66 protein-coding genes and 1 tRNA gene (2 of these 67 running past the window's edge) are annotated in these 56068 nt (G+C 43.5%); 61 read left to right on the top strand and 6 right to left on the bottom strand.

Features of this window, described 5'->3' with window-relative positions; translation table 11 throughout:
• The 20 genes from RTR76_RS02820 to rnfB all read left to right on the top strand — a co-directional run.
• Positions 1–768: the 3' portion of an acetyl-CoA hydrolase/transferase family protein gene (locus tag RTR76_RS02820; protein ID WP_312516483.1), read on the top strand. It extends 738 nt beyond the left edge of the window; the window shows 768 of its 1506 coding nt (coding positions 739–1506); the start codon falls outside the window, past its left edge; it ends in the stop codon at positions 766–768.
• Between the two features lie 22 nt (positions 769–790).
• Positions 791–2437, top strand: coding sequence for a methylmalonyl-CoA mutase family protein (locus RTR76_RS02825; protein ID WP_312516485.1), 1647 nt, complete (start codon positions 791–793; stop codon positions 2435–2437).
• A 21-nt stretch (positions 2438–2458) separates the two neighbouring features.
• The gene (locus tag RTR76_RS02830; protein ID WP_312516487.1) at positions 2459–2851 is read left to right on the top strand and encodes a cobalamin B12-binding domain-containing protein; all 393 of its coding nucleotides are present in this window, start codon (positions 2459–2461) and stop codon (positions 2849–2851) included.
• A 76-nt stretch (positions 2852–2927) separates the two neighbouring features.
• Positions 2928–3866 (top strand): methylmalonyl Co-A mutase-associated GTPase MeaB, encoded by a 939-nt coding sequence (gene meaB, locus RTR76_RS02835; protein ID WP_312516489.1) that lies wholly within the window; start codon positions 2928–2930, stop codon positions 3864–3866.
• 27 nt (positions 3867–3893) lie between these two features.
• Complete coding sequence (mce, locus tag RTR76_RS02840) at positions 3894–4307, top strand: methylmalonyl-CoA epimerase (protein WP_312516491.1); 414 nt, start codon at positions 3894–3896, stop codon at positions 4305–4307.
• Positions 4308–4397: 90 nt separating this feature from the next.
• Positions 4398–5927 (top strand): carboxyl transferase domain-containing protein, encoded by a 1530-nt coding sequence (locus RTR76_RS02845; RefSeq protein WP_312516493.1) that lies wholly within the window; start codon positions 4398–4400, stop codon positions 5925–5927.
• A 24-nt stretch (positions 5928–5951) separates the two neighbouring features.
• Positions 5952–6269, top strand: coding sequence for an OadG family protein (locus RTR76_RS02850; protein WP_312516495.1), 318 nt, complete (start codon positions 5952–5954; stop codon positions 6267–6269).
• A gap of 27 nt (positions 6270–6296) precedes the next feature.
• The gene (locus RTR76_RS02855; protein WP_312516497.1) at positions 6297–6716 is read left to right on the top strand and encodes a biotin/lipoyl-containing protein; all 420 of its coding nucleotides are present in this window, start codon (positions 6297–6299) and stop codon (positions 6714–6716) included.
• Positions 6717–6840: 124 nt separating this feature from the next.
• Positions 6841–7998, top strand: a complete 1158-nt coding sequence (locus tag RTR76_RS02860) for a sodium ion-translocating decarboxylase subunit beta (protein ID WP_312516499.1) — start codon at positions 6841–6843, stop codon at positions 7996–7998.
• Positions 7999–8013: 15 nt separating this feature from the next.
• Positions 8014–8160, top strand: coding sequence for a hypothetical protein (locus tag RTR76_RS02865; protein WP_312516501.1), 147 nt, complete (start codon positions 8014–8016; stop codon positions 8158–8160).
• Between the two features lie 163 nt (positions 8161–8323).
• On the top strand, positions 8324–9625 hold the full coding sequence (locus tag RTR76_RS02870; RefSeq protein WP_312516503.1) for an SLC13 family permease: 1302 nt from the start codon (positions 8324–8326) through the stop codon (positions 9623–9625).
• A gap of 355 nt (positions 9626–9980) precedes the next feature.
• Positions 9981–11324 carry an SLC13 family permease gene (locus RTR76_RS02875; protein ID WP_312516505.1) on the top strand — a complete coding sequence of 448 codons (1344 nt, stop codon included), beginning with the start codon at positions 9981–9983 and terminating at the stop codon, positions 11322–11324.
• A gap of 116 nt (positions 11325–11440) precedes the next feature.
• On the top strand, positions 11441–11983 hold the full coding sequence (locus RTR76_RS02880; RefSeq protein WP_312516507.1) for a hypothetical protein: 543 nt from the start codon (positions 11441–11443) through the stop codon (positions 11981–11983).
• 331 nt (positions 11984–12314) lie between these two features.
• Positions 12315–12731, top strand: coding sequence for a SoxR reducing system RseC family protein (locus tag RTR76_RS02885; RefSeq protein ID WP_312516509.1), 417 nt, complete (start codon positions 12315–12317; stop codon positions 12729–12731).
• Between the two features lie 22 nt (positions 12732–12753).
• Positions 12754–14073, top strand: a complete 1320-nt coding sequence (gene rsxC, locus RTR76_RS02890; protein ID WP_312516511.1) for an electron transport complex subunit RsxC — start codon at positions 12754–12756, stop codon at positions 14071–14073.
• Positions 14074–14085: 12 nt separating this feature from the next.
• Positions 14086–15081 carry an RnfABCDGE type electron transport complex subunit D gene (locus RTR76_RS02895; RefSeq protein ID WP_312516513.1) on the top strand — a complete coding sequence of 332 codons (996 nt, stop codon included), beginning with the start codon at positions 14086–14088 and terminating at the stop codon, positions 15079–15081.
• A 5-nt stretch (positions 15082–15086) separates the two neighbouring features.
• Positions 15087–15662: an RnfABCDGE type electron transport complex subunit G gene (locus RTR76_RS02900; RefSeq protein WP_312516515.1), complete on the top strand. Its 576-nt coding sequence runs from the start codon at positions 15087–15089 to the stop codon at positions 15660–15662.
• A 10-nt stretch (positions 15663–15672) separates the two neighbouring features.
• The gene (locus RTR76_RS02905; RefSeq protein WP_312516517.1) at positions 15673–16332 is read left to right on the top strand and encodes an electron transport complex subunit E; all 660 of its coding nucleotides are present in this window, start codon (positions 15673–15675) and stop codon (positions 16330–16332) included.
• The gene (locus RTR76_RS02910; RefSeq protein ID WP_312516519.1) at positions 16332–16913 is read left to right on the top strand and encodes an RnfABCDGE type electron transport complex subunit A; all 582 of its coding nucleotides are present in this window, start codon (positions 16332–16334) and stop codon (positions 16911–16913) included. The genes RTR76_RS02905 and RTR76_RS02910 overlap by 1 nt, the downstream gene beginning before the upstream one ends.
• 30 nt (positions 16914–16943) lie before the next feature.
• Positions 16944–17831: an RnfABCDGE type electron transport complex subunit B gene (rnfB, locus tag RTR76_RS02915; protein WP_312516521.1), complete on the top strand. Its 888-nt coding sequence runs from the start codon at positions 16944–16946 to the stop codon at positions 17829–17831.
• Between the two features lie 66 nt (positions 17832–17897).
• Here rnfB and RTR76_RS02920 read toward each other — a convergent pair whose 3' ends face one another.
• The gene (locus RTR76_RS02920) at positions 17898–19205 is read right to left on the bottom strand and encodes an amidohydrolase (protein ID WP_312516523.1); all 1308 of its coding nucleotides are present in this window, start codon (positions 19203–19205) and stop codon (positions 17898–17900) included.
• A 196-nt stretch (positions 19206–19401) separates the two neighbouring features.
• On the opposite strand from RTR76_RS02920, the gene RTR76_RS02925 reads away from it, so the two are divergent.
• The 38 genes from RTR76_RS02925 to RTR76_RS03110 all read left to right on the top strand — a co-directional run bounded on the left by RTR76_RS02925 (position 19402) and on the right by RTR76_RS03110 (position 49860).
• Positions 19402–20220 carry a DUF3100 domain-containing protein gene (locus tag RTR76_RS02925; protein WP_312516525.1) on the top strand — a complete coding sequence of 273 codons (819 nt, stop codon included), beginning with the start codon at positions 19402–19404 and terminating at the stop codon, positions 20218–20220.
• Complete coding sequence (locus RTR76_RS02930) at positions 20217–20663, top strand: hypothetical protein (RefSeq protein WP_312516527.1); 447 nt, start codon at positions 20217–20219, stop codon at positions 20661–20663. Before RTR76_RS02925 ends, RTR76_RS02930 begins: the two co-directional genes overlap by 4 nt.
• A 122-nt stretch (positions 20664–20785) precedes the next feature.
• Positions 20786–21304 carry a Gx transporter family protein gene (locus RTR76_RS02935; RefSeq protein WP_312516529.1) on the top strand — a complete coding sequence of 173 codons (519 nt, stop codon included), beginning with the start codon at positions 20786–20788 and terminating at the stop codon, positions 21302–21304.
• A 97-nt stretch (positions 21305–21401) separates the two neighbouring features.
• On the top strand, positions 21402–21674 hold the full coding sequence (locus RTR76_RS02940; RefSeq protein ID WP_312516531.1) for a DUF4321 domain-containing protein: 273 nt from the start codon (positions 21402–21404) through the stop codon (positions 21672–21674).
• A gap of 11 nt (positions 21675–21685) precedes the next feature.
• Complete coding sequence (locus RTR76_RS02945; RefSeq protein ID WP_312516533.1) at positions 21686–22255, top strand: Maf family protein; 570 nt, start codon at positions 21686–21688, stop codon at positions 22253–22255.
• Positions 22252–22950, top strand: coding sequence for a DNA repair protein RadC (radC, locus tag RTR76_RS02950; protein ID WP_312516535.1), 699 nt, complete (start codon positions 22252–22254; stop codon positions 22948–22950). Before RTR76_RS02945 ends, radC begins: the two co-directional genes overlap by 4 nt.
• Before the next feature lie 59 nt (positions 22951–23009).
• Entirely contained in the window at positions 23010–24056 is a 1047-nt protein-coding gene (locus RTR76_RS02955) for a rod shape-determining protein (RefSeq protein ID WP_312516537.1), read from the top strand.
• A gap of 1 nt (position 24057) precedes the next feature.
• Positions 24058–24969, top strand: coding sequence for a rod shape-determining protein MreC (gene mreC / locus RTR76_RS02960; protein ID WP_312516539.1), 912 nt, complete (start codon positions 24058–24060; stop codon positions 24967–24969).
• On the top strand, positions 24966–25460 hold the full coding sequence (gene mreD, locus RTR76_RS02965; protein WP_312516541.1) for a rod shape-determining protein MreD: 495 nt from the start codon (positions 24966–24968) through the stop codon (positions 25458–25460). The genes mreC and mreD overlap by 4 nt, the downstream gene beginning before the upstream one ends.
• Positions 25461–25536: 76 nt before the next feature.
• The gene (mrdA, locus tag RTR76_RS02970) at positions 25537–27369 is read left to right on the top strand and encodes a penicillin-binding protein 2 (RefSeq protein WP_312516542.1); all 1833 of its coding nucleotides are present in this window, start codon (positions 25537–25539) and stop codon (positions 27367–27369) included.
• A gap of 129 nt (positions 27370–27498) precedes the next feature.
• On the top strand, positions 27499–28143 hold the full coding sequence (gene minC, locus RTR76_RS02975; protein ID WP_312516544.1) for a septum site-determining protein MinC: 645 nt from the start codon (positions 27499–27501) through the stop codon (positions 28141–28143).
• Between the two features lie 5 nt (positions 28144–28148).
• Positions 28149–28940 (top strand): septum site-determining protein MinD, encoded by a 792-nt coding sequence (gene minD, locus RTR76_RS02980; RefSeq protein ID WP_312516546.1) that lies wholly within the window; start codon positions 28149–28151, stop codon positions 28938–28940.
• Positions 28941–28957: 17 nt separating this feature from the next.
• Complete coding sequence (gene minE, locus RTR76_RS02985) at positions 28958–29236, top strand: cell division topological specificity factor MinE (protein ID WP_312516548.1); 279 nt, start codon at positions 28958–28960, stop codon at positions 29234–29236.
• Between the two features lie 281 nt (positions 29237–29517).
• Positions 29518–30624 carry a rod shape-determining protein RodA gene (gene rodA / locus RTR76_RS02990; RefSeq protein ID WP_312516550.1) on the top strand — a complete coding sequence of 369 codons (1107 nt, stop codon included), beginning with the start codon at positions 29518–29520 and terminating at the stop codon, positions 30622–30624.
• Between the two features lie 113 nt (positions 30625–30737).
• Positions 30738–31487, top strand: a complete 750-nt coding sequence (locus tag RTR76_RS02995) for a M23 family metallopeptidase (protein ID WP_312516552.1) — start codon at positions 30738–30740, stop codon at positions 31485–31487.
• Between the two features lie 4 nt (positions 31488–31491).
• Positions 31492–32364 carry a site-2 protease family protein gene (locus RTR76_RS03000; protein ID WP_312516554.1) on the top strand — a complete coding sequence of 291 codons (873 nt, stop codon included), beginning with the start codon at positions 31492–31494 and terminating at the stop codon, positions 32362–32364.
• Positions 32365–32511: 147 nt separating this feature from the next.
• Positions 32512–34365, top strand: coding sequence for a TIGR03960 family B12-binding radical SAM protein (locus RTR76_RS03005; protein ID WP_312516556.1), 1854 nt, complete (start codon positions 32512–32514; stop codon positions 34363–34365).
• Positions 34365–35066, top strand: a complete 702-nt coding sequence (locus tag RTR76_RS03010; protein WP_312516558.1) for a TIGR03936 family radical SAM-associated protein — start codon at positions 34365–34367, stop codon at positions 35064–35066. The genes RTR76_RS03005 and RTR76_RS03010 overlap by 1 nt, the downstream gene beginning before the upstream one ends.
• A 22-nt stretch (positions 35067–35088) precedes the next feature.
• Positions 35089–36534, top strand: a complete 1446-nt coding sequence (locus RTR76_RS03015; RefSeq protein WP_312516560.1) for an Rne/Rng family ribonuclease — start codon at positions 35089–35091, stop codon at positions 36532–36534.
• Positions 36535–36679: 145 nt separating this feature from the next.
• Positions 36680–36991, top strand: coding sequence for a 50S ribosomal protein L21 (gene rplU / locus RTR76_RS03020; protein ID WP_312516562.1), 312 nt, complete (start codon positions 36680–36682; stop codon positions 36989–36991).
• Positions 36991–37311, top strand: coding sequence for a ribosomal-processing cysteine protease Prp (locus tag RTR76_RS03025; protein WP_312516564.1), 321 nt, complete (start codon positions 36991–36993; stop codon positions 37309–37311). The genes rplU and RTR76_RS03025 overlap by 1 nt, the downstream gene beginning before the upstream one ends.
• A 5-nt stretch (positions 37312–37316) precedes the next feature.
• Positions 37317–37610 (top strand): 50S ribosomal protein L27, encoded by a 294-nt coding sequence (rpmA, locus tag RTR76_RS03030; protein ID WP_312516566.1) that lies wholly within the window; start codon positions 37317–37319, stop codon positions 37608–37610.
• Between the two features lie 161 nt (positions 37611–37771).
• On the top strand, positions 37772–37996 hold the full coding sequence (locus tag RTR76_RS03035) for a Spo0B domain-containing protein (protein ID WP_312516568.1): 225 nt from the start codon (positions 37772–37774) through the stop codon (positions 37994–37996).
• A gap of 75 nt (positions 37997–38071) precedes the next feature.
• On the top strand, positions 38072–39343 hold the full coding sequence (obgE, locus tag RTR76_RS03040) for a GTPase ObgE (RefSeq protein WP_312516570.1): 1272 nt from the start codon (positions 38072–38074) through the stop codon (positions 39341–39343).
• A 20-nt stretch (positions 39344–39363) separates the two neighbouring features.
• Positions 39364–39657: a ribosome assembly RNA-binding protein YhbY gene (yhbY, locus tag RTR76_RS03045; RefSeq protein WP_312516572.1), complete on the top strand. Its 294-nt coding sequence runs from the start codon at positions 39364–39366 to the stop codon at positions 39655–39657.
• 12 nt (positions 39658–39669) lie between these two features.
• Positions 39670–40797 carry a glutamate 5-kinase gene (proB, locus tag RTR76_RS03050; RefSeq protein ID WP_312516574.1) on the top strand — a complete coding sequence of 376 codons (1128 nt, stop codon included), beginning with the start codon at positions 39670–39672 and terminating at the stop codon, positions 40795–40797.
• Between the two features lie 14 nt (positions 40798–40811).
• Complete coding sequence (locus tag RTR76_RS03055) at positions 40812–42065, top strand: glutamate-5-semialdehyde dehydrogenase (RefSeq protein WP_312516576.1); 1254 nt, start codon at positions 40812–40814, stop codon at positions 42063–42065.
• A 153-nt stretch (positions 42066–42218) separates the two neighbouring features.
• Positions 42219–43286 (top strand): efflux RND transporter periplasmic adaptor subunit, encoded by a 1068-nt coding sequence (locus tag RTR76_RS03060; protein WP_312516578.1) that lies wholly within the window; start codon positions 42219–42221, stop codon positions 43284–43286.
• Positions 43287–43465: 179 nt separating this feature from the next.
• The gene (locus tag RTR76_RS03065; RefSeq protein WP_312516580.1) at positions 43466–44149 is read left to right on the top strand and encodes an ABC transporter ATP-binding protein; all 684 of its coding nucleotides are present in this window, start codon (positions 43466–43468) and stop codon (positions 44147–44149) included.
• A 6-nt stretch (positions 44150–44155) separates the two neighbouring features.
• Entirely contained in the window at positions 44156–45370 is a 1215-nt protein-coding gene (locus RTR76_RS03070) for an ABC transporter permease (RefSeq protein WP_312516582.1), read from the top strand.
• Positions 45363–45554: a hypothetical protein gene (locus RTR76_RS03075; protein ID WP_312516584.1), complete on the top strand. Its 192-nt coding sequence runs from the start codon at positions 45363–45365 to the stop codon at positions 45552–45554. The genes RTR76_RS03070 and RTR76_RS03075 overlap by 8 nt, the downstream gene beginning before the upstream one ends.
• 132 nt (positions 45555–45686) lie before the next feature.
• Positions 45687–46283 (top strand): nicotinate-nucleotide adenylyltransferase, encoded by a 597-nt coding sequence (gene nadD, locus RTR76_RS03080; RefSeq protein WP_396144169.1) that lies wholly within the window; start codon positions 45687–45689, stop codon positions 46281–46283.
• 73 nt (positions 46284–46356) lie between these two features.
• Positions 46357–46608: an RNA-binding protein gene (locus RTR76_RS03085; RefSeq protein WP_312516588.1), complete on the top strand. Its 252-nt coding sequence runs from the start codon at positions 46357–46359 to the stop codon at positions 46606–46608.
• Between the two features lie 129 nt (positions 46609–46737).
• Positions 46738–47307 carry a bis(5'-nucleosyl)-tetraphosphatase (symmetrical) YqeK gene (yqeK, locus tag RTR76_RS03090; RefSeq protein ID WP_312516590.1) on the top strand — a complete coding sequence of 190 codons (570 nt, stop codon included), beginning with the start codon at positions 46738–46740 and terminating at the stop codon, positions 47305–47307.
• A 24-nt stretch (positions 47308–47331) separates the two neighbouring features.
• Positions 47332–48303: an LCP family protein gene (locus RTR76_RS03095; RefSeq protein WP_312516592.1), complete on the top strand. Its 972-nt coding sequence runs from the start codon at positions 47332–47334 to the stop codon at positions 48301–48303.
• A 152-nt stretch (positions 48304–48455) separates the two neighbouring features.
• Entirely contained in the window at positions 48456–48806 is a 351-nt protein-coding gene (rsfS, locus tag RTR76_RS03100; protein WP_312516594.1) for a ribosome silencing factor, read from the top strand.
• 9 nt (positions 48807–48815) lie between these two features.
• The gene (locus tag RTR76_RS03105; RefSeq protein WP_312516596.1) at positions 48816–49706 is read left to right on the top strand and encodes a S1-like domain-containing RNA-binding protein; all 891 of its coding nucleotides are present in this window, start codon (positions 48816–48818) and stop codon (positions 49704–49706) included.
• Between the two features lie 78 nt (positions 49707–49784).
• A tRNA-Ala gene (locus RTR76_RS03110) sits at positions 49785–49860 on the top strand.
• Positions 49861–49910: 50 nt separating this feature from the next.
• Here RTR76_RS03110 and RTR76_RS03115 read toward each other — a convergent pair.
• Positions 49911–50396, bottom strand: coding sequence for a DUF892 family protein (locus RTR76_RS03115; RefSeq protein WP_312516598.1), 486 nt, complete (start codon positions 50394–50396; stop codon positions 49911–49913).
• A gap of 195 nt (positions 50397–50591) precedes the next feature.
• A complete protein-coding gene (locus tag RTR76_RS03120) occupies positions 50592–51173 on the bottom strand; it encodes a cyclase family protein (protein WP_312516600.1) in 582 nt (193 codons plus the stop codon).
• 146 nt (positions 51174–51319) lie between these two features.
• On the opposite strand from RTR76_RS03120, the gene RTR76_RS03125 reads away from it, so the two are divergent.
• Together RTR76_RS03125 and RTR76_RS03130 are read left to right on the top strand one after the other, a co-directional pair.
• On the top strand, positions 51320–51835 hold the full coding sequence (locus RTR76_RS03125) for a MarR family transcriptional regulator (protein ID WP_312516602.1): 516 nt from the start codon (positions 51320–51322) through the stop codon (positions 51833–51835).
• Between the two features lie 95 nt (positions 51836–51930).
• Entirely contained in the window at positions 51931–52272 is a 342-nt protein-coding gene (locus tag RTR76_RS03130) for a FlxA-like family protein (RefSeq protein WP_312516604.1), read from the top strand.
• A 42-nt stretch (positions 52273–52314) separates the two neighbouring features.
• On the opposite strand, the gene RTR76_RS03135 is transcribed toward RTR76_RS03130, so the two are convergent.
• Positions 52315–53595 carry an ATP-binding protein gene (locus RTR76_RS03135; protein WP_312516606.1) on the bottom strand — a complete coding sequence of 427 codons (1281 nt, stop codon included), beginning with the start codon at positions 53593–53595 and terminating at the stop codon, positions 52315–52317.
• Complete coding sequence (locus RTR76_RS03140) at positions 53582–54256, bottom strand: response regulator transcription factor (RefSeq protein WP_312516608.1); 675 nt, start codon at positions 54254–54256, stop codon at positions 53582–53584. Before RTR76_RS03140 ends, RTR76_RS03135 begins: the two co-directional genes overlap by 14 nt.
• A 411-nt stretch (positions 54257–54667) precedes the next feature.
• Here RTR76_RS03140 and RTR76_RS03145 point away from each other — a divergent pair, with 411 nt between their 5' ends.
• Entirely contained in the window at positions 54668–55333 is a 666-nt protein-coding gene (locus RTR76_RS03145; protein ID WP_312516610.1) for a TerC family protein, read from the top strand.
• Between the two features lie 13 nt (positions 55334–55346).
• Here the strand turns inward: RTR76_RS03145 and RTR76_RS03150 are convergent, their stop codons facing one another.
• A protein-coding gene (locus RTR76_RS03150) for a hypothetical protein (RefSeq protein WP_312516612.1) crosses the window boundary here: on the bottom strand, positions 55347–56068 show its 3' portion. Its footprint extends 169 nt past the window's final position; the window shows 722 of its 891 coding nt (coding positions 170–891); its start codon lies beyond the right edge, outside the window; the stop codon is at positions 55347–55349.

Below are 56068 nucleotides of genomic sequence, written 5' to 3' on the forward strand. Positions count from 1 at the left end.
TTCCAACATGAGATCAAACAAGGTCGTTTGCCGCAAAACCTTCTGCCGCTTCAATCCGGTGTAGGTTCAGTAGCGAATGCAGTTGTATGCGGTCTGGTTGATTCTCCTTTTGAAAATCTCAGTGTATTTACTGAAGTTATTCAAGATGGTATGTTCGATCTGATTGATGCTGGCAAGCTTACGTTTGCATCAGGAACTTCAATTACTCCTTCACCGGATGGCTTGAAGCGCCTTTATGCCAACCTGGCAGAATACCGCAAAAAGATCATTCTTCGTCCGCAGGAAATCTCCAATAGTCCGGAACTTGCCCGCCGTTTAGGTGTTATTGCAATGAATACGGCTATTGAGCTTGATATCTATGGACATGTTAACTCCACTCACATCATGGGTACCAAAATGATGAACGGTATTGGCGGATCAGGCGATTATGCCCGTAATGCTTACTTAACCGTTTTCTGCACTAATTCGGTTGCTAAAGGCGGAGCTATTTCGTCCGTTGTACCGATGGTATCCCACTTTGATCATACAGAACATGACACCCATATTTTTGTTACCGAACGCGGCTTAGCTGACGTTCGCGGCTTAAGTCCAAAAGAACGCGCCCGTGTAATAATTGACAAATGTGCGCATCCGGACTATCAGCCTATGCTTCTTGATTACCTAGAAAGAGCTGAAAAAGCTACCAATTTTGCGCATACGCCGCATCTGTTGGAAGAAGCCCTTTCTTGGCATACCCGGTTTGTACAAACCGGAACAATGAAAAAGTAACGTAAAGGAGGACACTACAAACATGGCTAACGAATCCCTAAAAGCTAAAGTGGCAGCTTACACTGAAAAAGTGGAAAAATCGCTTGCCAAAAATCCTGAGCGCAAAAACCTCGCTCACAACAGATTGTACACCCCGCTTGACATTGAGGGTTTTGATTATGAAAGCGAGCTGGGCATACCCGGTGAATACCCGTTCACCCGTGGTGTACAGCCTACTATGTACCGTGGCCGTTTCTGGACCATGCGTATGTATGCTGGTTTCTCTACTGCAGAGGAGTCCAACAAACGTTATCGCTACCTGATTGAATCGGGTGCTACTGGTCTTTCCTGCGCATTTGACCTTCCTACCCAGATCGGTTATGACTCCGATCATGCAATGTCCGAAGGTGAAGTAGGTAAAGTTGGCGTTGCCATCGACTCATTGGCTGATATGGAAATCCTCTTTGATCAAATTGATCTTGGTAAAGTTTCCACTTCAATGACGATCAATGCTCCTGCATCTGTACTTTTAGCTATGTACATCGCAGTTGCTGAAAAGCAAGGCGTAACACCTGATAAATTGAATGGTACTATCCAAAATGACGTTTTGAAGGAATATGCTGCTCGCGGCACTTATATTTTCCCACCTAAGCCTTCCATGCGTCTTATCACTAACATTTTTGAATATTGTTCAAAAAATGTTGCCAACTGGAATACCATCTCCATTTCCGGTTACCACATTCGTGAAGCCGGTTCAACTGCTTCACAGGAAATCGCTTTCACCATCGCTGACGGCATTGCTTATGTTGAAGCTGCTATCAAAGCTGGCATGGACGTTGATGATTTCGCTGGTCGCCTTTCCTTCTTCTGGAACGCGCATAACAACGTGCTTGAAGAAGTTGCTAAATTCCGTGCATCCCGCCGCGTATGGGCTAAAGTTATGCGCGAGCGTTTCAATGCACAAAAACCAAAATCCTGGATGCTTCGCGTACATACCCAAACCGCTGGCTCCATGTTAACTGCTCAACAACCTGAAAACAACATTGTTCGTGTTGCTCTGCAGACAGCTGCTGCTGTACTCGGTGGTACTCAATCGCTTCACACTAACTCCAAAGACGAAGCATTGGCTCTGCCTACTGAAGATTCAGTACGTGTTGCTCTTAGAACACAACAAATCGTTGCTTATGAAAGCGGTTTAGCTGATGTTGTTGATCCACTAGGCGGATCTTACTACATTGAAGCTCTTACTGATAAAATTGAAGCAGAAGCCTGGGAATACATCAAGAAAATTGATGAAATCGGCGGCGCTGTTGTGGCCATTGAACAAGGCTACATTCAAAGAGAGATCCAAGAAAGTGCTTATAAATGGCAAATGGAAGTTGAAAGCAAACAACGGATTATCGTTGGTGTCAATCAGTTCCAAATCCAGGAAAAACCAGTTGAAGGCCTGCTCCGCGTAGATGCCTCTGTTGGCGAATTCCAACGGAAAAAACTAGTTGACCTCCGCGCTCGTCGCGACAATGCTGCTGTTGAAAAAGCCCTGGCTGCTCTGGAAGCTGCCTGCAAGGATGAGCATATTAACCTTATGCCTCTTATTCTTGAAGCGGTTAAAACCTATGCAACCCTTGGTGAAATTTGTGGCGTAATGCGTAAGGTGTTCGGTGAATACCAAGCGCCTGCGACGCTGTAAGCGAGAGAAGGAGGGACAACAATGGAAAAACGTATTAGAATACTTGTAGCAAAACCAGGTCTTGACGGACATGATCGCGGAGCTAAAGTTGTAGCCCGTGCCCTTCGTGATGCCGGATTTGAAGTAATTTACACCGGTCTTCGTCAAACCCCTGAACAAATTATCGAAGCGTCTCTTTCAGAAGACGTTAATGTAGTGGCACTGAGCCTTCTGTCCGGTGCACACAATACCCTGTTCCCGAAAATCGTTTCCATGCTGAAAGAAAAAGGCATGAACGACGTATTGGTAGTTGGCGGCGGAGTTATTCCTGATGCTGACATTCCTTTCCTGAAAGAAAATGGTGTTTCTGAAGTATTTACTCCTGGAACTCCTACCGCCAATATCATTGAGTTTATCAAAGCTAACGTAAAATAGGATACTATCCCAATCCGGCTATGGCGCTGCTCCTTGTTTGAGGAGCAGCGCAAAGCCATGAGGTGGTGAAAACCTAATGGATATAGCAAAAGAACTACTTGCCGGATCTCGTCTGGCTTTAGCCAGAGCAATAACGGCCGTAGAAAATGAATACGACAATGCTGTTGCTATTATGCAAGAGTTATACCCTCATACTGGGAGGGCTCATGTCATCGGAATTACCGGGCCGCCCGGTGCAGGGAAAAGTACTTTGACTGATAAGCTGGCGAAGGAATATCGCCGTCAAGGGAAGACAGTCGGAATTATCGCTGTTGATCCTACCAGTCCTTTTTCAGGTGGTGCGATACTGGGAGACCGGATTCGCATGAATGACCTTACTCTGGATGAAGGTGTTTTCATTCGCAGTATGGGCACACGAGGAAGTTTAGGTGGCTTGTCGCGCAAAACCGCAGAAGCCGTGAAAATAATGGATGCATCCGGTAAGGATATTATCTTTATCGAGACTGTAGGTGTAGGTCAGTCAGAAGTTGATATCATAAAAGCTGCAGATACTACAATTGTAGTGCTTGTACCTGGTTTAGGCGATGATATCCAGGCTATTAAAGCCGGTATACTGGAAATTGGTGACGTATTTGCTATCAATAAGGCAGATCGTGACGGTGCTGATAAACTTAATATTGAAATTTCAATGATGCTGGACTTGAATCCTATACAGGTAGCTTGGCGTCCGCCTATTAAGCGGACTGTTGCAAGTCAAAATGAAGGTGTCACTGAACTAACACAGACAATAGAAGACCATATCGCGTACCTTAAGGAGTCGGGAGAACTGACTAATCGTCGCACAAAACGCACTAAAAATGAACTTATTGCTATGGTTGATGAACAAATTGGTCGTTATGTCATGCAAAAAGTTACTACAACCGGTGAGTTTGACCGCCTTGTGGAAAGTGTACATAATCGCGATAAGGACCCTTATAGTGTTGTAAACAGTATTTTAGCTACTGTTTTACGATAAATAAGCAATTTTAAGGAGGTATTTTACATGTCATTTAAAGTATTAAAAGTCGACCACATTGGTATTGCAGTAAAAGATTTGGCTGCAGCTAAAAAGTTCTATGTAGAACAATTGGGACTTACTCACCTTCCTGAAGATGAAGAAGTAGATCAACAAAAAGTAAAAGTAAGCTTTTTCCCTTGCGGCGACAGCGAATTGGAACTTCTTGAATCAACTTCTCCTGACGGCCCTATTGCCAAATTCATTGAGAAGAATGGCGAAGGCATCCAGCATGTAGCTTTGCGCGTTGATAACATCGAAGCTGCTCTTGCTGATCTGAAAGAAAAAGGTGTTCGTTTAATTGATGAAAAACCCCGTTATGGTGCAGGCGGCGCCAGCATTGCTTTTGTTCATCCAAAAGCTACCGGCGGTATCTTACTCGAATTATCCGAACGCAAATAATTAAATTTATTATCAAAAACTACCAAAAAATGCGGTAATGTGATACCGTATAATTTGGACTCGCGTCCGAATTCTAAATGGAGGTGTAGAATGGCTACTGTTCAAGAAAAAATTGCTCTCTTAAAGAAGAAGCAAGAGAAAGTTAAGCTTGGCGGCGGCGTAAAGCGTATCGAGAAGCAACATGCTTCCGGTAAAATGACTGCTCGCGAGCGTATTGAAAAGCTGTTTGACGCAGGTACTTTTGTCGAATTAGACCAATTTGTGACTCATCGTTGTGTCAATTTCGGTATGAGTGAAAAAGAACTGCCAGGTGAAGGCGTTGTGACCGGTTATGGTACTATTGAAGGTCGCTTGGTCTACGCATTTGCGCAGGACTTTACTGTTGAAGGCGGATCGCTTGGCGAAATGCATGCAGCCAAAATTGTCAAGGTACAAAACCTGGCATTGAAAATGGGTGCTCCTATTGTTGGAATTAATGATTCCGGCGGTGCCCGTATTCAAGAAGCGGTTGATGCTTTGGCCGGTTACGGCAAAATCTTCCTTAACAATACCTTAGCTTCCGGTGTTATTCCTCAGATATCAGTAATCATGGGACCTTGCGCCGGCGGTGCAGTATATTCCCCTGCATTAACTGACTTTATCTACATGGTTAAAAACACCAGCCAAATGTTTATTACCGGACCTCAAGTTATTAAATCGGTTACTGCCGAAGAAGTAACTTCTGAAGCTCTCGGCGGTGCGATGACTCATAACAGCGTTTCTGGTGTAGCTCATTTCGCTACTGAGAACGAAGATGACTGCCTGCAGCAGATCCGTTATCTGTTGAGCTTCCTGCCTAGCAACAATCTAGAAGAGGCTCCTGTATATGAAACAGGTGATGATGCTAATCGTATGGACGACGGACTCAACAGCTTGCTGCCTGATAACTCCAACATGCCTTACGACATGAAAGATGTTATTAAAGCAATCGTTGACAACGGCGAATTCTATGAAGTGCAACCTCACTTTGCGCAAAATATCCTGACCTGCTATGCCCGTTTCGACGGACAAACAGTCGGTATCATTGCAAACCAACCGAAAGTCATGGCTGGCTGCTTGGACATTAACGCATCTGATAAATCAGCACGTTTTATCCGTTGCTGCGATGCGTTCAACATTCCTTTGGTTAACTTGGTTGACGTTCCTGGCTTCCTGCCTGGTACTGATCAAGAGTATGGCGGCATTATCCGTCATGGTGCCAAAATGTTGTATGCTTATTCGGAAGCAACTGTACCTAAAATTACTGTTATTACCCGTAAAGCATATGGCGGTTCCTACTTAGCAATGTGTTCACAAGACTTAGGTGCTGACCAGGTACTTGCATGGCCAACATCTGAAATTGCTGTAATGGGACCTGCTGGCGCAGCTAATATCATTTTCCGCGGAGCAGCTGATGCAGCTGAAAAAACAGCTCAATATGTTGAAGAGTTTGCAACTCCATACAAAGCAGCTGAACGTGGATTCGTTGATATTGTCATCGAGCCAAAAGAAACTAGACCTCGTATTATCACTGCATTGAATATGCTGGCTAGCAAGCGTGAAGCACGCCCTGCTAAGAAGCACGGCAATATTCCGCTATAACCCAAAAGAAAGGGGAATGGGATAATGGGTTTTTTTGATTCATTGTTCGGCGGCGGAAAACCGGCTCAACCAGTAAAGAAGAAGAAAGAAAAGGTTGCTCCTGCCGCTGATGAACAGCCGTCAAGTGTCACAGTTGACGGAGAAATCGATCCTAAAATTGTAGCTGCCATTACAGCCAGTGTAAATTCCATGATGGATGATGCTGAACTGATTGCAGCCATTGTAGCAGCCACTGTACATGCTCGTACAGCCGGTGCTCACGCTGTACGGATTAAACGTACAAGCAATTCTTGGGCAGCTAGCGGTCGCCAAAAAGTCATGGATGGCCGTCAATTTGCGTAATTAATATTTGAATGGAGGATGCTAAACATGAGAAAATTTAAAGTAAATGTTAATGGTGTAGCTTATAACGTTGAGGTGCAAGAAGAGGGTGTAGCTATTTCTGCAGCTCCTGCTGCTGTTGCAGCTGCTCCTGCTCCTGCCGCAGCTCCTGTTGCCGCAGCTCCTGTAGCTGCCGCTGCTCCTGCAGCCGCTCCTGCTCCTAAAGCAGCTCCTGCTGAAGTTGCTGCTGGCGACACTCCTATTGCTGCTCCTATGCCTGGCAAAGTAAGCAAAGTAGTTGTTAAAGAAGGCGCTACTGTTAAAAAAGGCGACGTTATCATGCTCTTAGAAGCTATGAAAATGCAAAACGAAATCGGCGCTCCTGCTGCCGGTGTTGTAAAATCCATCAACGTTGCTGCTGGTGAAAGCGTAAAACCTGGTCAGGTTTTAGCTGTAATCAAAGGTTAATTTTCCGGAGATACGGATTTCAAGTTAGCAAAGCACTTGAAATCCTAACTGTCTCCAACATGTACAAATATTATTAAAACAAATAACTATATCAATAGTTATTTAATGGGAGGGTAAACTACCAATGGAAGCATTGTTTCTGCAATATCCTTGGCTGGACGAACTGCTGCAGGGCTTTATCGGTCTGAAACTTACACACGTAGTCATGTGGGCTATCGGGTCAATCCTTATTTGGTTGGCAGTTGCTAAAGACTATGAGCCTGCATTATTGCTGCCTATGGGTTTTGGTGCTATTCTTGCAAATATTCCCTTTTCCTCAGCTGTTTCCCAGGTACCAGGCGAAGAAGGATTCCTCATCGTTCTTTATAAAGCTGGTATTGCCAATGAACTATTCCCTGTACTTATTTTTATCGCTATCGGTGCAATGTGTGATTTCGCTCCGCTTATTCGCCGCCCGTCGGTTATGCTGTTTGCAGCAGCCGCACAGTTCGGTATCTTTGCAACTGCTATTGGAGCAACCCTTGTAGGTTTCAGCTTCCCGCATGCCGCTTCAATCGGTATCATCGGTGCTGCTGACGGCCCGACTACCATTTATGTAGCTAGCCGTTATGCTGTTGAGCTGCTTGGACCTCTATCTGTTGCTGCTTATTCTTACATGTCTCTTGTTCCTGTTATTCAGCCTCCGGTTATCAAAGCAATTACAACTGAAGCTGAACGGAAAATCAAAATGGGCTTCCAAGGGGAAGAACCAGTTTCTCAAACCACTAAGTTCCTGTTCCCTCTGATGATCGTTATTATTGCCGGTATCGTAGCTCCTATTTCGGTTGCTTTGATTGGCGCACTTATGTTTGGCAACCTGTTGAAAGAATCCGGTGTTACTGAGAATCTTTCCAGCTGCGCTGAGAATGAACTTGCTAACTTGGTTACACTGCTGCTCGGTATCACTGTTGGTGGTACGATGAGCGCAGAGCGTTTCTTAACGTTTGATGTAGCTTTAATTATGGCTCTTGGAGCTGTAGCCTTCGTATTTGACACTGTTGGCGGCGTATTATTCGCCAAACTGCTCAATCTCTTCAGCCCAACTAAAATTAATCCGATGATCGGCGCTTGCGGTATCTCTGCATTCCCGATGTCGGGCCGTGTTATTGCGAAAATGGCTCTTAAAGAAGATCCTACAAACTTCATCATTCAGCACGCAATTGGCGTTAACGTTGCCGGTCAGGTTGCATCTGTTGTAGCCGGTGGTCTGGTTCTAGCGCTTATTCCGGCGCTGGCGAAGTAAAAGGAGGTAAATAAGATGAGTCACGCTACTAGCTCTGCAGTTACAATGCTGTTTGTCGCTCTGCCGACTATGTTTATTGTAATTGGTGTGTTTATTATGGCTACTAAAGCTCTTCATTCTGCTTTCCCTGCTCCAGTAGAAGAGGAAGAAGACGAAGACTAAATTGATGATTAATGCTTCGGCATTAACCATAAAACCTAGTTTCCAATATTAAGCCGTGTTTTTGCGATTCGCCCACTACGTGTTTTGTCACAAAGTAGAGTCCTCTTACTGGCTCAAGAATCGTAGCTTAGTTGGAACAAAATAAATACAAGGAGGAGACAACATGGATATCAGTACCCCTGCATTAGCGTCGATGATCGCGTTAGGCATCATTGTTATCATTTCTTGCTTCAAAGAAATGAACGTAGGTATTCTTGGGATCGCAGCCGGTTTGTTCGTTGGTATTGTGTTTTCTGGCTTAAAAGTAGCCGCAATTTTTAAAGGGTGGCCGGTTGGCTTATTTATGATCCTCGTTGGTGTTACTTTCATGTTTGCCTGCGCACAGGTAAACGGTACGATGGAAAAATTTAGTGCTTATTCTGTACGTCTTGCTAAAGGCAATACAGCATTAATCCCTATTATCTTCTTTTTCCTCGTTACTCTCGTAACAACAATTGGACCTGGTAATATTGCTTCGACTGCCTTATTGGCTCCTGTAGGTATGGCTATTGCTGGACGTATTGGCGTGCCGGCAATGGCTATGACAATGCTGATTGTTGGCGCTGCAAACGGCGCTGCGTTTTCGCCTTTTGCACCTACCGGTATCATTTCTAACGGTATTATTGCAAAAATGGCACCCCAATTAGGAATTCCTGCAGAATCATTATCGAGTCTTGCTTGGAAAGTGCATTTTAATTCTGAGATTGTGCAAGGTCTTGTTAACTTCGGTGGCTTCTTTATCTTCGGGGGTTTAGCCTGGATGAAGAAACAACGTGGCGGCAGTGCTTTAAACATTGATGAAATTGCTCCTAAACCGGAACCATTTACTGCAAAGCAAATGGCGACTTTGGCTGGTATCGTAGCTTTGGTTGTTTCCGTTATCTTCTTGAAATGGGACGTTGGTGCCGTTGCTTTCGGTATCGGTGCAATCTTCCTGTTGTTTGAAATTGCTGACGATGCGAAAGCGGTTAAAGCTATGCCTTGGGGCGTTATCCTCATGGTGTGCGGTATGTCTGTATTAATTGATATCATGGACCAAGCCGGTGGCTTGACTGCTATGGTTAAAATGATTGGCGTTATTTCCAATCCTGTTACCATCAATGGTGTTCTTGGTTTCATCACTGGTATCATTTCGGCTTACTCCAGCTCTTCAGGCGTTGTAATGCCAATGTTCCTGCCAATGGTTCCTGGTTTGATCAAAGAAGTAGGGGGCGGCAATCCTGTAGCCCTGATTTCTTCTATCAATATCGGTGCTCACTTGGTTGATACATCACCTTTGTCAACCTTAGGTGCTCTTTGTATCGCCAGTGCTGCTGAGCATGAAGACAAAGCAAAATTGTTCCGTAACTTAATGTTGTGGGGCTTGTCCATGTCAGTGGTTGGTGCGCTTGTTTGTTATGTAGCTTTTGGTCTGCTTGGACTATAAGCAATAAAAAAAAGAGAGGCTTAGGCCTCTCTTTTTTTTATGTCTTTTTTTAGCAAAAGAAGGATTTTTAAGTTCAGGATAGAATAACTTATATCTATAGAGACATAGAGAGAATGTATATATTAAACATAGTAAGATTACATATCCCTATAGTCCCTTTTTTTGGATTGAATTTTCCGATTATTTATTATTTACATAATAGTATGTTTAGTGATACTATTATGTTATTGAGAGGGGGGATGCTTTAAGGAGAGGAGTTATTGTACTGTTACCGTAACAGTCTCCTGAGAGAAAGTGTGAAGAACGTTGTACCGCATGGTAATTCAACGCAAATTACATTGGGGGGGAATTTTAAATGGAAATATCATTGGCTGCAATTATGTCAATTGTTGCCCTACTAATCGTGGTAATTATCAGTTGTGTAAATGAAGATCTAAATGTTGGCTTTCTTGGTATCGCCTTCGCAATCATTGTTGGTGGTATCTGGGGCGAAACAACAGCAGTTAAAGTAATGGGTTATTTCCCTACCGGTCTTTTTATGATTCTCGTAGGTGTTACATTCTTATTTGGTATGGCCCAAACAAATGGTACTATGGAAAAGCTGACAGCTTACTCCGTACGCCTTTGCAAAGGCAACACTGCATTTATGCCTTTAATTATATTTGTTCTTACAACGTTTGTGACAACTATCGGACCTGGTAACATTGCTGGAACAGCCTTGATGGCACCAGTTGCAATGGCTATTGCTACTCGGATCGGCATGCCGGCTTTTCTGATGACTCTCATCGTTGTCGGTGCTGCAAACGGCGCAGCCTTCTCACCTTTTGCTCCTACAGGTATTATATCTAATGGTATTATTGCTAAAATGGCAGGCGGACTGGGTATCCAGGATTTAAGCGGTTTGGCCTGGAAAATTCACTTTAACTCAGAAATTGCTCAAGGCCTGGTTAATATCGGTGGTTTCTTCGTACTTGGCGGTTGGGCCTGGATTAAGAAACAACGCGGCGAAACTCTCAATATTGATGAATTAGCTCCGAAACCAGAACCTTTCAACAAGCATCAAATTCTTACGCTCTCAATGGTAGGTATTTTGATTCTCTTGGTTGTTCTTCCTGGATTGCCTGCTACAAAAGCGTTATTCTCCAAAACAGTGCTTAACCTTTTGAGTAACGTTGGTTCAATTGCCTTTATATTAGCTGGTGTATTGATGCTGACTGGCTCGGGCGATAGCAAAGCCGCTATTAAAGTAATGCCTTGGGGCGTAATGCTCATGGTGTGCGGCGTAACCGTTCTCATCGAAGTTATGGATAAAGCGGGCGGACTCAATGCCTTGGTTAAAGTAATTGGCGCTATTTCCACTCCTACCACAGTTAATGCTTGGCTTGGTTTAATTACAGGTGCTATCTCGGCATACTCCAGCTCATCGGGCGTAGTAATGCCGATGTTCCTGCCAATGGTTCCTGGCTTGATTAAAGAAGTTGGTGGCGGTAACCCAATTGCTATGATTTCTTCTATCAATATCGGTGCTCATTTGGTTGATACTTCTCCTCTTTCCACGCTGGGCGCTCTTTGTATTGCCTGCGCAGGTGAGCATGAAGATAAAGCTAAATTGTTCCGCAACCTGTTGATTTGGGGTCTGTCCATGTCAGTGGTTGGCGCAATCGTCTGCTATATCTTCTTTGGATTACTCAACTTATAATAGCAACTATGAAGACCGGGAATAAATTCCCGGTCTTTTTATTTTTATACATCTTGTACGCATTATGCTGAATGCTGTATACTATAACGGTAAGTTTTAGTTATACAGGAGGAAATATGGAGAAAATTGTAGATCAGTCTATTGTCACCCCAAAAAATACCTATGCTATTTCTTTTAGTGTGATCATGCTTGTTTCCATGATTGGTTTTAGTGTGTATCGGTATATTGATATTGGCTTTTTCTCGCCCTTAGAAGTTTTTGCTGAATTGATGATTATTTTTGTATTAGTTGACAGAGCACAATCAAAACTCACTTATGAACTTGATAAAAAAGTATTTCGAATCACGAAAAAAAGCTTATTTGGCACTCAGGTGCATGAGATACCATATAAAGATGTCTTCGGTATTTATGATTATGTTCCTAAGCTTGTGGGCGCCGTTAAATTTCGCCATACCTACCGTCTGCATTCAGCACTTGACGGGCGGAAAGTATGGACATTGGCATACCGGTTTATGAAGAAAGGTAAGACGGAAAATCGCAAAGTCTTTTTTAAGGCAAGTGAAGAGCTGCTTAATGGGTTAAATCAGCGCTTGCCGAATAAAGTACGTATTTCGGAAGAAGAAGCAGTGCGTAATATTATATTGAATGAAAAAGACTAGTAAGCTTAAACCCGGGTGCAGATATTTGTACTCGGGTTTAGCTGTTAGTATAGTACTTTCTATATTTATTTGAACTATTTTGTTTGCTAATAAAACAGTATAGAAATCATTTATATGTAGGGAAAGGGAGAGCGCTTAAAGCACTCTCCCTTTCTTTTATTTCTAACAAATCACATGATTACATAAAATAAATCAATATTGCCAAAGTTGTAAATTTACCGTAAATTAGCAGGAAATGACATGTGGAAGAAGAAAGGATAAAGAATGTTACTAAGGTGTGTAGTACAAGAATATGATATTAATAAAATATAAGACAAAGGGGGGGAGAACTATGGTTAAGCGCCAGGAGGGTGTCGTGCTGGAGGTTTCCGAAAAAATGGCAAAGGTAAAAACAAGCCGGCATAATAATTGTGAAAGCTGCGGCGCTTGCCCAGGGAATTCAGCACTTGTGCTGGATGCGAAAAACCCCTTAGGTGCGTTGCCTGGGCAGCGCGTGGAATTCGAAATCCGTGAAGCTGGTATGTTAAAAGCAGCATTTATCGTTTTTGTGTTGCCCTTACTTGCAGCTTTCATTGGTGGGACCAGCGGTGGATGGCTAGCAGCTCATGCCGGATATGATGCGCAATTGCCGGAGATAATTGGCGGTGTAATGTCGTTCGGACTGGCAGTCATGTATATCAAATATGTGGATGTCTCTATTCGATCCGATGCCAGGATGCAGCCAATTATAACCCGCATTTATAATTAACAGATGCAAACGAGGTGACAGTATGGCAAAAAGTTTTAGAGGCGGCGTTCATCCGAATGACCGCAAGGCTTACACTGCAAGCAGGTCCATTCAGGAAGTAGCTATTCCAGCACGTGTCATTATTCCCACACGCCAGCATATTGGTGCTCCCTGTACTCCTGTTGTCAAAGCAGGAGATTTGGTGAAAAAGGGTCAGATTATCGCAGATGCCCAGGCCTTTGTTTCAGCTCCGGTACATGCTTCAATCTCAGGAAAAGTTGTCGAGATCTCTGAATATCCTCATCCGGTTTTTGGTACATGTCCTGCTATTGTCATTGAAAACGATGGCAAAGATGAATGGCAGGAAGGATTGCCTCTTACCCGTAATTGGCAGGACTTTGATTGCTGCGAATTGAAGGAGTTTGTCCGTCAGGCAGGGATTGTCGGAATGGGAGGAGCTACATTCCCGACGCATGTCAAAATGGCTCCGCCAGCCGAGAAGTCAGTAGATATGCTTATTCTTAATGGCGCAGAATGTGAACCATTCTTGACAGCAGATCATCGTGTTATGCTGGAGCGGGCCGGACAGGTGCTTACCGGAACGCAAATAGCAATGAAAATTCTGGGGGTCACAAAGGGCGTTATTGGCATTGAAGAAAACAAACCTGATGCCATTGCGGCTATGCGTCAAGCTGCAGAGGGAACATCGATTCAGGTGGTTGCCCTTAAAACAAAATATCCCCAAGGTGCAGAAAAAACGCTGATTAAAGTAATTGCTGACCGCGAAGTTCCATCTGGCGGCTTACCGATGGATGTGGGAATTGTTGTCCAGAATGTCGGTACAGTAGTAGCTATTGCCGATGCAGTGCAGAATGGGGTTCCGCTAATCGAGAGAGTAACAACTGTAACGGGTGGTGCTGTTGCTGAGCCGCAAAATTTATTGCTGCGGGTAGGAACAACTTTTGCTCATGCCATTGAACTCTGCGGGGGCTTCAAAGAAACACCCGTTAAAATCATCATGGGTGGTCCTATGATGGGGTTAGCGCAGCGAACGCTGGATACTCCCATTATAAAAGGAACTTCTGGTATTTTGGCTCTGAGTGCAGCAGATGTCAATGTAGGGCCTGAGCGTCCCTGTATTCGTTGTGGGCGCTGTGTTGCTACCTGTCCTATGGGCTTAGTGCCGAGTATGCTTAGCTTACTGGGAGAACGCAGCCGTTTTCAGGAAGCGAAAGAGGAATTTAACTTGCTTGACTGCGTAGAATGCGGTTCGTGTGTATATGTTTGTCCTGCTAAACGAAATATTGTTCAGTATATTAAACTGTCCAAAGCCCAAAATGCCGCGCAAGCGGCAAAAAAATAGGAGGTGGGGCGAATGAGTACAGAAGGTAAAGTAGAGGCGGGTATCCTAGCCGTTTCAGCATCGCCTCATATTCGCTGTGACGAATCGATTGCCAAAATTATGTGGACAGTCAATGCGGTACTGGCACCGGCGGCGCTGTTTTCAGTGTGGCAGTTCGGTATGCCTGCATTGCTAACCATGATGATTTGTATTGTTGCATCTGTAGGTACCGAATATTTGATTCAAAAGTGGCAAAATAAGCCGGTAAGCATTACTGATGGCAGTGCTTTTTTAACTGGCTTGCTTTTGGCAATGAATATTCCTTCTACCGTTTCGTGGTATGTGCCCCTACTGGGTTCATTAGTTGCAATTGGTATCGCAAAACATACCATGGGCGGCTTAGGCTATAATATTTTTAACCCAGCCTTAATCGGGCGGGCTTTTCTGCTGGCATCGTGGCCAATTGCTATGACGACATGGCCTTCCATGCCAAGTCATATTGACGGGGTAACCTCAGCCACTCCCCTTGGCATATTAAAACTGCAGGGATATGAGAAATTAGTTCAGGTTTTTGGCGATCAGCCTTCTTTATACAAAGCACTTTTCTTTGGTACTCGCAGTGGCAGCGCAGGAGAAACTTCAGTCATTTTACTGCTTATTGGCGGGTTGTATCTCATTTACAGAGGCTATATCAATTGGCAGGTGCCTGTATGTATGATTGGAACAGTTGCGGGACTAACCTGGCTGTTTGGGGGTACTAGCGGTTTATTTACAGGAGATCCGCTGCTGGCAATGCTATCGGGCGGACTCGTTCTAGGTGCTTTTTATATGGCTACAGATATGGTGACAATTCCTATTACAATCAAAGGTCAAATTATTTTCGCTGTAGGTGCAGGTGCATTAACGGTACTTATCCGTCTATTGGGCGGTTATCCTGAAGGCGTCTGTTATGCCATATTGCTGATGAACTCAGTAACACCGCTGATCGATCGGCTGGTGCAGCCGGTTAAATTCGGTACTAGGAGGTAGAAAGGATGGCTGAAGCAGTACACGGACACGGACAAGATGAGCAAAACAGTATATTTAAAATCGGCATCAACCTGACAATTGCCTGTCTTTTATCTGGCGCTATTATTGCCGGTACCTATTCCATCACTGCTCCTATCGCTGCCCAGGAGAGAGTTAACCTGAAAAACCGGGCAATGAAGGAATTAGTAGCAGATGCTCAGACTTTCCAAGCAATCGAGGGTAAAATGGACTGGTATGCTGCACAAAAAGACGGTAAAACATTAGCATATGTAGTCCCTGCTGATAGCAAAGGCTATGGCGGAACGATTCGCATGCTGGCCGCAGTTACTCCTGAGGGGAAAATGCTTGATTATAAAATTTTGGCCCATAATGAAACTCCAGGACTTGGTGACAAAGCTGCTGATCCTAAATTTCGTCAGCGATTTGCGGGGAAGGCAGCACAGGAAATGGAAGTAGTGAAGGTGCCGTCCGATAAGAATATTCAAGCTCTGACAGGAGCGACAATCACATCACGTGCTGTCACTAAAGGAATCCGGGAAGCGGTTGAACAGGTAGCTGCATATGCCGCGCAAAAGAAGTGAGGTGGAAATAATGAAATTGTGGGATATTTTTTATAAAGGAATATTTGAACAAAACCCCATTTTCCGGCTTGCTCTTAGTCTTTGTCCGGCCCTTGCGGTTACATCGACTGTTATTAATGCGCTTGGTATGGGGTTGTCAGTTATGTTTGTTATCACTGCGAATAATGTAGTGGTTTCCACCTTCCGGCACTGGGTTAACCCTAAAGTCCGTGTACCGGTATATATCACTTCGATCGCCACTATTGTGACATTGGTGCAGCTTGTAATGGAAGCATATATGCCTATTCTGTACAGCGAATTGGGGATATACCTGGCATTAATCGTGGTATTCGCCGTTATTTTAGCCAGGGCAGAGGTTTTTGCAGCTAAAAATCCTGTTATTCCCTCTTTCTTTGATGGATTGGGTATGGGAGCGGGTTTTGCCGGTGCGATGCTGTTGATTGGCGTTATCCGTGAGCTTTTTGGATCAGGCAGTATAGGGGGAATACAAATCTTCGGGGCAGCTTATGATCCGCCATTGATCATGATTCTTGCTCCAGGAGGTTTTTTGCTTATGGGGCTGATGATAGGCGGATTTAATTTGCTCACAGAGTATCAAGATAAACAAAAAGCAGCTAAAAATAATGCTGTTATTATGCCGACAATAGGTGTACAAAGGAGTGAAGGATAATGGGTGAGTATTTTACACTCTTTATGGGCGCTGTTATTGTAAACAACTTTGTTTTGACCCGCTTTTTAGGACTATGTATTTTCTTTGGTGTATCAAAGAATTTGAATGCTTCCATTGGGATGGGAATGGCTGTTACGTCGATTATGACGCTAAGCTCAATTTTGGCCTGGGTAGTGTATACGTATGTTTTGCATCCATTTAAGCTGACGTTTCTGACAACAATTGTTTTTGTTGTATTAATTGCAAGCTTTGTACAGCTTACGGAAATGATTATTAAAAAGCATGCTCCTGCTTTATACAATATGTGGGGAATTTATTTGGTGCTGATTGCCACTAATTGTATCGTACTTGGCGTGCCGCTCTTAAATGCAGAATCCAATTTTACTTTTGCCAAAAGTGTGGTCCATGCGATTGGTTCGGGAGCAGGCTTTGCTCTGGCAATTGTTTTAATGGCCAGCCTGCGGGAAAAACTGCAATATGCCGATGTACCTAAATCGTTGAATGGTTTAGGGATTGCATTTATTTTGGCAGGAATGCTGGCATTGTCATTCTTCGGGTTTTCGGGGATGATTCCATTATAGCGCTCGTTGCAGTGTTGGAGGAGGAGAGAAATGGGTACTTCAGTGATGATTTTAGTAGTATTAACAACTTTGGGATTAGTTTTCGGCTTTATCTTAGCCTATGCAAACCGTAAGTTTGCTATTGAAATTAACCCATTGATTCATATTGTGGAAGATGTGCTTCCTAAAGGGCAGTGTGGAGCATGCGGATATGCTGGCTGTCAGGCATATGCAGAAGCGGTTGTATTGAATCCGGAGGTTTCTCCTAACTTATGCATACCTGGTAAAGAGCCAATTGCCAAAGCTGTGGCAGAGCTGACTGGTAAAGCAGCAGCGGAAATTGAACCTCGTATTGCACAGGTAAGATGTGCCGGCAGTGAAGGTAAAGCCGTGAAAGCCTACCACTATGAAGGAGTTCGTGATTGTGTTGCAGCAAATTTGATGTTTGGCGGACAAAAGGTTTGTAAGCATGGCTGCCTAGGGTTAGGCACTTGTGTTCAAAACTGTCCCTTTGATGCTATGACAATGAGTGCAGAAGGGTTGCCAATCATTGATCCGTCTAAATGTACTGGCTGCGGCAAATGCGAAACAGTTTGTCCGAAACATGTTATAGCTATGATGCCGCTTACAGCTAGTGTTCGTATTAACTGTAACTCCAAAGATAAGGGGGTAGTGGCTCGCAAAGCTTGTACGGTAGCCTGTATAGCCTGTTCTCTGTGCATGCGTGAATGTCCGCATGGTGCAATAAAAATGGAAAATAACCTGGCAGTTGTGAATCCGGATATTTGTCATACCCTATGCAGTGATGCCCGATGTTTGCTTAAATGTCCTACAAAAGCGATTAGGCCTGCAGTTTTAGGGCTTGTTCCGGGATCTGAGAATCAAGCTAGCGTGGAGGCTGTTTGTGTTTCTTGCCGGCAAACAGGAGTCGCCGGGTAAGAGTAGTGTGCGATAAAAAAGAAGGAAATCGGCTTGGCCGATTTCCTTCTTTTTTGTGTTATTGTGTTATATGGAATAACTGTCTAACAGGTTAATATATTCTTCTTTGGTCAATAAGGGCTTAAAGTTAGTGAGAATAGTTTGTGCCTGCTCTGCCTCAGCGGCAAGCAGATCAATGATAGTCATTGCCATAATTTTGGCAGGCAGAATGCAGGCTGCGTAATAGTCGACAACAGTAAAATCGCGCACATGGAGGGAACCCGTTGCACCCCCTACATATGGATGGATGGTTGGCATTAAATGGGAAACATCGCCCATGTCAGTTGATCCCCCAAAGTGCCCTACCTGAATAATATGATCTTCAGGTATAAAATGGCGGGCGTTAGCAGAAAAAAGATCATTCATTGCTTCCGGACAATGGAGCGGAAGATAACCGGGCAAGGTTTTGATTATTGTTTGAGCTCCGATTGCATCACCGCCCGCTTTTAAAGCCCGGTCTACCTTTTGATGAGTAGCATCAATGGCCGTCATGGTCTTTGCCCGTACATATGTTTCCAGTCTGACGTCAGCAGGCACACTGTTCACTAAGTCGCCGCCTTTCGTTATAATGGGGTGGACTCGAACGTTATCCTGATCCTGAAAAGTTTCCCGAAGGGCATGAATCCCCATTAAACCCATCATGGCCGCATTTAATGCATTGATGCCTTGTTCCGGAGCTTCGGCAGCATGCGCCTCTTTCCCCATATATTGAATAGTTTTGCCTATAAATCCATTACTTGATTGTCCAATAGAGATGGAGGCCTTTGGTGCGTTCTTAGCAGAGTGCACCATCATCGCCATGTCAATATCGTCAAACTCTCCCCGATAAATTAATTCTTGTTTTCCCCCAAGAAAGTGGATTTTGCCTTCGTCCCGCAATTTTTGCCGATAAGCAATCTCAATGTATTCTTCAGCCGGCACAGCCATGAAAGTTACATTGCCGTGCAAAGCATCGGCAATACCTGCTATCTTCAATCCCAGGGCCGTACCCACTAGTACACCGAGCTGCACATGATGTCCACAGGTATGAGCCGCTCCTGTATACGGATCGGCCTTAGCGCTGTCCGGGCAAATAACAGCATCCAGCTCTCCCAAAATTGCAATATTAGGTCCCTCCGTATCTGGTTTGAGTCTGGCTTTAATGCCGGTTAACGCCAAGCCCTCCTGGCAGGAGTAGCCCAGGTCGGCAAGGAAATCGGCCGTAAGCCGGGCTGTTTTCGTTTCTTTAAAACCTAATTCAGGATGTGCTTCTACCTGTTGAGCGTATGTAATAATTTTGTCAGCATGTTTATCAATTACTTGGCAAACAAGGTTTTTTAACTCTACTATGTTCATAACAGTCACCTCTAAAACAATAATGATAAAACTACTTCGCTATATATATAACGGGTTCCTTCGTTAGAAAAATCAGTAATTACTTTATTTATGAAAGTATTCTTTAATAATGTTGACACTTGTGTTTATGCATAGTACTATTGTCTTCATGGAAAGTAGATGTAATTGTAATAATAAGCCATTAAGGAGGAAGCGGATGAGTGTATTAAAAAATGGAAAAATTCATATTTGTGCGTTCCTGATTGTAGTTATTTGTGAACTTATCGGGACGAAAAAGGTGCCTTTGGGGCCTGGAGTGCTATTATTTTTACCGATGCTTTATGCCATGATTTTAGGCGGAATTGTTAGCTGGCCGCGATTAAAGATGGTCAAACTGGAGGAAATGAATAAAGCCTCAGCTGTGCTTAGTATGACTACATTAATATTAGTTGCCAAACTAGGAGTTATTATTGGTCCATCAATGGATAAACTGGTGAAATCAGGCTTAGCACTTTCTCTGCAGGAAGTTGGACATTTTTTTGGTACTGTTATTTTGGGGCTGCCAATTGCAATTTTATTAGGCTTAGGCAGAGAAGCTGTGGGAGCAACTTTTTCGATAGATCGGGAGCCTAATATTGCGATTATCGCAGAAAAATATGGCCTTGATTCACCTGAAGGCCGGGGCGTTATGTCGGTCTATATCTGCGGGACTTTATTTGGCGCCGTATGGCTGGGGCTGCTAGCCGGATATTTGGCAGCTTTGAAGATCTTCCATCCTTTTGCACTTGCAATGGGAGCAGGCGTTGGTTCAGGAAGTATGATGGCGGCTGCTTCGGGTGCTATCAAGGCCGTTTTTCCGGAATATGCCAATGAGATATTGCTTTATGCTGGAGCAAGCAATTTATTGACTACTATTGTTGGTATTTATTTTAGTCTCTTTGTGTCGCTGCCTATTACTAATTACTTATACAAAGTTCTTACTCCTATATTAGGCAGGCAGAATACAGCCTCAGATAAGGAGGAAGTTGCAAAATGAAGTGGACTGAAATAATAAAGATTTTTACTCTAATGGGAATTATGACGGTAGCAGGCAATACCATTGGTTATAAGATGCCTCTCATCGATGCCGTCATCGGTTATCTGATCATGATGGGAATTACATTAGCTGGCATTGCTTTCGCACGCATCATACCCTTGAAACTTCCCATGGTATTTTGGATTTCTATTATTGCTATAACTTCAACTTCTCCGTTATCGCCTTTTGCCAAGGATATCTTGGCTTTTACCGGGAAAATTGATTTTTTGGCACTTTGCACGCCCATTCTCGCCTATGCGGGATTAGCGGTGGGAAAAGATTTAGCTATGTTTAAGAAGATGTCATGGCGGATTGTGGTTGTGGCACTAGCTGTTTATACAGGCACATTTGTCTTTGCTACTTTTATTGCACAAATGATGCTACATATTGAAGGTATTATTTAAGAAAAATGCAGCGCTGAAAAAATAGCGCTGCATTTTTCTTTGTCCGTTGTTATGGTAGGAAGGATGAGGTACAATAGAAGGGAGAAGAGCCCAGCAGCAAAAAGTATTGTGAGGTTACAAGAATGTCAGCCAGATCAACTATTCTGCTAGGATTATTGATTGGAATCGCCGCAGTGCTTCATATCATTGAAAACTGGCTGCCTTTGCCGCTTCCTGTGCCGGGGGCTAAGCTGGGATTGGCAAATGTAATATCATTGATTGCCCTGATCTATTTCGGCTGGCGTCATGCGCTGTATGTGGTAATTGGCAGGGTGCTTCTTGGTTCAGTAGCCGGTGGCGTATTTTTAGGGCCGACCTTTGTGATGAGCTTGTCCGGTGCTGTTGGCAGTTTACTGGTAATGGGTCTTGCCTGGAAGCATTGGCGCCCAAGCCTTTCTATTGTCGGAATTAGTGTACTAGGCGCCTTTGTTCATAACAGTCTTCAATTAGTTATTGCATCAAAGCTGGTTTCCAATTATGGAGTATTATGGTACTTGCCGTGGCTGACGCTTTTTGCTTTACCGACAGGCATTGCTACCGGCTTATGTGCTGCAGCTTTTTTAAATCGATCAGGCGCTTTTTTTTTAGTCGAAAAACAATGATAAAAACATAAAAATCCTCATTAGGAGAGGATTTTTGTTTCTTCTTGTAGAAGTCTGATGAAGCACCAGTGTTTGAAACTGAGATGGAGGTATACTAATGAGAGGCGGTAGTAACAAAGGTTTTGGTATGCTGGCGCTGTTTTTGATTACCGGCGCAGTTTTAGGCGGTATTATCGGTGAAATTATTGCTGATTCAACCCTGCTCGCTGGCGTAGCACCTTACTTGGTAAAGCAATTTCTGATTTTTGATTTGCTTCCGGTTACCATTAACCTTTATGTCATTAAATTTGTAATTGGTTTTGCTCTTTACCCGAATTTAATCAGCCTTCTCGGCATGGTAGCTGCAGCTGCTCTTTTTCGACGCTTCTAGGAGGAATGTTCATGGCAATCGTACTTGCATCCGCTTCTCCTCGCCGGCAGCAATTATTAGAACAAATTGGCTGCTCATTTTCAATAATGGCAAGTGATTTTGTTGAAGATAATACAATAGATCTGCCTGCGGATGAATTGGCTGTTGCACAGGCGAAAGGCAAAGCATGTGCTGTGGCGGCAAAGGCGAATGCCGGTGATATTGTTATTGGCGCTGATACTATAGTCGTTCTTGATGGACAGGTTTTTGGAAAACCAGTTGACAGGGACGATGCGTGCCGCATGTTAACCAGTTTGTCCGGTAAGGAACACCTGGTTATTACGGGGCTGGCCGTAGTTCGTGATAATCTGATTATGACGGATTGCTCAATAACCACTGTCAAATTCCGTACGCTTACGGCAACTGAAATTGAACGATATATTGCCACCGGTGAACCTGAAGACAAAGCTGGCGCCTATGCAATACAAGGCGTTGGAGCTTTGCTTGTCGAAAACATTTGTGGCTGTTACACGAATATAGTGGGCCTGCCTCTGGTAACGCTGGCCCGACTTATGTCTAAGGTTGGTGTAGTGTTGCTATGACATCTGTAAAGCCTTTGATGATGAAGGAACTGCCAGAAGATGAAAGGCCCCGTGAAAAACTGCTTGCAAAGGGTCCACAAGCGCTTAGTAATTCTGAGTTACTGGCTATTTTAATTCGTACAGGGACAGCAAATGAATCGGTTATGCGTTTGGCAGAACGCGTTCTTGAACAATTTGAGAATGGTGGCCTGACTGCTCTAGGCCGATTAACACCTAGAGAAATCAGCAGGGTTAAAGGTATTGGAGCTGCAAAAGCGGTTACTATTACTGCAGCTGTTGAATTGGGAAAGCGAATGGCTATGCTCGGAGCCGGTGACAAGGTTATTATTCGCTCACCTCAGGATGCAGCTTGGCTAATGATGCCACGGTTGCGCTATGAGCCGAAAGAGCTGTTTGTTGCTATTATGCTATCCACAAAGAATCATGTGCTTAGTACACCGGTTATTTCGGTGGGGTGCTTAAATGCCAGCATCGTTCATCCTCGCGAATTATTTCGTGAAGCGATCAATTATAGTGCGGCTTCTGTTATTCTTGTTCATAATCATCCCAGTGGTGATCCTGCCCCTAGTGCTGAAGATATTTCTTTGACTAAAAAATTGGTGGAAGCAGGTCATTTACTAGATATTTCTGTATTAGATCATGTAATTATCGGAGACGGTAAGTATGTTAGCTTAAAAGAAAAGGGTATACTATAACAGTATTGAAAAGCAATCATACACGTCGGCTGCTTTTATGAAAGGAGTCATGTTTTTTTATGGTGAATTTTTTTGGATCATTTTCTCGTGATATGGGCATAGACCTTGGGACGGCTAATACGCTGGTCCATGTAAAAGGAAAAGGTATAGTGCTAAGAGAACCGTCAGTAGTGGCTATTCAGCGTGATACCGGAGAGGTGCTTGCTGTTGGTGAAGAGGCCAAACAGATGATTGGCCGTACACCGGGGAATATCATTGCTATTCGTCCCTTGAAAGATGGTGTAATAGCTGACTTCGATGTAACCCAAGCCATGTTAAAGTATTTTATTCGCAAAGCAATTGATACAAAGTCATTTATTCGTCCCAGAGTAGTTGTGGGTGTTCCTTCCGGTGTTACCGAAGTAGAAAAAAGGGCTGTTATTGATGCGACTATTCAGGCTGGCGCCAGAGAAGCCTATCTGATTGAAGAACCAATGGCTGCTGCGATTGGTGCAGGATTACCTGTTCATGAACCTACAGGAAATATGGTTGTCGATATTGGTGGCGGTACTACTGAAGTAGCTGTTATCTCACTAGGTGGTATTGTTACCAGCCGTTCTATTCGAATAGGCGGGGATGAGTTGGATGAAGCAATCATTCAATATATTAAGAGAACCTATAACTTAATGATTGGTGAGAGAACTTCAGAAGAAGTAAAAATATCGATAGGTTCTGCAATTCCTCCTGTTGTTGATGAAACGTTGGATATCCGGGGAAGGGATTTGGTTACAGGTCTGCCCAAGACACTGACTATCAGGGCAACTGAAATTCAAAGAGCATTAAATGAACCGGTTTTTGGGATTATTGAGGCAGTTAAGGTAACGTTGGAAAAAACTCCTCCTGAGCTTGCATCTGATATTATGGATCGTGGCATTGTAATGACCGGTGGTGGTTCATTGCTTCGTGGATTAGACACACTGCTTAATAAAGAAACCGGTATGCCGGTGCATATTGCTGAAGATGCACTGTCCTGTGTTGCGATTGGTACAGGCAGGGCACTCGAAACACTTGATCTATTGAAGCGGGTACTTATGACACCTAAAAAATTAGGAGAAAGGGGCCTGTAAAGTGGGATTCTTAAACAAAAAGGCGGTCATCTTGGTGATGGCTGTATTAACCGTCTTTTTGCTGGCGAATTTTGCGGGCCGCAGTATTTATCGACTCACCTTTGTTGAACAGCTTGTGACAACCGCTCTAGCGCCGGTGGAAGCACTAGTATCCCGAATGTCTTATGGCTTACAGAGTGTTACCAGTTCGACGGGACAGCTTTTTGTGGTATACCGTGATAATCAGGTTCTGCGGGAACAAATAGATCAGCTGAGACAGAGCGAGTTAAATGTCACCGAAATTATGGCAGAGAACCTTCGCTTACGTACAATGCTGGACTACAAAAAAGGAGTTCCTCAGTTTGATTTTGTAACTGCCGCGGTGATTGCCCGTGATCCGGGAGCCTGGACAAACATTATGATCATTAATAAAGGTTCTAATGATGGTTTGTCAAAAGATATGCCGGTAGTTACTCCACAAGGCCTTGCGGGAAACGTAATACAAGTATTTGCTACTACTTCGAAAGTGCAGCTTATTCTTGATCCCAGAAGTGCAGTCGGTTCGCTTATCCAGCGTCCCGAATCGAGAGTGGCAGCCATTGTGGAGGGCAACAGCGCAAGACCGATGTCGCCACATATGGTGAATTTGTCACGCGATGCAGATATTATCAGGGGTGATAAAGTTATTACTTCCGGCTTTGGCGGAATTTATCCTAAAGGACTACTAGTGGGGGAAGTAACAGATATCGTTAATGAAGAAGGCGGCTTGTTAAAATATGCCGTCTTGAACCCTGCTGTAGATTTTGATAGACTAGAAGAGGTCTTAGTTATCATCCGCTCGCGTGAGGCAGCACCTGTATTGCCGAATTCGACGCCAACTCCTCTAAATCCTGAGCAGAATCCTGCTCAGTCCTCAAAGGGGATAGGGCAATGAGGGCGATTGTTTGGGGAGCCTTTATCTTTATTACACTGATTGTACAGGCTGTTGTTATGCCGTCACTATCCATACAGGGAATCCGTCCGGATTTGCTGCTAATCGTGGTAGTGTCAGCCAGCTTGCTTTATGGTAAAGAAGCTGGAGTAGGAGCTGGCTTTTTTGCCGGTCTCCTGCAGGATTTGGCATCCGGTAATGTTTTTGGTCTCAATCTATTGGCAAAAATGGCTGTTGGCTATTTGTTCGGTCTAGCTGAGCGGAAAGTCTTTAAGGAGAACATTTTACTACCGGTACTCGCACTTTTGCTAGCAACACTTTTAAATAGTGCAATTGTCATGAGCTTTGTTATGTTGAGTGGCTATAAAATAGATATTGCTACGTCGATCGTGCACACTGTTCTTCCCATAACCCTATATAATATGGCTATGGCAATTCCTATGCACCAGATCTTTGCTAAAGCAATACGTAAAGTTAATGCTTATTGTGCTTGAGTTTTGAGGGCGTAAGAGCAACCATATGGTTGCTCTTATCCTTGTTTGTTAATCATTGAGAGAGTGGGTTGTTGTCATGCTGGCAAAACGAGTGAATCAAAGATTCGATGTCCTTGGTCTGATCGTTTTTATTGTTTTTGTCGCTCTTGTTAGCCGATTGGGCTATTTACAAGTAGTGCAAGGCAAATATTATGAAAGGTTGGCAGACGGCAACCGCATTCGCCTAATACCTATTATGGCACCGCGCGGGGTATTTTATGACCGCAATGGAGTGGCTCTCGTATCTAACCGTCCTGGATTTACTGTTTCTTTAGTGCCGATAAGCGGTCCAATTCCAGATGATGTCATCCGGAAATTAGCTGCTATTTTGGCAATGAATGAAACCGATATTCGTACTAAAATTCAACAGAATAATGGGGCTTTTGAACCAATTCGCATTAAGACTGATATTGGGCCGGATATCGTAACGAAGATAGAAGAGCGGCGTAGTGAATTGCCGGGAGTGGCAATTGAAATACAGCCTATACGCAACTATGTTAACAATGAACTGGCGGCCCATGCATTTGGTTATGTAAGCGAAATAAATGATGTAGAATTGGAAAAAAGAAAGTCTGAAGGGTATAAACAAGGGGATATTATTGGCAAGTTTGGTTTGGAACGGGTTTATGATAAAGAATTGCGGGGAATTGATGGCGGCGGCCAGGTAGAAGTTGATGTGACGGGAAGACCTGTACAGGAATTAGGGAAAAAAGAACCTATACCGGGCAGTAGTCTTACACTTACTGTAGACTACCGTATTCAAAAAGCAGCTGAAGCCGCTATTGACGAGCAATTAAAATACTTACAGACAAAGACGGAGTTTGTTAATGCGAAGGCGGCTGCAGCAATAGCTATGAACCCGCAAACCGGTGAAATTTTAGCAATGGTCAGCAGGCCTACCTTTAATCCTAATTTGTTTGCTGTAGGTATTTCCACAAAAGACTGGAAGCTGATTAATGAAAACCCTTCCCATCCAATGGATAATAAAGTTATTTCGGGCGAATATCCACCAGGATCTACTTTTAAAATTGTTACTGGTACCGCAGCTCTCGAATTAGGGAAAGTAACACCTGAAGAAAAGATTTTGGATACAGGCACGCACTGGATTATTCCAAAAGGGAATGCCGGTGGGGAAGCTTTGGGCTGGATTAATTTCCGGGAAGCTCTGGCTAAGTCGGATAATGTTTATTTCTATGAAATGGGCAATCGACTGGGAATTGATAATCTTGAGAAGTATGCCCGTGCTTTTGGCCTTGGTACTTATACCGGCATTAACTTGCCAGGAGAAAGCAATGGACTTGTAGCCAACCGGCGCTACAAAGAGAAAGTATATGAAGAAGACTGGTATTTATCAGAAACCTTCGATGCTGCTATCGGACAGGGCTTCCAGTTGGCTACACCGTTGCAAATCGCTGTTATGTTAGGTGAGATTGCGAATGGCGGCCATCGTTACCGGCCATACCTTGTCAGTAAAATCACTGCTCCCGACGGTTCAGTAACAAAAACTTTTGCGCCTGAGGAAGTTGGCAAAATTGATATTTCCAGCAAAACACTCAATCTGGTTCGTGATTCTCTCCGGGAAGTAGCACAAGAAGGCGGTACAGCAGGTGATTCTTTTCGGGGCTTTCCGATATCTATTGCCGGTAAAACCGGTACTGCTGAGAATTCTCACGGAGATGATCACGGCTGGTTTGTTGCTTACGGTCCTTATGAGGATCCAAGAATTGTTGTTGTCGTTATTGTTGAGCAAGGTGGCTATGGTGCGTCATCGGCGGTACCTATTGCGAAGAAGATATTGGAAGCAGCCTTTAACATTAACCAGCAGCAAACAGAGGCAAGCAGAGTGTATAAAACACAAACCGCTTTGTAAGTGTATATTTCAGGTGTAAAAAAAGGGGGTAATTCCTCTTTTTTTGCATTTTTGCAGGAATAGTTGGATGAAATAGCGAATTTTAGTTGACAAATAAGAGATGATTTGTGGTAAAATTTAGGAGACAGCATGCATGACGCAGTAATGTTTAAAGGAAGCCGCGATGGTATTCGATTAATCATTAATCAGTCAGTTGAATTCGGTTATATCCTTAATCAGCTGAAAGCAAAATTAGATGAAGCGGCAGACTTTTTTACTGCCGGCACTACGGTAAAGGTACCTGCAGCCCTCAGTTTTTTAAATGGGGAACAGCGGGAGGAATTAGCTGGGTTATTAGCCCATTATGGGCTGCAATGTGCAGAATGCAACGAGACTTATGCACCGGAAGAGGAGCTGGAGGTGCCCGAGCATGTTCCTGCTCAGCTTGAACGTCATGTACATGAAACGCTTATTGTACCGCGTACCTTGCGGGGAGGGCAAAAGCTGATTCACGATGGATCGGTTATCATTGATGGAGACGTCAATCCTGGAGCAGAGGTTATCGCAGGTGGCAATATTACTATTTTAGGCACTTGTCGGGGTGTAGCCCATGCCGGTGCTTATGGTAATGAGGAAGCCACCATTACAGCAAAACGGCTGATTGCCAGCCAACTGCGTATTGCCGGACTTATTGCCCGGGCACCGGACTATCTGGATATATCGACCTATGTGGAAACTGCACGTATTGATAATCATCATATCATTATTGAGCCGGCGACTTTAGGGGAGGAATAGCTATCATGGGTGAAGTTATTGTAATTACGTCCGGCAAAGGCGGTGTGGGGAAAACTACCACAACTGCGAACCTGGGGACAGGATTTGCCCTGCAAGGAAAAAAAGTAGTTTTAGTTGATGCTGATATTGGTTTACGTAATCTGGATGTAGTTATGGGATTAGAGAATCGAATTGTTTATGATTTAGTTGATGTTACAGAGGGCAACTGTCGTTTAAGGCAGGCGCTGATCAGAGATAAGCGCTATGAAACCTTATACTTGCTGCCTGCTGCTCAGACACGGGATAAGAATGCTGTTAATCCGGAACAAATGAAACAATTATGCCTTGATTTAGCGCAAGAGTTTGATTATGTCCTTATTGACTGCCCGGCTGGTATTGAGCAAGGCTTTAAAAACGCCATTGCCGGAGCGGATAAGGCGATTATTGTTACTACTCCTGAAGTTTCGGCAGTTCGTGATGCTGACCGTATTATCGGGCTGTTGGAGTCGGAAGGAAAAAGCAACCCTAAACTCATCGTAAACCGCATTCGCCCTCATATGGTGAAAAAAGGTGATATGATGAACATTGATGATATTATTGAAATACTGGCAATCGATTTGTTGGGAATTATTCCGGAAGATGAATACATTGTTGTATCTACTAACCGCGGAGAACCAGCTGTAGTAAATCCGACATCCCTTGCTAGTACTGCATATAAAAATATTGTCCGCCGGTTAACCGGTGAAAACGTGCCGCTCATGGAAATGCAGGTTGAAGATGGATTATTACATAGACTGAAAAAAATATTTGGTTTTTAAAGGAGGCGAGAATAGGTATGTTTGATTTAATTCACCGATTGTTTTCCAAAGAAAATAGTGGATCGAAGGATATTGCCAAAGAACGGCTTCGTCTGGTCCTGGTGCATGACCGGGTCAACGTCTCGCCGCAGTTTATGGAAATTTTAAAAGATGATATGATTAAAGTGATCTCGAATTATATGGAGATCAATGAAAAGGATATGGAAGTTAATTTGACAAGTTCTAACTCCTCGGTTGCTTTGGTTGCGAATATTCCTGTTAACCGCATGAAGCGCAATATAACGATGAATGAGTAAAGTAGAAGGCACAGACGACAGGGTCTGTGCCTTCTTATTCTGAAAGAAAACTGGACTAAGCGGTAAAATATGATTATAATGAATTAGGGCGTGTCTGAAAACTATCTGACCACCCACTGACGGCGCTTTTTGTGCCATACTTCATTAAAATTTTTTGAAATAGGAGCCGCTATTCCTGCAAAATTTTATCTCGTCTGGCGCAAAAATCGCTCGCCATTGGTCAGCCTGCTAGTTATCAGGCAAGCCCTAGATAATGTAGATAGACGGAGAAGAAGCTTATTATGCTCAACCGGCGTTTATTGAAGAATTTGGATTTTGTTGTTATTGCAGTTACAGCCCTGCTTATTTTGATAAGTCTTATCATTATTGGCAGTGCCACGCATATTAATAATCCGAGTGAAGATCGATATTGGTATGTACAGCGGCAGGGGATTTTTGCTATTGCCAATATAATTGTTATTTTTCTTATGCTGCATATGGATTATAAGGTGTTGTCCAAATACGCTAATTTCTTTTATTGGACGAACCTTGCGATGTTGTTAGCTGTTATGTTTGTAGGAACATCGGCTCTGGGGGCGCAGCGATGGATTCAAATTGGCCCCATAAGCCTGCAGCCTTCTGAGTTTTCCAAACTGATTATGATTATTTGTTTGGCGAGTATGCTTGAAAAAAGGATTGGCCAGCTTAATTCCTTTCGGGAGATATTGCCTGTGTTTATTTACGTAGGTATACCCTTTCTTCTGGTTCTTAAGCAGCCTGATTTGGGAACATCGCTTGTATTTATGGCGATTTTGTTTGGAATGATTTTTATTGCGGGTATCAGTATTCGCCATCTGATGATGATTTTTGGTGCCGGGACAGCCATCTTGCCCATTTTTTGGCACTTCTTAAAGGATTATCAAAAACAGCGATTGACCGTCTTTATCGACCCTAATGTCGATCCACTTGGATCGGGCTATCATATCATTCAATCTAAGATTGCTATTGGGTCAGGAATGTTATTTGGGAAGGGATTATTCAGCGGTACCCAGAGTCAGTTGAATTTTTTGCCGGAAAATCATACTGATTTTATTTTTGCTGTTATTGGCGAAGAATTGGGCTTTATAGGATCGGCAATTATTTTACTGCTTTACCTGGTTTTGCTATATCGGGGAGTTAAAATTGCTGCATCTGCAAAAGATAATTTTGGTACCTTATTAGCGACCGGTATTACATCAATGCTGACGTTTCATGTTTTGGTTAATGTTGGGATGACCGCAGGAATTATGCCAGTTACAGGGATTCCTTTACCACTTATGAGTTATGGTGTGAGCGCGCTTACAACAAATCTTATCAGTATTGGAATCTTGCTGAATATTTATATGCGACGACAAAAAATCATGTTTTAATAATGAAGTTTTAGAAGTGCACAAGCTATGCTTGTGCACTTTTTTGGTCTATTTACCGGTATTGATCATATATTTTTTACTAAGGGCGACCATTGCATGTGGGGGGATGAATCATGGCAAAGCTGTTAAATAAATTGAAAAAAGATACCCGGTGGGGTGAGTCGGCCCGGGATTATCATTGGCAATATGACGAAGAACCCGATTACACCTGGTTGAAAAAGCTTGTCGTTGCAGCACTCATTTTTACGGTTGGTTATATTGCTCAAGTTTCGGATACTGCAATTGGTAAAACAGTGACGGGTGGTATTCGCTATGTATTAACTTTTGAGACGGATTTTGGTTATATAGCGGAACGCTTAGCCCCTTATGCGCCGCAAGGCTTTAATACGATGGTGTTAAAACGGGTTCAAACAACAGTTTCCAAGCCTGCCGATCCACTGCTTTATATGTCAAAGCCCATTGAAGGAAAAGTAATAGCTCCCTTTGGTTGGTGGACTCATCCTGTATTAAAGCAGGAAATGATGCATGAGGGTATCGATTTTGAGGCGTTTCCAGGTACAAATGTAAAAGCTGCTTCGTCAGGAAAGGTAAAAGCAATATCAGAGAGTGCTCAGTTTGGTAAAACATTGATTATTGAGCATAGTCAAGAGATTGACACGCTTTATGGGCATCTTGGGGAGACATTAGTAAATGCCGGAGATATGGTCAGCCAGGGGCAGATTGTAGCAAAATCAGGTAAAACAGGTATGACGGCAGGACCTGCTTTGTATTTTGAAATACGGGAAAAAGGTAAGCCTATTGATCCAATGAGCCGGCTTAAGGGAGATTTCCCAACTAACTTGCCAAATAAAGAAGGGAAGTGAAGGTTTGCACACCGGAAAGGTGGCAGGAATCCAAATCATATTAAACAACTGGTTTTTAGTGCTGTTGGGCTTATTTGCCATGGTAGGAATGCTGGGGAAGGTAGTAATCGTTTTCTTTGCCATCATTTGTCATGAGCTTGCTCATGCCGGCACTGCTTTCCTGCTGGGGTTTAAGGTGCGGGAAATTGAATTACTTCCTTTTGGCGGAGTCGCACGAATCGAGCGCCTTAATGAAGCTGCTCCCATGCAGGATATGGTAATTGCTGTTGCCGGTCCGTTATGCAGTTTGGTTTTAGCGGCAATGACGCATATGATTATGACCGAGTATGCCTACCTTCACGAAGAATGGGGCTTTTTCCTGAAGGTAAATATTATGCTTGCTTGCTTTAATCTTTTACCAGCGCTGCCCTTAGATGGAGGCCGTATTCTCCGGGCGTGGCTGTGCCAGATTTGGGACTATGGCAAGGCTACTGCAGCTGTGGTTAAAATAAGCATGGCCGTCAGTTTTTGTTTAATCAGTTATTCCATTGCTGAATTTTTCTTGACGTATACTATCAATGTTACCTTTATCGGTGCCGGTATTTTTCTTTTTACTGCCGCGAGAGTAGAGGCAAAGGTAGCGGGTTTCCGGGTCATGCGCGTCTTAGCTCACAAAAAAGAATTGCTTACTGCTAAGGGCATAATGCCTACTGCTCATTATACAGCTGTAAGTACAATGCGCATCAAGGAAGTAATGCGGCTTTTTCAACCTGAACAATACTACATTGTCATTGTAGTAGATGAAAATTTGGCTGTTCAGGGCCAAGTCACGGAAACTGAATTATGGGAAGCGCTGACAACGAAGGGCATTTCGGCAACACTATTTGATATTTTATAGTAATCCTGCACATTCGGGCAGGATTTTTTTCTTTATCATAGAACATTCATAAAGCTTATGATGTTTTTTACATCAATGATATATCATTTTTGAATATTCTAATTTCTGGTAATACTATTTACTAGTTATTGCACATGGAGGTACGTAATGATTCAGTTGGATCCTGCTATACTACACCGGGTGTCCAAGCCTTCCCGCTATACCGGGCACGAATGGAACAGTATAAAGAAAGACCATAAAGAGGTGGATGTAACCTTTGCGCTGGCCTTTCCTGATGTTTATGAGGTCGGTATGTCCCATTTGGGCTTGAAAATTCTTTACCATATTCTTAATAAACGGGCTGATACGGCAGCGGAGCGTGTCTTTGCACCTTGGGTGGATATGGAAGCTGAAATGCGGGCGGCTAATATTCCCCTGCATACGCTGGAAAGTTTTCGTCCGGTCAGTGAATTTGATGTCGTTGGCTTTACTCTGCAATATGAATTGAGTTATACCAATATCATAAACATGCTTGATTTAGCCGGAATACCACTGCTATCAGCCGAGCGAACTGAGGAGCATCCGTTTATTATAGTCGGGGGACCCTGTTCGTTTAATGGAGAGCCGATTGCAGATTTTATTGACTTCTTTTCACTTGGTGAGTCTGAAGAAGCAATAGAAGAAATTGCCGAATGCGTTGCTTCCTGGAAGAAAGCGGGTAAGCCGGGCGGAAGACAGGGGCTGCTTACGCAAATGGCTCAGTTTGAAGGGATATATGTGCCGGCATTTTATGATGTGGTCTATCATCAGGATGGAACGCTGAAAAGCATAACTCCTAACCGGCCCGAAGCAAAAGCTAAAATAGTGAAGCGTGTGGTAAAAGATCTGGAAACAATTGATTACCCGACAAAGCCGGTGATGCCTTATCTGGATGTCGTTCATGACCGGGCCGTAATTGAATTGTTTCGTGGCTGTACCCGTGGCTGCCGGTTTTGCCAGGCGGGCATGCTTTATCGTCCCGTGCGGGAACGTAAACCGGAGACTTTATTGAAGCTGGCTCAGCAGATTATCGATAACACCGGCTATAGTGAAATTTCGTTAACTTCACTGAGCTCGGCTGACTATTCCTGTCTGCATGAATTGGTTACTAAATTAATTGAACAGTTCAAAGATCAAGGAGTTAGTGTATCTTTGCCATCACTCAGAATTGATAGTTTCTCAATTCAATTAGCGCAGGAAGTGCAGCAAGTGCGAAAAAGCGGGCTTACTTTTGCGCCTGAAGCCGGTTCGCAGCGCCTGCGCGACGTAATTAATAAAGGTGTAACGGAGAAAAACTTCGAAGATGCGGTAAGCTCTGCTTTTCAGGCTGGCTGGTCATCAGTCAAATTGTATTTTATGATTGGTCTGCCGACAGAAACAGATGAAGACATTAAGGGAATTGCCGATTTGGCTTATAAAGTATTAGATCTGTACCGGGAGGTAAAAGGGAAGCGCGGTGCAAAAGTGACAATAGGCGTTTCCTCTTTTGTACCTAAGTCTCATACCGCTTTCCAGTGGTTTGGCCAAAATACAACTGCTGAAATAGAGCGCAAACAGCAATATCTCAGGTCATTAATTAAAGACCGTAACATATCCTACAATTATCATGATTCGCGGACAAGCTTCCTGGAAGGTGTATTTGCCAGAGGCGACCGCCGGCTCAGTCAGGTTGTTCTTGCTGCCTGGCGTAATGGTGCAAAATATGACGGCTGGACTGAACACTTTCGCTATGATGTTTGGATGCAGGCGTTTGCAGAGGTTGGCTTGGATCCCGTATTTTATGCAAACCGTGAGCGCTCGAAAGAGGAACTGCTGCCGTGGGACCATCTGGAAGCCGCTATACATAAAGAATATCTGCTCCAGGAATATGAACGGGCAGTGGCTCAGGATGCTACAATTGATTGCCGCCGGGATGTATGTGGAACATGTGGCGTTTGCCCAGAATTGGGTGTGTCGGTAATTGATTGGGAGGGAAGAGCATAATGGCAAAAGTAAGGCTGGAAATCAGCAAAGGCGATGAAATCCGCTTCTTATCACATTTGGACTACGCTCGTACCATAGAACGTGCCGTGCGTCGATCTAAGCTGCCTGTTGCCTATTCAGAGGGGTTTAACCCTCACATGAAGGTTGCCTATGCATCAGCCTTAAGTGTAGGTGTGGCAAGCAGAATTGAATACATGGATATGGACTTATCAGAACCCCTTGAACCTGCTGTAATTAAAGAGCGCTTAGAGGCGCAGTTCCCAGAGGGCATCGTGCTTAGACGATTGAAATATGTTGCTGATAGGACGCCGGCACTTATGGCGGTTGTTAATTTATCCGTCTATTGTTTAACTGTACCGGTCATACAAGGTGCTGATGAAGCCCGACTTAAGGCTAGTGTTGATGCTTTTAACAAAGCTGAAAGTGTTATATATGTGAGAGAGTCACCTAAAGGGCGGCGCGAAATTGATATAAAGCAATTTATGGACTGTGAAGTAACCGCCGTTCTGAAGGAATCGGCAATTGAACTCGGAGTGTGCATACGCATGACACCTACGGGCAGTGTTAAGCCAAGTGAAGTATTAGCAGCTCTTGTTGACATGTATGGGTTATCTGTAAAAAAAGAAAGTGCGTTTATTGATAGACTGGATTTATTTATTACAGATGGTGAGCGACGGATTACGCCGATGGAAGTAGTATAGCGCTGTAGAGGGAGGGAGGGGCATGACAAAAACCATTATTGCCAATATAATGGCGGAAGAGACGCGAATGGCGCTTGTCGAGAATGGACACTTAGCGGAAATTTCTATTGAACGCAGCGAAAGCGGCCATATTGTTGGTAATATTTATAAAGGCAGAATCAAAAATATTTTGCCTGGAATGCAGGCGGCCTTTGTTGATATTGGCCGGGATAAAAATGCGTTTTTATATTTGGGAGATTTGCCTTCTCATTCAACTCCGGATACAGCTGAAAGGCGTCCCCTCGTAACTGCAGGCCAGGATATTGTTGTACAGATTGTAAAAGATGCTATGGGGACAAAAGGGCCGCGCGTAACTACGCAAATTACTCTTCCGGGACGGTTTGTCGTATTAATGCCTACGGTGGATTACGTAGGTATCTCACGGCGTATTGACAGTGAAGCCGAGCGGGAACGTCTTCGCCAGGTTGCTGAAAAAGTACGTCCGCCGGGGATGGGGCTTATTGTCCGCACCGTTGCTCAAAATAAAAGTGAAGAAGATATCTCTAAAGACATTGCTTATCTGTTGAATTTTTGGAACGCACTAGCAGCCAGAGCGAAGCGATCTGCAGTTCCGGCACTCTTATTCCGTGATGTTGACTTAGTCATTCGCATTGTTCGCGATTACCTGTCGCCTGATGTGGCTGAGTTTATTCTTGATAACAAGGAAGCGCATGGACGGGTTTGTGATTTGCTGAATTTCAGTTCACCTGAACTGGTATCGAAGGTGCAGCTTTATCAGGGGCAGGAGGATATATTCTCTTTTTATCGCATTGCTGAAGAAATTGAGCAGCTTGCTAAACGCAAAATATGGCTCAAGTGCGGCGGTTATATTGTTATTGATCATACCGAGGCACTTACGGTTATTGATGTTAATACCGGAAAGTTTGTAGGGCGAACGAGTTTATCTGATACTGTTTTTCAAACAAACCTAGAGGCTGCAGCAGAAATTGCGCGGCAGATCCGTCTCCGTGATATTGGCGGTATTATTATTATTGATTTTATTGACATGGACAAGGAAGAACAAAAAAAAGCAGTATTGGCGGTACTTGAACAAAAAGTAAAACAAGACCGGACAAAAACAAATATTTTGGGTCTTACTAGTCTGGGGCTTGTTGAAATGACACGCAAGAAAGCCAGACAAAATGTGGATCAGTCTTTGTATAATGAATGCCCCTGCTGTGAAGGACGGGGCAGGATACAGTCCGCCGAGACGGTAGTCATTCAGGTTCTGCGTAAATTGCGTCACTTAGTTGGGCGGCAGCATGTCAAAGGGGCTTTGATCGTACAGGTTCACCCCCGGATCGCTGAAGTGCTGCAGCGCAAAGGGGAAAAAGAGCGGCTTGAGCAAGAGTTAGCCCGGACGATTACCATCGAAGCGGTACCATCTCTGCACGCTGAAACTTTTTCAATCCTCTCCGGTAAAGAGTAGCCAGATGATTGACAATAACTTGGCAGTATGTTACAATTACATGCTGTAAGTACCTATACTTACTGTCCCAAACCGCACGGAGAGGTTTTTGAAATTCCGCAAGGATACCGTATTCGGCGAGTATATAAGCAAGGGAGGTGTAATCATGTACGCAATTATCGAAACAGGCGGTAAACAATACCGTGTAACTGAAGGCGATGTAGTAACTATCGAGAAGCTGGAAGCTAATCAAGGAGAAGCGGTTGAATTTGGCCGTGTTCTGACTGTAGTTAAAGAAGGCGAAGTCGTAATTGGCAGACCGTTAGTAGCGGGTGCTAAAGTTACTGGTAAAGTAGTTGAGCATGGCAAAGGAAAGAAAATTCTTGTTTTCAAATACAAAGCCAAATCCAACTATCGTAGACGTCAAGGCCATCGTCAGCCTTTCACTAAAGTTGTTATCGAAAAGATCGAAGCTTAATGATTAAAGTGCAAATTATGCGTGAAGCAGACGAAGCCATTATTGGTTTTCGTGTAAGCGGACATGCCAATGTTGCTCCCAAAGGACATGACATCGTCTGTGCCGGTGTTTCTGCACTGACGCAGGCTGCTGTTTTAGGGTTGGAACGGTATTTAAAGCGCCAATTTACACTTGATATCACAAGTGGAAAACTTCTAATGGAACTAACCGGTCCGCCGGATGAACGAACGCAGGCTGTTCTTGAGACCATGTTACTTGGCCTTCAAGAAATTGCCAGCACTTATCCTAAAAGTGTTCAAATTCAAGAACACAGGAGGTGAATGAGATGTTTAAATTTGACCTTCAGTTATTTGCACATAAAAAGGGTGTTGGTAGCTCCCGTAATGGTCGTGACAGTGCGGCTCAACGCCTTGGTGTAAAACGCCAGGCAGGAGAAGTTGTAACTGCCGGCAGCATTATCGTCCGTCAACGTGGTACTAAGTTCCATCCAGGACATAATGTAGGCATTGGCAGCGATGATACGCTGTTCGCTAAAATCGCAGGAAAAGTTTCTTTTGAACGTAAGGGTCGCGTTGACCGTCAAGTTAGCGTATATCCTGTAGAAGAGACTGCTATTTAATGCTTATAAAGTCTTAACCTGCGGCATACCGCCGCAGGTTTGCTTTTTTTTATCCTTTTTTTATCCTTTTTATCGTCCTTAGCTTTCTTTTGGTAGGATTTTTACTATATTAAGCGAAGAAGATAACATTGTGTCGATAATAAGGAAGGACTGATCGATGTATGGCTAAACTTGAAGTCAAAGAAGAAGTACTCTTGCTGTTGAAAATGCAACGCCATGATTTTATTAATCATCTGCAGGTTATTCATGCCATGATTCAATTAGGCAAAATGGATAAGGCGCTTATATATATTGAAGAGTTGTCAAAGGACCCTAAAGGTCTTGTGACAGAGGAACTCACTCTTAGAGCTGAAGAAATAACAGGCCAGCTCAAAGCTGGAGCATGACTAGAATTTGGCCAACTCGTACATATTAAAGATAAATCAGGTATTTTTTGGATTCCACATTAAAGGATGATTTTAATGTTTATTGATCGCGCACGAATTTTTGTTAAAGCTGGTGACGGCGGCAATGGTATGTCCAGCTTCCGGCGGGAAAAGTATGTTCCCAAAGGAGGTCCAAGTGGCGGTGATGGCGGCCGCGGCGGTGATGTAGTGTTAGTCGTTGATGAGAATCTCAACACGTTAATAGACTTTCGCTATAAAAGGCAGTTTAAAGCTTTGGCCGGAGGAAATGGTCAAACCAGCAATATGCATGGGCGGGGAGCAGAGCCGCTGTATATTGCTGTTCCACCGGGAACCGTTGCCCGGGATGAAGCAACAGGCCAGATTTTAGCTGACCTTACAGAAGCTGGTCAGGAAGTAGTAGTAGCAAGAGCCGGACGCGGTGGCAGGGGGAATGCCCGCTTTGTCAACAGTGTCAACCGGGCGCCAACTTTTGCTGAACGGGGAGAGCCTGGTGCAGAGCGCTGGCTGAATCTGGAATTAAAGGTATTAGCTGACGTGGGATTAGTTGGTTATCCCAGTGTCGGTAAATCGAGTATTTTGGCTCGTGTTTCCGCTGCCAAGCCGGAAATTGCTGCCTATCATTTTACTACGCTAAGTCCGATACTTGGTGTGGTAAGTCTTAGAGAGGGGCAGAGCTTTGTACTGGCCGATATACCTGGCCTTATTGAAGGAGCACACGAAGGCGTTGGCTTAGGACATGATTTTCTTCGCCATATTGAGCGTACCCGTGTCCTGATTCATGTTTTGGATGTGTCTGGTATGGAGGGCCGTGATCCTATTGAGGATTACCGGAAAATAAATCATGAGCTTCAGCAGTATAATGAACGCTTGGCTCGCAGACCGCAAATTATTGCAGCAAATAAAATGGACTTGCCCGAGGGGCAGGAAAACTTTGACCGGGTAGCGGAGTTTATGAAAGCAGAAGGTCGTGAGATTTTCCCGATATCTGCCGCTACAGGCGAGGGAATGCCGGAATTAATGGAACGGGCTTGGAAAATGCTTGCCGAGTACGTAGAAGAACCGGAAGCTACGGAAGAGGTAGTCGTTTATGAACCTACTCCAAATGAGGAATATAGTATCCGCCGGGATGATGACGGTGCTTATGTTGTTGAAGGCAAAAACCTGGAGAAATTAGTTGCAATGACGAATTTCGATGACGATGAAGGACTGCGGCGCTTTCAAAATATCTGGCGTAAGCAGGGGATTGATGAAGCGCTTAAAGAACGGGGCATAAAAGAAGGGGACACAGTCCGCATTAAAGATATGGAATTTGAATTTAGACCATAAGGGAGAGTTTGGGACTACATATGCTGACAGGAAAACAAAAACGACATTTACGGGCAATGGGCAGTGTGCTTGACCCGGTAGTGCAGATTGGTAAAGCCGGTGTTATTGATACAGTAGCAGACAGTGCTCAGGCGGCTTTAAAAGCTCGTGAACTTATAAAAGTACGCGTTCTGCGCAATTGTCCTGAAGAGCCGAAAGATGCACTTCTTTATTTAGCAGAAGAAACTGCGGCCGAATTGGTACAAGTCATTGGCCGTAATGGACTCTTATATAAGCGCAATGAAGAAAAAAGCAGGATAGAGCTACCGTCATAAGGGGAGAGGGCTATGCTTACCAGAAGCAATATTCCTACAGCAAAGCGAATTGTTGTCAAAGTGGGAACAAGTACGCTGAGCCATTCGACAGGAAAATTAAATTTTCAACGCATTGAAAGATTGGTTCGGGAACTGGCTGATTTAGCTAACCAGGGCAAAGAAATTATCTTAGTGACTTCAGGGGCGGTAAGCGCTGGAATGGATCGTCTGGGACTGAAAGAAAAGCCGAAGACGATACCGGAAAAGCAGGCTGCCGCTGCTGTAGGGCAAGGAATACTCCTTCATACGTATGAAAAGATTTTTGGTGAATATGGCCAAATTGTTGCGCAGGTTCTTTTGACCCGGGAAGACTCTGTTAACCGAAAACGCTACGCTAACTCCCGCAACACACTATTGACACTGCTAAGTATGGGCGTAATTCCAATCATTAACGAAAATGATGCAGTAGCAGTTGATGAATTAAAAATTGGTGATAATGATACTCTTTCGGCAATGGTGGCAAGTATAGTTGACGCCGATTTGCTGATTATTTTGTCTGATGTGGAAGGTGTTTTTACTGCTAATCCACAAAGCGACCCGACAGCTGCCCTTATTCCAGAAATCGGTGATATTACACCCGAGATTGAGGATTTAGCCGGGGGACCGGGATCGATGCGTGGCACAGGCGGGATGTACACCAAAATACAAGCAGCTAAAATAGCCGTTAATTCCGGCGTTGTTATGGTTATTGCCTCGGGATTTCGTGATGGCGTAGTACGGGAGGTCCTGAGCGGGTCGAATGTAGGGACTTTATTTCTATCGAAAGAAAGCCGGCTTCATATCCGTAAACGATGGCTGGCATTTGGTGCCCGTATTCGTGGATCTGTAATCGTTGATAAGGGCTGTGAACAGGCAATTATTACTACCGGTTCAAGCTTGCTGCCAGCTGGCATTACCACAGTTGACGGCGATTTTGAACAGGGAAGCACAATTCGGGTTTTAACTGCTGAAGGCAGAGAAATAGCTCGCGGTGTGGTAAACTATGGAGCAGATGATGTGCGTAAGATTGCTGGTATTCAGACGCAGGATATCATTGATAAGCTAGGCAGTAAACTTTATGATGAAATCATTCACCGGGATAATATGGTAGTATTGGTATAGAGGAGGAGAGTGTTATGGAGTACTTGGCAGAATTGACTGATAAGGGCCGCCAGGCGAAGCAGGCTGCACGCAAATTAGCTACGCTTTCAACTGCTGTAAAAAACCAGGGATTGGCCGCTATGGCTGATGCTTTGGAGGAACATAGTGCCCAAATCCTTGCTGCCAATGCAATTGACATCCAGCATGGCAGGGAAAAGGGGATGACGGCTTCTCTTATTGACAGGCTGATGCTGAATGAAGCGCGTATTGCAGCAATGGCAGATGGCTTGCGACAGATCATTGCTTTGCCTGATCCCATAGGCGAAGTACTTGGTATGCAGCGTCGCCCTAATGGTCTGGATATTGGTAAAATGCGTGTTCCACTGGGTGTAATTGGTATCATATATGAAGCCCGTCCCAATGTTACTGTTGATGCTGCAGGCTTATGTCTCAAGTCGGGGAATGCCTGTATTTTACGCGGTGGTTCGGAAGCGATTCATTCCAATACCGCTATTGCACAGATTTTAAACGGAGCATGCAGGTTAGCGGGAATTCCCTTAGGTGCTGTTCAGTTAATTGAAACGACTGATCGCCAGGCAGTTAATGCTTTGCTCAGGCTCAACCAATATGTAGATGTTATTATTCCTCGCGGTGGAGCCGGACTCATTAAGATGGTTGTGGAAAATAGCACAGTTCCTGTCATTGAAACGGGTACGGGGATTTGTCACACTTACGTTGATGCATGTGCAGATGTGGAGATGGCTCATAAAATTGCTTTTAATGCAAAGGTCTCCCGTCCGGCAGTCTGCAATTCAATGGAGACATTGCTTGTTCATCAGAAGGCAGCAGCAGCCTTACTGCCAGCCTTGCTTGCGGACTATCATCAGGCAGGTGTGGAATTGCGCGGCTGTCCAGAGACCCGGCAATATCACGAGGCTGTCCAGCCTGCGTCCGAAGAGGATTGGGCTACCGAATATCACGATCTTATTTTATCCATTCGAATCGTGCCGGATATGGATACTGCACTGGACCATATCGCTGCCTACAGTACCCGCCATTCTGAGGCGATTGTGACTAGCAATTATGCCAATGGCCGCCGATTTCTGCAGGAAGTGGATGCAGCCGCTGTCTATATTAATGCTTCCACCCGATTTACTGACGGTTTTGAGTTTGGTTTTGGTGCTGAAATTGGTATTAGTACGCAAAAGATGCACGCTCGGGGACCTATGGGTCTGCCGGAATTAACCAGTATTAAATATATTGTTTATGGCGATGGTCAAATTCGCTAAAAAATAAAATAAGAAATGAGCTGTTTGTAATTGTGCAGGCAGCTCATTTCTTATTTTAGCAAAGGCATGTTATACAATTAAACTTCATTGACGGTAGTGTCCTTACACCGTACAATAAGAGAGTGTTAGATAATTTTGGATGGAGGGACCCCAATGGCTACATTAGGAAAGAAAATTTGGAAGTATAAAAAATGGCTGATTGCTATTCTTGTTGTAGCAGGAGCCGCTCAGCTAGGCTATACATGGTATCAAAATAAGAATAAACCCACTGTAAGTGTCCGGACAGCAGTTGTCGAACGGGGAGAACTGATTTCGTATGTCGCAGCAACAGGTACGATCAAGCCGGTAAATAGTGTAGATATCAGCTCGAAAATCACCGGTCTTATCCGACAGGTTGGTGTCAATGAAAATGAACAGGTGACGGCAGGTCAGGTACTTGCAGTACTTGACGACACCCATTTACGGGCATTGGTTATGCAGGCCCAATCAAGACTGAATAATGCTTCGGCTAATTTGGTTCGCCTTGAGCGATTAGGTGCTTCCGGAGCGATTGCTTTGCAGCAATTGGATGCTGCCCGGATGGATTATGAAGTAGCTAGGGCCGCCAGCGATGATGCGGTAGCTCAATTAGAAGATACAATTATTAAAGCACCGATTGCAGGTACTGTAATCGGCAAGCCTGTCCCTGCTGGGCAGACTGTGGCTCCGGGGATTTCAACACCAATGGTGCTGATGACAATTGCGGATATGTCTAAAATGCAAATTGAAACACAGGTTGATGAATCAGATATTGGCAAAGTTACTGAAGGCCAGCAGGTCACCTTTACTGTAGATGCTTACTCAGGCCGTATTTTTACCGGTACGGTTTCCAATATATCGCAGAAAGCAAATATACAGCAAAATGTTGTGTATTATCCCGTTATTATTGATGTAGACACAGCAGAGGGCCTAAAGCCAACGATGACGGCCCGGGTCACTATCCATGCCGGTGAGGTGAAAAATGCACTGCTTGTTCCCTTAACCGTGATTAAAGAGAATAAAGGTACTCGCTATGTTCAAGTTCTTAAAGACGGACAGCCGCTAAATGTAACTGTTACTACGGGCTTAATTGGTGATGATAAAGTAGAAGTCCTTACCGGTTTAAAAGACGGCGACCAGCTTATTTTGCCGCAGGTAAAGGCAGGGCAATCCAGCTCACCGAAAGGCTTTTTCGGCCGCTAGTGTCTTGGCAAAGTTGTGAATTAGAATTAGACAGTGTAAATTTTTTTGCAATGCAAGGCGGAGGAGTCCGCGCATATCGGGAATATGTAAGGCGACGACAACGCAGCAGTACGAAAAAAGATACGCTGGCTAAGCTAAGATTTAACTTGGTCAAGACACTAAGGCGCAGGAGGTAGAGAATGAGCATTTCGTTAACAGATATTACGAAGGTTTATCAGATGGGGGATCAGCAGGTTCATGCCCTTGCAGGTGTGACGCTGCAAATACAAGCAGGTGACTTTGCCGCTATCATGGGACCTTCGGGGTCAGGGAAATCAACTTTAATGAACATCCTCGGCTGCTTGGATCGTCCTTCCGCTGGTTCGTATCGTTTAGATAATCAAGAGGTTGCTGCTCTTACTGATGATCAACTAGCGAAAACCCGCAATAAGAAAATTGGCTTCGTATTTCAGAATTTCAATTTACTGCCGCGCATGTCTGCATTACAAAATGTTGCGTTGCCACTGGTGTATGGCAATATTGCCAAACGGGAACGGCTTGACCGTGCAGCTGCCGCATTAGAATTAGTTGGGTTAGGCAATCGTATTGAGCATAAGCCGAATGAATTGTCAGGTGGTCAGCGCCAGCGCGTTGCGATAGCCAGAGCGCTCATTAATAATCCAACCATTATTATGGCTGATGAGCCTACAGGTAACTTGGATACTAAATCTGGTGAAGAAATCATGCTTATTTTTAATAAATTAAATCAAGAAGGTCGTACCCTTATTCTTGTTACGCATGAACCGGAAGTTGCAGATCATGCTAAACGTGTTATTTTGGTACGGGATGGACATATTGTGCGTGATGACCGGAAACAGGGGTGATTCGACATGTTTTGGGAGAGTATTACCATCGCTTTAGAAGGCCTAAAAGCAAATAAGCTGCGCTCAGTTTTAACGATGTTAGGAATTATTATCGGTGTCGGTGCAGTTATTGCTATGGTTTCAATTGGTATGGGGGTTCGGGATAAAGTACAAACCTCCATCGCCAGCCTCGGCAGTAACCTGTTGATTATCTCCCCTGGGGCCACGTCTTCATCGGGAGTTCGCCTTGCAGCAGGCTCGAATAATAGCTTGACGAATAAGGATGCACAGGCAATTGCGAGAGAAGTCTTGGGCGTAAGCTTTGTTGCACCGAGCGTCAGTAAGCAATACCAACTCGTCTACGGCAATAAAAACTGGTTTACTAATGTGCAGGGAGTAACTCCTGAGTATTTAGACGTTCGTAATTTTGCGATTGAAACAGGTACTTTCTTTACGTCTAAAGATCTCGATACCCGAACGAGGGTGGCTATTCTGGGGAAAACAACAGCCGATAATATGTTCGGTGAAGTTAATCCGCTTGGTCAGACAGTGCGCATTAATAAAGCGCCTTTTCAAGTAGTAGGTGTATTAGAGGCAAAAGGACAATCTGCCGGAGGTATGGACCAGGATGATGTAGTTCTCATCCCCTTAACAACTGCTCAGGAACGAATGATGGGGATCACTTATTTACATACAATCAGTGTTCAAGCCGATAATGCAGATACCATTAATCAAGTTCAGGATGATATTACTGAATTGCTTCGCAGCCGCCACCGTTTAACTGGCGATACCCCTGATAATTTTACGGTCCGCAATCTTGCGGCAGTAATGGCTACAGCGGAAGAAACTACGCGAACGATTACTCTGCTGCTAGGTAATATTGCTGCCATCTCTTTATTAGTAGGCGGTATCGGCATTATGAATATTATGTTGGTTTCCGTTACGGAAAGGACACGTGAAATTGGTATTCGAAAAGCGCTGGGAGCAACATACTATAATATTTTATTGCAATTCCTTATTGAAGCAATTGTTATCGGTGTAACGGGTGGTGTAATAGGTGTGCTGCTTGGTATGGGAGCCTCTTTGGCTATCTCTGCAATAGCAGGCTGGGACACGGTGGTATCGATTGCGTCAATTGTATTAGCCTTTAGCTTTTCTGTGCTGATAGGACTATTTTTCGGTATTTATCCTGCCCGTAAAGCGGCACTGCTTGATCCTATAGATGCTTTGCGGTATGAATAATTTGCTTAGCCTGCATACTAAAGAGAAAAGCCAGAAGGGGATTTTTATGGGCTATGTATATGCCATATTAAATTATTTGCGAACGGAAAAGGCCAGACATGATTTATTTGATTATCTTCGTGCAGCTATTATTATGGCTGCGGCGATGGCTGTTATTCGCATTGGACTTGGAATTATCCGTTAGTAGCCGGCCATGCCCAATAAATGCGGCATGGCTTTTTTAGGCCGCTTTTGTTACCATATTCTGCTATAATAGCATTATGAGACTGGTAAGGGAGAGGTAAACTTGGAACAGAACATACGAAAGCTAGGAATTATGGGGGGGACCTTTGATCCTATTCATATTGGTCACTTAGTTACGGCCGAAGCTGTTCGAATGGAATATGGTCTGGATGTGGTTCTGTTTGTTCCCGCAGGCCATCCGCCTCACAAATCGGATGCGTTAATTACTCCCATGCTGCATCGCTATAATATGACCGTAATGGCTACTTGTTCCAATCCGTTTTTTTATGTGTCCTCAATTGAAATGGAGCGGTCAGGACCGTCATATACAATTGATACGGTAAAGGAACTAATCAAACAATATGGTGAACAAACGGAGTTTTATTTTATAACAGGAACGGATACCATTCACGAACTGCCTACTTGGCATAATATTACAGAATTGCTGCAGTTGTGCCGTTTTGTCGGCGCTACAAGGCCGGGGTGCAATAGCATGGTTGATTCGATAATCGAACGATTTGGTAAAATTGGCAGCCAGCGTATTCATCATCTTGCAACGCCTGAGCTTGAAATTTCATCTACGGATATACGGGAGAGAATTAGAGAAGGCAGATCGATTAAGTACATCGTCCCGGAAAATGTGGAGCGGTATATTTTGAAAGAAAACCTATATCAGTATCGTTCCAAATAAAGGCAGGCATAATAATAGGGAAATAGCAAATAATGAAGCTGTAATCTTGAATTCGCGAAAGAGGTGAACCCCAATGGCTACGACCCTATATGTTGGTAATTTGCCCTGGAACACAACTGATACTGCTCTGGCGGATGCCTTTAGTCCTCATGGAACAGTGATTTCCACCCGTATTATTACAGACAAAGAAACCGGCCGCTCTAGAGGCTTCGGATTTGTGGAAGTGGAAGATGGCGATGCCGAAAAAATGGTTTCTGCTATGAATCAAACTGAATTTGGCGGACGTACAATTGTCGTAAACGAAGCTAAACCACGCCAAAATTGATAGGCTTATATTGTTGATGTAACATAAATCCCCTCGTAATGAGGGGTTTTTTGTTGTATAAAATACTATTTTAGAGTAAAAAAGAGGATTTTTAGTAAAAATAGCGAACCTAGCGTGCAGGTGATTGACATGGAAAATATTATTAAAAGCTTAGCAGCGAAATTAACTTCAAAAAGACTGGGCCATTCTCTTGGGGTCAGTGAGACTGCTCGTGTACTGGCTGAACGGTTCGGAGCGCAGCCAGAAAAGGCAAGGCTTGCCGGTCTCATCCATGATTGTGCCCGGGAGTTATCCAATAATAACCTGTTGCAAATGGCGAAATCCTTTGGTATAGTGATCAGTGATGTTGAAATGGCCAACCCATCCTTGCTCCATGCACCAGTTGGTGCGTACCTTGCCAAAGCTGAATTTGGCATAATGGATGAACAGGTTTTACAGGCGGTAAAATTGCATACTACTGGTGGTCCTGCTATGACAATACTTGATAAAGTAGTGTTTTTAGCTGATTATATTGAACCGAATCGTTCTTTTCCCGGTGTTGACCAAATAAGGAATTTAGCGCAAACTGATTTAGATCAGGCAGTGCTTGCTGCATATGATCAAACGCTTCGATTTGTTATTGCACAAGGCGGCTTAATTCATACTGCTTCAGTAGAAGGCCGCAATTTTATTTTATTGAACTCAATTAAAAATGAATGATAGCTAGGGAGAGGAGGAATCGCAATGCGTAGAGCGCGTCGTAGAATCCGCTGGTCCCGCGTCCTGGTAGTAGTGATGGTTTTAGCTGCTTTCTTAGCAGCAGCAGCTGCTGGTGCCGTATATGTCTGGAATCAATTTACGGAACGGCCTGTTGTCGCCAGCGAACCTCAAGGAACTGCAACGCTGGCGGAGGATAAGTTAAATAAACGGATCAATATATTGCTTCTTGGTGTTGATGATGGCGATGATGAATCGAAGGTACAACGCTCGGATACCATGATTGTTGCCAGCATAAATCCGGAAGATGGTACGGTTAATTTATTATCGATTCCCCGGGATACTAAGGTAACAATTCCTGGTCATAAAGGTTATGATAAGATTACGCATGCCTATGCGTATGGAGGAGCGCCGTTGTCTGTTCGTACGGTGCAGGACTTTCTAAACATCCCGATTCATTACTATGTTGCAGCCGATTGGCAAGGCTTCATTAAAGTGATTGATATACTGGGGGGTGTTGATTTGTATGTGGAGCAGGATATGAGTTATCAGGATCCATATGCTGATCTTGATATTCATTTGAAGAAGGGTTATCAGCATCTGAATGGTGATAAAGCTGGTCAATATGTCCGGTTCCGTCATGATGAGCTTGGTGATATCGGCCGTGTTCAACGTCAGCAACGCTTATTGAAAGCGCTGTCCGATCAAATGTTCCAAGTCGGTACCGTCTTTAAGCTTCCTTCGCTGACTTCAGCCTTGCAGGAATATGTGAAAACTGATATGAGTATTTTTACAATGGTCAAGGTCGCCAATAGCATTAAAAGTGAACCGGCAAGTGCATTGAAAACGGAAATGGTGCCTGGTGATTTTGCTACTATTGATGGCTTGAGCTATTGGATACCCGATAAAGAACAAACAAGACAGGTAGTTGAACGTATGTTTTTAAAGCGGACAACTAAGGTTAGTGGTATTGGGTCAGCACAACCAGCGATAAATTAATAAAACTGGCAAGAACAGATTGTTTTATGATAGTAAAACAATCTGTTTGATTTTGTAGCCTGTTGTGCAGGAAAGGATCATTGCAAAAAAGAATAGAATAGGATATAATTTGGGAAAATTCAAGTATATGAATTGAATTCCAGGAGGTAAATATGACCCAGGTCCATAAAAACTTGCCTGAATGGGTAGCTGCTGCCGCAAGCGACAAAAAAGCACGGGATATCGTTATTTTAGATATGCAGGGAATCTCCATGGTAGCTGATTATTTTGTTATTTGCAGCGCAAACTCTACGACACAGGTACAGGCTATTGCCGAACATATGGAAGAAAAAATGCGCGAACAAGGAGTTAAGACCTATCATCGGGAAGGATACCGTGAAGCCCGCTGGATACTTCTTGATTTTGGTTCCTGTATAGCCCATATATTTGTTGAAGAAGATCGTCGTTTTTATAATTTGGAGCAGTTATGGAATGATGCTAAACGGAAAGTTTACGAAGCATAGGAGAAGATAATGATAGCGAATAGTAAGTGGAAAGCAGGTGACGTGGTTACTCTGCCAGTAGCACGCGTCTCTGATTTAGGAGCATTTTTAAATGCCGGTACAGGCAATACTTCGGATGATATTTTATTACATAAAGCACAGCAGCTTACGGATGTAAAGATAGGCGAAGAGATTACCGTTTATCTGTATAAGGACCCCAAAGGACGTTTGACTGCCAGTATGAAATTGCCCAAGATGAAAGAAGGCCAGGTTGCGCACGTTACGGTTATTAATACTACCCGTGATGGTGCATTTGTTGATATCGGAGCGGAACGAGGCGTCTTTATGCCGTTTGCCGGTATGCGTGGCCGTCTGCGTACGGGTGATAAAGTATGGGTAAAATTATATCGTGATAAATCAGACCGCTTAGCGGTAACGATGGAAGTCGAGAATGAAATGCGGCTGGCCTCTAAACCGGCGGTCGGTGTCGCAATCGGTGACTTGGTTACAGGATCGGTATATAACTTTACTGAAGAAGGGGCTTTTCTGATTACCGAAGAGCGTTTTATTGCGTTTCTTCATAATAGCGAAGTTGTTACCCGCCCCAAGGTAGGAGAAACCATTACAGCCAGAATTACTTTTATCCGTGAAGACGGAAGGCTGAATGTATCGATGCGCCCGGTAAAAGAAGAGGCTATGGATCAGGACGCAGAGGCGCTTCTCAAATATCTTCGTCAGCGGAGTGGGAAAATGCCGTATAGTGATGAATCAGCACCTGAATTAATCAAGGAAAAGTTTAATTTAAGTAAAAGTGCTTTTAAGAGAGCTCTTGGCAGACTATTAAAGGGTGGATTCATTGAACAGCGCGAAGGTTGGACATACCTTCTGGAAACCTCTCAAGAGTCTGAAGAAAAAGAATAAAAATTCGTATTTTGTTGCCGTTAGCTCTGTTGACATTTGATTTTTTATGTCTTATAATAATCTATGTCAACAGGTCGTGGGGGTATAGCTCAGCTGGGAGAGCGCTTGAATGGCATTCAAGAGGTCAGCAGTTCGATCCTGCTTATCTCCACCAAAAAAACCTTTGCAGTTATTCTGCAAAGGTTTTTTGCTTTAATATACTAACTATTGAACGTTATACATACCATTACTGCTCATGTAATTAAATAGTCCTTCACCGTGTTTCTGTTCTTCTTTTTGTATATGATTTAAAGCTTGCCGTATATTGGTGTCTGTGAATTCGAAGATCGCCGTATCATAGGCACCTGAAACATACTTCTCTGTCATCAGCATATCTTTGCAAAGCATGGTATCAGCAGGGTTAGCGCTAGCGGAAGATGATGCAGTTTGATTCGTTGCCTGGCCAGATTGGGATTGGCTTGATTGTTGTTGCTGCTGATTTTGATTCATTGTTGGGACTTGCCCGCTTAGGATTGAATTTATTGTATTTAGATGCTGTTGCTCCTGTTGTGCATAAGACTGAAATAGCTGTTTTAACTGCGGATCACTAGCTTGAGAAGCATATTTCTGATATTTTTCGATACATACTTTCTCGTGAGATTGTTGATCCTGTAATAATTGAATCTCTTTTTCGGTAAATTGTAAGGACATGGATTAACCCCCTTAGTTTTTTTTTAGTTTTACCCAATATTGTGATTTGATGCTACGTAAATATTTTTTTGTTCCCAGTGGATCAATACTAGCGTATTGATCTTGTATACGCCGTCTTTGACAGAGGTTTTCCACGGAAAATAATAATAAACCTATTAGGAGCCTTGGCTGCTAATAGGTTTATTATTATTTTCGCTATATCTCAGCAATTATTCTGCAAGGCAAGCCGCTTAAGCCTTCATAATTTACCGGATAGGTGTGAACCAGAAAGTCGGTGCTGCTTGCCTTTTCTGCAAGTACATCCAGGTTTGCCAGGTTTTCAATGACAAAAATTCCATGATCAGCACAATATTGATCAGCCTTGGGATGTTCGGCAGGTTTCCGGATACCTGGAGCATCAATACCAATAAGGCTTACTTTTTTGCCGACGAGGAAGGCAATTAACTCTTCCGAAAGCTCCGGATGGTTGACAAAATAGTCTGGCTTGCCATAGCCTCGTTCTTTTAGGCAGCCTGTATAAAACATGACAAAGTCAAGCTCATGAATCCTTGTGGCATCAATATCATTTATTTCAACAGCTCTGTTTTTAAGATAACTGACATCAAATAGTTTTCCTGTTCTTTCGGTATTGTCTAAATGGAAGGTTTTATCCATGATATCAAAATGGGTTCCGATATGACCAAACTGAGCAACTGGTGGTATTTGCTTATTCGATCCCCGCTTCAATATACTTTCGAGAATTTCTTCTGTAATGACAACAGATAAATCAATTTTCATGATAGACTACACCGCCTTTTTATATATTGTTTCCTCGGAAACAATGTTATTATAGCAAGGAAATGAATTCGCTGTCAAATGTTATTTTTTTAAGAAATCTTGTATAATAAAAGCATATAAAAATATAGGAAAAGTTGGTTGGTATTGTGAAACATAAGGACGTAACGGTAGAAAACCTGATACATGGGATTGAAGCGCTGGCCTATAATTTGAGCAATACGGAAGAATACGAAAAGAAGATATTACAGGCGGTTTTGAATGAGCAAGAGGATGCTGAAATCCGGAATATGAGTTTATCATTAGCCGAGCTTCATGTGATAGACTGCGTTGAACGAAATGAGGCAATGAACACAACCGCGATTGCTAAAAAATTAATGATAACCAAGGGTGGTATTTCTAAAATAACAACAAAGCTTATTCAAAAGAATATGATTGAGGCACGGCGACTGCCAAATAATCAAAAAGAAACTTACTTCAGCTTAACAACTCTAGGCAGGAAAATTTTCCACATTCATGATGTGCTGCATCAACGGGCGGCGGGACAATTCAGTGCTTGTTTCGCTAATTATAGTAAAGAAGAGCTGCGCTTTGCCGATCGGTTTCTTGGTGACTTACTTGCAATATTTGATGCTACGCTGACTGGGAAAACGGGAGAAAACTAAGTACGGACGTTTTTCAAATGTAAACCAAAGAATAATGGTTTATACTTCTTATAATTAAGTAGTTACGAATAGTAAACGAAAAGGAAGGGATTGGTATGGCAATATCTGCGGTTTCTGCGGGACAGGCTAGTACAGGACAGGTAAGTCAAAGTAATCAAAGCCAAATAAAAGCATTAGAAAAGCAAAAACAGCAATTGCAAAAAGAAATTAACGACATTAATCAAGATAAAGAGACTAAGGCGGAAGAAAAACAGAAAAAGATACAAGTGCTGCAAAAACAAATGCAAACGATTGATACGCAAATTCAGCAGCTCCAACAGAAATCAGAGACTTCTGCTGTGGGCAGTCAGCAGAGCAATGGTGCAACTGCTGCAGCTGTGCAAAGCTCAGCTAGTAAACAGCAAGTGCTTCGGCAAAGTGTGGATATAGAAGTGTAATACAAAAGCCGCTGCAGGTAGCAGCGGCTTTTGTTATTGCAATTAAGGTAAGTGAATAATAAAGATGGTACCTGCTCCGGGGCAGCTGCTTACCTGGATATAGCCATGGTGATTCTCAATAATTAATTTTGCAATGGCTAATCCCAGGCCAGATCCTCCTTTAGACCGGGAAGTATCAACCTGGTAAAAGCGATCAAAAATTTTATCGATATGTTTTGCTTCAATGCCTTCACCTGAGTCGGTAACGGTTAAGAGGGTTTCCTTATTCACCTGGGATAGTTGAATGGAAATTTTTCCACCCGAAGAGGTATGGCGAATTGCATTGTCGATAAGGATACAAATAACCTGTTTGATGCGCATTTCATCGCCATAGCTTGTCAGTGCAGTTTTGGCAGACAACTCAATTGTTATATCCTTAGCAGCAGCAAGTGGCTCAAAGGGGGTGGCAGCTTGTACAAGCGCGTGATTAAGGGAGAATAATTGCATATCAAGAAGTTGCTGATTAGAATCAGCTCTTGCCAGAAAAAGCAGGGAATCAACTATTTTAGTCATGTTTACTGATTCTTCCTGAATGTTGTTGAGCCATTTTGTTTGACTTGCTACTGTTTCCGTATGATTTGTCATCACCACATCGAGATTGGTCTGAATAACGGTTAAGGGAGTGCGTAGTTCATGGGAAGCATCAGATAAAAAATCTTTTTGTTGACGCCAGGCTGTTTGTATAGGAATCATAGCACGGTGTGCCATGAAAAAACTGCCGAAAAAAGATAAGATAAGACAGATGAGACCAGTAAAGGTCAGTGCAGTGAGCTGAATGCGCAGGAGATCATTCTCCCGCGTAAAATCCTGGAATAAGATAATGAACCCTGCTTCCTGTTCTAATAAAGCTCTTTGATAGGGATATTCACTTTTGCCAATATAGACGGTTCCCTGGAGCTTGTTTTCACGAAGTGCATCTTTGACAAGTAAGGTAAGCTCAGCGGCTATCAGCGGCAGATTGGAAGAATGAAATAGGATTTCACCGGAAGAAGTAGTCTTCACAAAAAAGAAATTAGGTCCAGGCGGGACATCAGGGGGGATATCCCTGCGAGGCGATGATGGGCCAGTAAGCATAGGGGGGACAGGAGGTCCGTTGCGCAGCGGAAGATCATGAATGATACCTGTCTGTATGTTTGCTAAAAGCCTATTAGATATTGCTTCTGATCGACGGACAATCTCCCCGCGCGAGTAATAGTAAGTACCTGCTGTAAGTAAGAGAAATAGCAGCAAAATAATAGAGACATTGATTAATGTAAGCTTTAGTCTCAATTTATAAAACATCATGTTCTCCCTGCAAAAAGTATCCCACGCCTCGCACGGTTTTTATGTTAGATATATTCAGTTTTCTTCGCAAATAATAAATGTAGAGGTCCACATTTGCTATATCAGTTTCCGAATTATAGCCCCATACTTTTTCCATAATTCGTTCTTTAGTCATGACTTGACCAAAATTGTGCATTAATACTTCCAATAATAACGATTCTTTTACAGTAAGTTGAATGTTTTCACTACCTTTAGTCACTTGTCCTCCAAGAGGATTTAACGTTAAACCTCCTGCTGAGATCGTATCTCCAACATAATTTTTGCTTTTACGTCTGGTAAGCGAGCGGATTCTGGCAAGCAATTCTTCCGTATAGAAAGGCTTAACCAAATAATCATCAGCACCGGCATCAAGACCTGCTACACGATCTTTAGGGGCATCCTTTGCTGTTAAGAAAAGTACCGGCACATCGAAGCCTGCGCTGCGTAGTTCTTTTACGAAACTGATTCCATCGCGCCGTGGCAGCATGCGGTCAAGAACGATGGTATCATATACTCCGGTGGAAGCCATTTCCAGGCCGGTTTCACCATCCAGTGCAATATCTACTACATAACCGTTTTTTTTCAACAAATAAGATAATGCATCGACGATCTTTTGTTCATCTTCTACTACTAATAATCTCATTAAGTCCCCATTATGTGTAACTGCCTTGTCATTAATTTATCCGTCCATGGATTTTCGCTATTATCATTTTAACGCTTTATTCTTTGATTTTCATTTAATATTTCAAAGAAAAATCAAAGAGTTAATAAACTATTAATAAAAAGCAAGAGACTCTATATAATTAACAATTTATTCAAGGAATGAAACGAATGTAATAGTAAATACTACAAGTGTAATGGGTCTGTAATGGTTGAGCCCAGATTGGTGCCGGATATCACTGGTGTTCGGCATTAGTCGGCCAAGCGGGCTCTTACCATGTAAACAGTTGGCCCCTCAAAGCGCTAATACGCAAGCTTCGGGGGGCTGTTGCTTTCAGGTTTGAGGCTGTTCTAGTATGACGCTGGCACAGTTCAAAGAAGCGGGGTGTACGATATGGAGATTCTTGTTCCCCTGTTTAGTATTATTATGATTAATTTGCTATTAAGTGGCGATAATGCCCTAGTGATTGCATTGGCTAGCCGGGCACTGCCCAAAGAACAGCAAAAGAAAGCGATATTTTGGGGTGGCGCCGGGGCAGTTGGTCTGCGAATCATTTTGACTGTCTTTGCAATCATTCTGCTCCAGATTCCATATCTGCAATTCGCCGGGGGGCTATTATTATTATGGGTCGCAGTCAAACTCATGCGTGGTGAGCATGAAAGCCACGAAGAAATCAAAGCTGCCAGTACGATCTGGGATGCAGTTAAAACGATTCTGGTAGCAGATTTGGTAATGAGCTTGGATAATGTCATTGCCATTGCCGGTGTTGCAAAAGGTCATATGGGATTATTGATTATTGGATTGGCAATAAGCATTCCAATCATTCTTTGGGGAAGCAGACTGATTATGTCATTGATGGAAAAATGGCCTATAGTGATAACTCTTGGAGCTGCATTTTTAGGTTGGACAGCAGGGGAAATGATAGTAGGAGACAAAAAAATCGAAGAATTACTATTTTCCTATCCCTGGGCTCATTGGCTTATTCCAGTCAGCTTGGCGTTATTCGTAATTGCTGCTGGTAAGATGATACATAAATCTGCCGCAGGTAGACAGCGTTAGAGCATGTTAAATATTAAAAAAGAAGTTGTCCTGAAATAAAGAGTCCTTTTTGTACGGTAACGGCCTTATCCCAGGAGATAGAGTCACTGGTATTCTCTGAACCGGTGTAAATATTAAGCCATTGGTAGCGATACCCAAGCGTGATAGCACCGTTTGTTTTGGGCAGTTTATACTGCAGGGCAAGCTGGGCATCCCACATTTGTCCTGGCCCTATATGTGAAAAATCCAACTCCCGTAAATTCCACCATCCATGACCTTGAACTAACGCCAACGGCGTGTAGGTCAGTGATCCAAGCGCTGATAAGGAAGTGCTGAGTTTTTTTGAAGTTAATGCTCCAATATGCGGTCCCTGATAGCTTATAGTATAAGTCGAATTTAACAGGGGAAGCGCAGTCTGGACATGTTGATAATTATTTATTGTATAAAGTCCATCAGACATGTGAAAAGAATTATTCCGGTAACTGTAACCGTAAAAGACAACCGTATTCGCATGAACCGGCCGGTGCCAGTTTAGTTGAAGATAACTGCTGGAGCCTGAAGTTTTGAAGGTTCCGAAATACCAATATTGACTATTGTTTGCATAATTCCAATCCGAATCACTGCCTGTTGCAGGCGTTATGGTCTTCATAAAACCACCATCTGCCGTAAAATAGCCACGGCTAGTCGGTGTTGATTGATAACGGGCTGTTATGTAAGTACCTGACTGGGGATAAAAAAGTTCAGAAGCTCCGTTTC

Origin of the sequence: Anaerospora sp. (genome assembly GCF_032013335.1) — a bacterium.
Lineage (GTDB): Bacteria > Bacillota > Negativicutes > Sporomusales > DSM-15969 > Anaerospora.

Excerpts from the sequence above, each read along its gene's own strand:
- RTR76_RS02825 (WP_312516485.1), top strand. The coding sequence starts at position 791 with ATGGCTAACGAATCCCTAAAAGCTAAAGTGGCAGCTTACACTGAAAAA.
- RTR76_RS02830 (WP_312516487.1), top strand. The coding sequence starts at position 2,459 with ATGGAAAAACGTATTAGAATACTTGTAGCAAAACCAGGTCTTGACGGA.
- meaB (WP_312516489.1), top strand. The coding sequence starts at position 2,928 with ATGGATATAGCAAAAGAACTACTTGCCGGATCTCGTCTGGCTTTAGCC.
- mce (WP_312516491.1), top strand. The coding sequence starts at position 3,894 with ATGTCATTTAAAGTATTAAAAGTCGACCACATTGGTATTGCAGTAAAA.
- RTR76_RS02845 (WP_312516493.1), top strand. The coding sequence starts at position 4,398 with ATGGCTACTGTTCAAGAAAAAATTGCTCTCTTAAAGAAGAAGCAAGAG.
- RTR76_RS02850 (WP_312516495.1), top strand. The coding sequence starts at position 5,952 with ATGGGTTTTTTTGATTCATTGTTCGGCGGCGGAAAACCGGCTCAACCA.
- RTR76_RS02855 (WP_312516497.1), top strand. The coding sequence starts at position 6,297 with ATGAGAAAATTTAAAGTAAATGTTAATGGTGTAGCTTATAACGTTGAG.
- RTR76_RS02860 (WP_312516499.1), top strand. The coding sequence starts at position 6,841 with ATGGAAGCATTGTTTCTGCAATATCCTTGGCTGGACGAACTGCTGCAG.
- RTR76_RS02865 (WP_312516501.1), top strand. The coding sequence starts at position 8,014 with ATGAGTCACGCTACTAGCTCTGCAGTTACAATGCTGTTTGTCGCTCTG.
- RTR76_RS02870 (WP_312516503.1), top strand. The coding sequence starts at position 8,324 with ATGGATATCAGTACCCCTGCATTAGCGTCGATGATCGCGTTAGGCATC.
- RTR76_RS02875 (WP_312516505.1), top strand. The coding sequence starts at position 9,981 with ATGGAAATATCATTGGCTGCAATTATGTCAATTGTTGCCCTACTAATC.
- RTR76_RS02880 (WP_312516507.1), top strand. The coding sequence starts at position 11,441 with ATGGAGAAAATTGTAGATCAGTCTATTGTCACCCCAAAAAATACCTAT.
- RTR76_RS02885 (WP_312516509.1), top strand. The coding sequence starts at position 12,315 with ATGGTTAAGCGCCAGGAGGGTGTCGTGCTGGAGGTTTCCGAAAAAATG.
- rsxC (WP_312516511.1), top strand. The coding sequence starts at position 12,754 with ATGGCAAAAAGTTTTAGAGGCGGCGTTCATCCGAATGACCGCAAGGCT.
- RTR76_RS02895 (WP_312516513.1), top strand. The coding sequence starts at position 14,086 with ATGAGTACAGAAGGTAAAGTAGAGGCGGGTATCCTAGCCGTTTCAGCA.
- RTR76_RS02900 (WP_312516515.1), top strand. The coding sequence starts at position 15,087 with ATGGCTGAAGCAGTACACGGACACGGACAAGATGAGCAAAACAGTATA.
- RTR76_RS02905 (WP_312516517.1), top strand. The coding sequence starts at position 15,673 with ATGAAATTGTGGGATATTTTTTATAAAGGAATATTTGAACAAAACCCC.
- RTR76_RS02910 (WP_312516519.1), top strand. The coding sequence starts at position 16,332 with ATGGGTGAGTATTTTACACTCTTTATGGGCGCTGTTATTGTAAACAAC.
- rnfB (WP_312516521.1), top strand. The coding sequence starts at position 16,944 with ATGGGTACTTCAGTGATGATTTTAGTAGTATTAACAACTTTGGGATTA.
- RTR76_RS02920 (WP_312516523.1), bottom strand. The coding sequence starts at position 19,205 with ATGAACATAGTAGAGTTAAAAAACCTTGTTTGCCAAGTAATTGATAAA.
- RTR76_RS02925 (WP_312516525.1), top strand. The coding sequence starts at position 19,402 with ATGAGTGTATTAAAAAATGGAAAAATTCATATTTGTGCGTTCCTGATT.
- RTR76_RS02930 (WP_312516527.1), top strand. The coding sequence starts at position 20,217 with ATGAAGTGGACTGAAATAATAAAGATTTTTACTCTAATGGGAATTATG.
- RTR76_RS02935 (WP_312516529.1), top strand. The coding sequence starts at position 20,786 with ATGTCAGCCAGATCAACTATTCTGCTAGGATTATTGATTGGAATCGCC.
- RTR76_RS02940 (WP_312516531.1), top strand. The coding sequence starts at position 21,402 with ATGAGAGGCGGTAGTAACAAAGGTTTTGGTATGCTGGCGCTGTTTTTG.
- RTR76_RS02945 (WP_312516533.1), top strand. The coding sequence starts at position 21,686 with ATGGCAATCGTACTTGCATCCGCTTCTCCTCGCCGGCAGCAATTATTA.
- radC (WP_312516535.1), top strand. The coding sequence starts at position 22,252 with ATGACATCTGTAAAGCCTTTGATGATGAAGGAACTGCCAGAAGATGAA.
- RTR76_RS02955 (WP_312516537.1), top strand. The coding sequence starts at position 23,010 with ATGGTGAATTTTTTTGGATCATTTTCTCGTGATATGGGCATAGACCTT.
- mreD (WP_312516541.1), top strand. The coding sequence starts at position 24,966 with ATGAGGGCGATTGTTTGGGGAGCCTTTATCTTTATTACACTGATTGTA.
- mrdA (WP_312516542.1), top strand. The coding sequence starts at position 25,537 with ATGCTGGCAAAACGAGTGAATCAAAGATTCGATGTCCTTGGTCTGATC.
- minC (WP_312516544.1), top strand. The coding sequence starts at position 27,499 with ATGCATGACGCAGTAATGTTTAAAGGAAGCCGCGATGGTATTCGATTA.
- minD (WP_312516546.1), top strand. The coding sequence starts at position 28,149 with ATGGGTGAAGTTATTGTAATTACGTCCGGCAAAGGCGGTGTGGGGAAA.
- minE (WP_312516548.1), top strand. The coding sequence starts at position 28,958 with ATGTTTGATTTAATTCACCGATTGTTTTCCAAAGAAAATAGTGGATCG.
- rodA (WP_312516550.1), top strand. The coding sequence starts at position 29,518 with ATGCTCAACCGGCGTTTATTGAAGAATTTGGATTTTGTTGTTATTGCA.
- RTR76_RS02995 (WP_312516552.1), top strand. The coding sequence starts at position 30,738 with ATGGCAAAGCTGTTAAATAAATTGAAAAAAGATACCCGGTGGGGTGAG.
- RTR76_RS03005 (WP_312516556.1), top strand. The coding sequence starts at position 32,512 with ATGATTCAGTTGGATCCTGCTATACTACACCGGGTGTCCAAGCCTTCC.
- RTR76_RS03010 (WP_312516558.1), top strand. The coding sequence starts at position 34,365 with ATGGCAAAAGTAAGGCTGGAAATCAGCAAAGGCGATGAAATCCGCTTC.
- RTR76_RS03015 (WP_312516560.1), top strand. The coding sequence starts at position 35,089 with ATGACAAAAACCATTATTGCCAATATAATGGCGGAAGAGACGCGAATG.
- rplU (WP_312516562.1), top strand. The coding sequence starts at position 36,680 with ATGTACGCAATTATCGAAACAGGCGGTAAACAATACCGTGTAACTGAA.
- RTR76_RS03025 (WP_312516564.1), top strand. The coding sequence starts at position 36,991 with ATGATTAAAGTGCAAATTATGCGTGAAGCAGACGAAGCCATTATTGGT.
- rpmA (WP_312516566.1), top strand. The coding sequence starts at position 37,317 with ATGTTTAAATTTGACCTTCAGTTATTTGCACATAAAAAGGGTGTTGGT.
- RTR76_RS03035 (WP_312516568.1), top strand. The coding sequence starts at position 37,772 with ATGGCTAAACTTGAAGTCAAAGAAGAAGTACTCTTGCTGTTGAAAATG.
- obgE (WP_312516570.1), top strand. The coding sequence starts at position 38,072 with ATGTTTATTGATCGCGCACGAATTTTTGTTAAAGCTGGTGACGGCGGC.
- yhbY (WP_312516572.1), top strand. The coding sequence starts at position 39,364 with ATGCTGACAGGAAAACAAAAACGACATTTACGGGCAATGGGCAGTGTG.
- proB (WP_312516574.1), top strand. The coding sequence starts at position 39,670 with ATGCTTACCAGAAGCAATATTCCTACAGCAAAGCGAATTGTTGTCAAA.
- RTR76_RS03055 (WP_312516576.1), top strand. The coding sequence starts at position 40,812 with ATGGAGTACTTGGCAGAATTGACTGATAAGGGCCGCCAGGCGAAGCAG.
- RTR76_RS03060 (WP_312516578.1), top strand. The coding sequence starts at position 42,219 with ATGGCTACATTAGGAAAGAAAATTTGGAAGTATAAAAAATGGCTGATT.
- RTR76_RS03065 (WP_312516580.1), top strand. The coding sequence starts at position 43,466 with ATGAGCATTTCGTTAACAGATATTACGAAGGTTTATCAGATGGGGGAT.
- RTR76_RS03070 (WP_312516582.1), top strand. The coding sequence starts at position 44,156 with ATGTTTTGGGAGAGTATTACCATCGCTTTAGAAGGCCTAAAAGCAAAT.
- RTR76_RS03075 (WP_312516584.1), top strand. The coding sequence starts at position 45,363 with ATGAATAATTTGCTTAGCCTGCATACTAAAGAGAAAAGCCAGAAGGGG.
- nadD (WP_396144169.1), top strand. The coding sequence starts at position 45,687 with ATGGGGGGGACCTTTGATCCTATTCATATTGGTCACTTAGTTACGGCC.
- RTR76_RS03085 (WP_312516588.1), top strand. The coding sequence starts at position 46,357 with ATGGCTACGACCCTATATGTTGGTAATTTGCCCTGGAACACAACTGAT.
- yqeK (WP_312516590.1), top strand. The coding sequence starts at position 46,738 with ATGGAAAATATTATTAAAAGCTTAGCAGCGAAATTAACTTCAAAAAGA.
- RTR76_RS03095 (WP_312516592.1), top strand. The coding sequence starts at position 47,332 with ATGCGTAGAGCGCGTCGTAGAATCCGCTGGTCCCGCGTCCTGGTAGTA.
- rsfS (WP_312516594.1), top strand. The coding sequence starts at position 48,456 with ATGACCCAGGTCCATAAAAACTTGCCTGAATGGGTAGCTGCTGCCGCA.
- RTR76_RS03105 (WP_312516596.1), top strand. The coding sequence starts at position 48,816 with ATGATAGCGAATAGTAAGTGGAAAGCAGGTGACGTGGTTACTCTGCCA.
- RTR76_RS03115 (WP_312516598.1), bottom strand. The coding sequence starts at position 50,396 with ATGTCCTTACAATTTACCGAAAAAGAGATTCAATTATTACAGGATCAA.
- RTR76_RS03120 (WP_312516600.1), bottom strand. The coding sequence starts at position 51,173 with ATGAAAATTGATTTATCTGTTGTCATTACAGAAGAAATTCTCGAAAGT.
- RTR76_RS03130 (WP_312516604.1), top strand. The coding sequence starts at position 51,931 with ATGGCAATATCTGCGGTTTCTGCGGGACAGGCTAGTACAGGACAGGTA.
- RTR76_RS03135 (WP_312516606.1), bottom strand. The coding sequence starts at position 53,595 with ATGATGTTTTATAAATTGAGACTAAAGCTTACATTAATCAATGTCTCT.
- RTR76_RS03140 (WP_312516608.1), bottom strand. The coding sequence starts at position 54,256 with ATGAGATTATTAGTAGTAGAAGATGAACAAAAGATCGTCGATGCATTA.
- RTR76_RS03145 (WP_312516610.1), top strand. The coding sequence starts at position 54,668 with ATGGAGATTCTTGTTCCCCTGTTTAGTATTATTATGATTAATTTGCTA.